General features: G+C 73.4%; 44 protein-coding genes and 1 pseudogene (1 of these 45 only partly in view). 18 read left to right on the top strand and 27 right to left on the bottom strand.

The window, feature by feature from the left end:
* Both AB0G16_RS22640 and AB0G16_RS22635 read right to left on the bottom strand, forming a co-directional pair.
* On the bottom strand, positions 1-54 hold the 5' portion of the coding sequence (locus AB0G16_RS22640; RefSeq protein WP_362808135.1) for a hypothetical protein. The gene continues 756 nt to the left of window position 1, outside the view; 54 of the gene's 810 nt are visible here — the first part of the coding sequence; it begins with the start codon at positions 52-54; the stop codon falls past the left edge of the window.
* Entirely contained in the window at positions 41-556 is a 516-nt protein-coding gene (locus tag AB0G16_RS22635; protein WP_362808132.1) for a SigE family RNA polymerase sigma factor, read from the bottom strand. The genes AB0G16_RS22640 and AB0G16_RS22635 overlap by 14 nt, the downstream gene beginning before the upstream one ends.
* A 187-nt stretch (positions 557-743) precedes the next feature.
* On the opposite strand from AB0G16_RS22635, the gene AB0G16_RS22630 reads away from it, so the two are divergent.
* Positions 744-1,727: a hypothetical protein gene (locus AB0G16_RS22630; RefSeq protein ID WP_362808129.1), complete on the top strand. Its 984-nt coding sequence runs from the start codon at positions 744-746 to the stop codon at positions 1,725-1,727.
* A 118-nt stretch (positions 1,728-1,845) separates the two neighbouring features.
* The gene (locus AB0G16_RS22625; RefSeq protein WP_362808125.1) at positions 1,846-3,132 is read left to right on the top strand and encodes a glycosyltransferase family 4 protein; all 1,287 of its coding nucleotides are present in this window, start codon (positions 1,846-1,848) and stop codon (positions 3,130-3,132) included.
* Positions 3,133-3,251: 119 nt separating this feature from the next.
* Here the strand turns inward: AB0G16_RS22625 and AB0G16_RS22620 are convergent.
* From AB0G16_RS22620 to AB0G16_RS22610, 3 genes and pseudogenes are all read right to left on the bottom strand, one after another.
* A pseudogene (locus AB0G16_RS22620) lies at positions 3,252-3,480 on the bottom strand (transposase family protein); the annotation flags it as partial.
* Positions 3,481-3,864: 384 nt separating this feature from the next.
* The gene (locus tag AB0G16_RS22615; RefSeq protein WP_362808121.1) at positions 3,865-5,289 is read right to left on the bottom strand and encodes a hypothetical protein; all 1,425 of its coding nucleotides are present in this window, start codon (positions 5,287-5,289) and stop codon (positions 3,865-3,867) included.
* An 8-nt stretch (positions 5,290-5,297) separates the two neighbouring features.
* On the bottom strand, positions 5,298-6,566 hold the full coding sequence (locus AB0G16_RS22610) for a hypothetical protein (protein WP_362808118.1): 1,269 nt from the start codon (positions 6,564-6,566) through the stop codon (positions 5,298-5,300).
* Positions 6,567-6,781: 215 nt separating this feature from the next.
* Here AB0G16_RS22610 and AB0G16_RS22605 point away from each other — a divergent pair, with 215 nt between their 5' ends.
* Entirely contained in the window at positions 6,782-7,300 is a 519-nt protein-coding gene (locus AB0G16_RS22605) for a hypothetical protein (RefSeq protein WP_362808115.1), read from the top strand.
* A 296-nt stretch (positions 7,301-7,596) separates the two neighbouring features.
* Here AB0G16_RS22605 and AB0G16_RS22600 read toward each other — a convergent pair whose 3' ends face one another.
* The 4 genes from AB0G16_RS22600 to AB0G16_RS22585 form a co-directional block, all read right to left on the bottom strand.
* Positions 7,597-9,933, bottom strand: coding sequence for an FdhF/YdeP family oxidoreductase (locus tag AB0G16_RS22600; RefSeq protein WP_362808112.1), 2,337 nt, complete (start codon positions 9,931-9,933; stop codon positions 7,597-7,599).
* A gap of 73 nt (positions 9,934-10,006) precedes the next feature.
* The gene (locus AB0G16_RS22595) at positions 10,007-10,651 is read right to left on the bottom strand and encodes a response regulator transcription factor (RefSeq protein ID WP_362808109.1); all 645 of its coding nucleotides are present in this window, start codon (positions 10,649-10,651) and stop codon (positions 10,007-10,009) included.
* Positions 10,642-11,823 (bottom strand): histidine kinase, encoded by a 1,182-nt coding sequence (locus tag AB0G16_RS22590; protein ID WP_362808107.1) that lies wholly within the window; start codon positions 11,821-11,823, stop codon positions 10,642-10,644. The genes AB0G16_RS22595 and AB0G16_RS22590 overlap by 10 nt, the downstream gene beginning before the upstream one ends.
* Positions 11,824-11,989: 166 nt before the next feature.
* The gene (locus tag AB0G16_RS22585; protein ID WP_362808104.1) at positions 11,990-12,733 is read right to left on the bottom strand and encodes a sulfite exporter TauE/SafE family protein; all 744 of its coding nucleotides are present in this window, start codon (positions 12,731-12,733) and stop codon (positions 11,990-11,992) included.
* 216 nt (positions 12,734-12,949) lie between these two features.
* Between AB0G16_RS22585 and AB0G16_RS22580 the strand changes: the two genes are divergently transcribed.
* Genes AB0G16_RS22580 through AB0G16_RS22570 form a run of 3 tightly spaced genes read left to right on the top strand, consistent with a single transcriptional unit; the run spans position 12,950 to position 16,478 of the window.
* A complete protein-coding gene (locus AB0G16_RS22580; RefSeq protein ID WP_362808101.1) occupies positions 12,950-13,786 on the top strand; it encodes a carotenoid biosynthesis protein in 837 nt (278 codons plus the stop codon).
* On the top strand, positions 13,774-15,264 hold the full coding sequence (gene crtI, locus AB0G16_RS22575; protein WP_362808098.1) for a phytoene desaturase family protein: 1,491 nt from the start codon (positions 13,774-13,776) through the stop codon (positions 15,262-15,264). The genes AB0G16_RS22580 and crtI (AB0G16_RS22575) overlap by 13 nt, the downstream gene beginning before the upstream one ends.
* 38 nt (positions 15,265-15,302) lie before the next feature.
* Positions 15,303-16,478 carry a glycosyltransferase gene (locus AB0G16_RS22570; RefSeq protein ID WP_362808096.1) on the top strand — a complete coding sequence of 392 codons (1,176 nt, stop codon included), beginning with the start codon at positions 15,303-15,305 and terminating at the stop codon, positions 16,476-16,478.
* On the opposite strand, the gene AB0G16_RS22565 is transcribed toward AB0G16_RS22570, so the two are convergent.
* On the bottom strand, positions 16,429-17,025 hold the full coding sequence (locus AB0G16_RS22565; protein ID WP_362808093.1) for a glycerol-3-phosphate acyltransferase: 597 nt from the start codon (positions 17,023-17,025) through the stop codon (positions 16,429-16,431). The two genes, AB0G16_RS22570 and AB0G16_RS22565, sit on opposite strands and share 50 nt — an antisense overlap.
* A 40-nt stretch (positions 17,026-17,065) precedes the next feature.
* Between AB0G16_RS22565 and AB0G16_RS22560 the strand changes: the two genes are divergently transcribed.
* Positions 17,066-17,818 carry a spheroidene monooxygenase gene (locus AB0G16_RS22560; RefSeq protein ID WP_362808090.1) on the top strand — a complete coding sequence of 251 codons (753 nt, stop codon included), beginning with the start codon at positions 17,066-17,068 and terminating at the stop codon, positions 17,816-17,818.
* Between the two features lie 101 nt (positions 17,819-17,919).
* On the opposite strand, the gene plsX is transcribed toward AB0G16_RS22560, so the two are convergent.
* From plsX to AB0G16_RS22525, 7 genes are all read right to left on the bottom strand, one after another.
* Entirely contained in the window at positions 17,920-18,891 is a 972-nt protein-coding gene (gene plsX, locus AB0G16_RS22555) for a phosphate acyltransferase PlsX (RefSeq protein WP_362808087.1), read from the bottom strand.
* A 118-nt stretch (positions 18,892-19,009) separates the two neighbouring features.
* On the bottom strand, positions 19,010-19,966 hold the full coding sequence (locus AB0G16_RS22550) for a phytoene/squalene synthase family protein (protein WP_362808084.1): 957 nt from the start codon (positions 19,964-19,966) through the stop codon (positions 19,010-19,012).
* A complete protein-coding gene (gene crtI / locus AB0G16_RS22545; protein WP_362808081.1) occupies positions 19,963-21,423 on the bottom strand; it encodes a phytoene desaturase family protein in 1,461 nt (486 codons plus the stop codon). Before crtI (AB0G16_RS22545) ends, AB0G16_RS22550 begins: the two co-directional genes overlap by 4 nt.
* The gene (locus tag AB0G16_RS22540; RefSeq protein WP_362808078.1) at positions 21,420-22,469 is read right to left on the bottom strand and encodes a polyprenyl synthetase family protein; all 1,050 of its coding nucleotides are present in this window, start codon (positions 22,467-22,469) and stop codon (positions 21,420-21,422) included. The genes crtI (AB0G16_RS22545) and AB0G16_RS22540 overlap by 4 nt, the downstream gene beginning before the upstream one ends.
* Positions 22,470-22,895: 426 nt before the next feature.
* A complete protein-coding gene (locus AB0G16_RS22535) occupies positions 22,896-24,629 on the bottom strand; it encodes a S8 family serine peptidase (protein ID WP_362808075.1) in 1,734 nt (577 codons plus the stop codon).
* 345 nt (positions 24,630-24,974) lie between these two features.
* A complete protein-coding gene (locus AB0G16_RS22530) occupies positions 24,975-25,295 on the bottom strand; it encodes a protealysin inhibitor emfourin (RefSeq protein ID WP_362808072.1) in 321 nt (106 codons plus the stop codon).
* Between the two features lie 196 nt (positions 25,296-25,491).
* Positions 25,492-26,598 (bottom strand): M4 family metallopeptidase, encoded by a 1,107-nt coding sequence (locus AB0G16_RS22525; RefSeq protein ID WP_362808069.1) that lies wholly within the window; start codon positions 26,596-26,598, stop codon positions 25,492-25,494.
* Between the two features lie 309 nt (positions 26,599-26,907).
* Here AB0G16_RS22525 and AB0G16_RS22520 point away from each other — a divergent pair, with 309 nt between their 5' ends.
* Both AB0G16_RS22520 and AB0G16_RS22515 read left to right on the top strand, forming a co-directional pair.
* Positions 26,908-27,747, top strand: coding sequence for a metallophosphoesterase (locus AB0G16_RS22520; RefSeq protein WP_362808066.1), 840 nt, complete (start codon positions 26,908-26,910; stop codon positions 27,745-27,747).
* Positions 27,744-28,406 carry a 4'-phosphopantetheinyl transferase superfamily protein gene (locus AB0G16_RS22515; RefSeq protein WP_362808063.1) on the top strand — a complete coding sequence of 221 codons (663 nt, stop codon included), beginning with the start codon at positions 27,744-27,746 and terminating at the stop codon, positions 28,404-28,406. The genes AB0G16_RS22520 and AB0G16_RS22515 overlap by 4 nt, the downstream gene beginning before the upstream one ends.
* A gap of 81 nt (positions 28,407-28,487) precedes the next feature.
* Here the strand turns inward: AB0G16_RS22515 and AB0G16_RS22510 are convergent, their stop codons facing one another.
* Positions 28,488-29,393 carry a helix-turn-helix domain-containing protein gene (locus AB0G16_RS22510; RefSeq protein ID WP_362808060.1) on the bottom strand — a complete coding sequence of 302 codons (906 nt, stop codon included), beginning with the start codon at positions 29,391-29,393 and terminating at the stop codon, positions 28,488-28,490.
* Between the two features lie 134 nt (positions 29,394-29,527).
* Here AB0G16_RS22510 and AB0G16_RS22505 point away from each other — a divergent pair, with 134 nt between their 5' ends.
* Positions 29,528-31,057 carry a hypothetical protein gene (locus tag AB0G16_RS22505; RefSeq protein WP_362808057.1) on the top strand — a complete coding sequence of 510 codons (1,530 nt, stop codon included), beginning with the start codon at positions 29,528-29,530 and terminating at the stop codon, positions 31,055-31,057.
* 181 nt (positions 31,058-31,238) lie between these two features.
* On the opposite strand, the gene AB0G16_RS22500 is transcribed toward AB0G16_RS22505, so the two are convergent.
* Positions 31,239-34,724, bottom strand: a complete 3,486-nt coding sequence (locus AB0G16_RS22500) for a tetratricopeptide repeat protein (RefSeq protein ID WP_362808054.1) — start codon at positions 34,722-34,724, stop codon at positions 31,239-31,241.
* Between the two features lie 213 nt (positions 34,725-34,937).
* On the bottom strand, positions 34,938-37,832 hold the full coding sequence (locus AB0G16_RS22495) for a carbohydrate-binding protein (RefSeq protein ID WP_362808051.1): 2,895 nt from the start codon (positions 37,830-37,832) through the stop codon (positions 34,938-34,940).
* A 284-nt stretch (positions 37,833-38,116) separates the two neighbouring features.
* Here AB0G16_RS22495 and AB0G16_RS22490 point away from each other — a divergent pair, with 284 nt between their 5' ends.
* Positions 38,117-39,718: a phospholipase D family protein gene (locus AB0G16_RS22490; protein WP_362808047.1), complete on the top strand. Its 1,602-nt coding sequence runs from the start codon at positions 38,117-38,119 to the stop codon at positions 39,716-39,718.
* Positions 39,719-39,803: 85 nt separating this feature from the next.
* Here the strand turns inward: AB0G16_RS22490 and AB0G16_RS22485 are convergent, their stop codons facing one another.
* Together AB0G16_RS22485 and AB0G16_RS22480 are read right to left on the bottom strand one after the other, a co-directional pair.
* A complete protein-coding gene (locus tag AB0G16_RS22485; protein WP_362808044.1) occupies positions 39,804-40,628 on the bottom strand; it encodes a glycerophosphodiester phosphodiesterase family protein in 825 nt (274 codons plus the stop codon).
* Between the two features lie 268 nt (positions 40,629-40,896).
* Positions 40,897-41,994 carry a hypothetical protein gene (locus AB0G16_RS22480; protein ID WP_362808041.1) on the bottom strand — a complete coding sequence of 366 codons (1,098 nt, stop codon included), beginning with the start codon at positions 41,992-41,994 and terminating at the stop codon, positions 40,897-40,899.
* Positions 41,995-42,686: 692 nt separating this feature from the next.
* On the opposite strand from AB0G16_RS22480, the gene AB0G16_RS22475 reads away from it, so the two are divergent.
* Positions 42,687-43,085 carry an ATP-binding protein gene (locus AB0G16_RS22475; protein WP_362808038.1) on the top strand — a complete coding sequence of 133 codons (399 nt, stop codon included), beginning with the start codon at positions 42,687-42,689 and terminating at the stop codon, positions 43,083-43,085.
* Between the two features lie 87 nt (positions 43,086-43,172).
* Here the strand turns inward: AB0G16_RS22475 and AB0G16_RS22470 are convergent, their stop codons facing one another.
* From AB0G16_RS22470 to AB0G16_RS22455, 4 genes are all read right to left on the bottom strand, one after another.
* A complete protein-coding gene (locus tag AB0G16_RS22470) occupies positions 43,173-45,431 on the bottom strand; it encodes an alpha/beta fold hydrolase (RefSeq protein WP_362808035.1) in 2,259 nt (752 codons plus the stop codon).
* Positions 45,431-47,218 carry an N-acetylglutaminylglutamine amidotransferase gene (locus tag AB0G16_RS22465; RefSeq protein WP_362808033.1) on the bottom strand — a complete coding sequence of 596 codons (1,788 nt, stop codon included), beginning with the start codon at positions 47,216-47,218 and terminating at the stop codon, positions 45,431-45,433. The genes AB0G16_RS22470 and AB0G16_RS22465 overlap by 1 nt, the downstream gene beginning before the upstream one ends.
* Positions 47,199-49,736: a carboxylate--amine ligase/circularly permuted type 2 ATP-grasp protein gene (locus tag AB0G16_RS22460; RefSeq protein ID WP_362808030.1), complete on the bottom strand. Its 2,538-nt coding sequence runs from the start codon at positions 49,734-49,736 to the stop codon at positions 47,199-47,201. The genes AB0G16_RS22465 and AB0G16_RS22460 overlap by 20 nt, the downstream gene beginning before the upstream one ends.
* Before the next feature lie 321 nt (positions 49,737-50,057).
* The gene (locus AB0G16_RS22455) at positions 50,058-50,642 is read right to left on the bottom strand and encodes a hypothetical protein (RefSeq protein ID WP_362808027.1); all 585 of its coding nucleotides are present in this window, start codon (positions 50,640-50,642) and stop codon (positions 50,058-50,060) included.
* Between the two features lie 274 nt (positions 50,643-50,916).
* On the opposite strand from AB0G16_RS22455, the gene AB0G16_RS22450 reads away from it, so the two are divergent.
* The 5 genes from AB0G16_RS22450 to AB0G16_RS22430 all read left to right on the top strand — a co-directional run bounded on the left by AB0G16_RS22450 (position 50,917) and on the right by AB0G16_RS22430 (position 55,267).
* Positions 50,917-52,383 (top strand): amino acid permease, encoded by a 1,467-nt coding sequence (locus AB0G16_RS22450; protein WP_362808025.1) that lies wholly within the window; start codon positions 50,917-50,919, stop codon positions 52,381-52,383.
* A gap of 104 nt (positions 52,384-52,487) precedes the next feature.
* Positions 52,488-53,132, top strand: coding sequence for a methyltransferase domain-containing protein (locus AB0G16_RS22445; RefSeq protein WP_362808022.1), 645 nt, complete (start codon positions 52,488-52,490; stop codon positions 53,130-53,132).
* A gap of 221 nt (positions 53,133-53,353) precedes the next feature.
* Complete coding sequence (locus AB0G16_RS22440) at positions 53,354-54,409, top strand: LLM class flavin-dependent oxidoreductase (protein WP_362808019.1); 1,056 nt, start codon at positions 53,354-53,356, stop codon at positions 54,407-54,409.
* Positions 54,410-54,491: 82 nt separating this feature from the next.
* Complete coding sequence (locus AB0G16_RS22435) at positions 54,492-54,992, top strand: endonuclease/exonuclease/phosphatase family protein (RefSeq protein WP_362808016.1); 501 nt, start codon at positions 54,492-54,494, stop codon at positions 54,990-54,992.
* Between the two features lie 74 nt (positions 54,993-55,066).
* On the top strand, positions 55,067-55,267 hold the full coding sequence (locus AB0G16_RS22430) for a hypothetical protein (protein WP_362808013.1): 201 nt from the start codon (positions 55,067-55,069) through the stop codon (positions 55,265-55,267).
* A gap of 60 nt (positions 55,268-55,327) precedes the next feature.
* Here the strand turns inward: AB0G16_RS22430 and AB0G16_RS22425 are convergent, their stop codons facing one another.
* Positions 55,328-56,689, bottom strand: a complete 1,362-nt coding sequence (locus AB0G16_RS22425; protein ID WP_362808010.1) for an MFS transporter — start codon at positions 56,687-56,689, stop codon at positions 55,328-55,330.
* Positions 56,690-57,137: 448 nt separating this feature from the next.
* On the opposite strand from AB0G16_RS22425, the gene AB0G16_RS22420 reads away from it, so the two are divergent.
* Entirely contained in the window at positions 57,138-57,314 is a 177-nt protein-coding gene (locus AB0G16_RS22420) for a hypothetical protein (RefSeq protein WP_362808007.1), read from the top strand.
* Positions 57,315-57,333 lie beyond the last annotated feature (19 nt).

Below are 57,333 nucleotides of genomic sequence, written 5' to 3'. Positions count from 1 at the left end.
GATCTGCCGCAGGCCGTCCTCGGGCGCGCGGAGGTCACTCTCAGACGTGGACATTCCCAATCACTCCTTCCGCCGCTTCCGGGACGATCGCCGCGCGGAGCTTGGCGAGCGCCTTCGACGCCTGACTCTTCACCGTGCCCGTCGAGCAGCCGAGGATCTCCGCCGTCTGCGCCTCGCTGAGGTCCTCCCAGTACCTCAGGACGACCACCGCGCGCTGCCGGGGCGGCAGCGCGCGCAGGGTGTCCATGAGAAGGTGACGCAGGTCGACGTCGGTCTCACGCGCCGCGGACTCCGGCGGGGTGTGCATGGGGATGACCCGCATGATCGCCCGGCGCCGGGCGCGGCTGATGGAGGCGTTGACGATGATGCGGCGGAGATAGGGCTCGGGGTTGTCGTACCGCACGCGGTCCCAGTTCCGGTAGGTACGCTCCAGCGCCGTCTGCAACAGGTCCTCGGCCTCCTTCTCGTCGCCGCACGCGAGGTAGGCGACCCGCAACAGGCTCGTGCCGCGCGCGGCCACGAACGCGGCGAACCCGTTGTCGTCGGCGCCGCTCACGGCTGTCCGTCCAATGTCATGCCCCCTAATACGCCTGCGCCGTATCGCGCGTTGCCTACGCCCGCCCCCGGCGAGCTCATATCCTGACAAATCACACAATTAGCGATAAGTAGCTAAAAGTTTCTTGGCACGCAAAATCAAGACCGTACGGGGCAACCTCTCGGAGGGGTCGGGCGTATAAGGGGTCATGAAATGGCATGACCGAATAGACCGTATAGAGCAGACAAAGGCCGCGACCTCTCCGGTCCGGCTGCTGGTCGCGCTCGGGGTCGCCCTGGCCGCGGTATACGCGCTCGCCCCGCCCGTCCCGGCGAGCGCGCCGGAGCTGCGGCCCGCGGCCGCGTCCCGCGCGGTGGCGGACCCGCCGGGGGGCGCCTACTGGCACACACGGGCGCTGTGGGCGGCCGTCCATCCCCGGCTGATGGGGAGCGGTTCCAACCGCTATCACGTGGAGGTGCGGCACGTCTCCGAGGGTTGGATCACCCCCGGGGGCAAGGAGTGGTCCGGGCACCGGTCGCTGGGGGCACGGCCGAAGAGCGCGGCCGACAGGCGGGCGTGGCGCCGCGACGGCTCCCCGACCACGTGGAGGCGGACCGCGGACGGCAGGATCGGCCGGTTGTCCAGCCTTCCGGACAAGGGCAGCGTCGGCCCGACGAAGGGCGGCCCGGACGTGTTCTTCCTGGCCGACCAGCAACTGTCGTACGAGGAGCTCCAGCGGTTGCCGGCCGACCCCGCCGGGCTGAGGGCCTGGATCGAGAAGGCCGTGCGGACCCCGAGGGCGGACCCGACCGCGAACGTCCCCGAAGAGGCCGTCGACGAGTATGTGAGGGGGACGCTGGTCACGCTGTACCAGCTCCCTGTGCCGAGGAACGTCCGTGTCGCGGCCTACCGCGCGCTGCCGGCGATGCCCGGCGTCCACGTCCGGGGGAAGGCGAAGGACGCGCTGGGTAGGACGGGTGAGCGCCTCTCCTTCGACCACACGCGGGCCCGCGGGCACAAGGACACGGCGCTCAGGAGCGAAGTGATCGTCGACACCGGCGCGATGCTGCTGATGGCTCACGGGGTGAGGACCACCGTCGGCGGCAAGCCGTTCCCGAACAAGACGTGGACCGAGACCATGCTCCACGTCGGCTGGACCGACAGGGCGCCGTCGGTCCCCGCCCTGCCGTGACCGGCCGACCGCACCTACCGATCCACGCTCTCCCGCCAAGGGGCATTCGCGATCCGGGCCCGGCAGGCTCCGGGATCGCGTCTTGGGACGAGCACACCATGCGAACGGGGGACTTTCGTTGAAGGGGAAGATTCGCAGGCTGCCCGCGAACGCGGCGCTGTGGTCACTGAGAACGCTCAACGCGAGAAGGGCACGGCGGGCGGGCGCGCCCGACACGGGAACGGTCAGGATCCTGCTGCACCACGCCCACGGGATGGGCGGCACGATCCGGACCGTGCTGAACCTCGCGGGATACCTGGCGCGGGAGCGGGACGTGGAGATCGTCAGTGTCGTCCGCGCGGCCGAGGAACCGTTCTTCCCGATCCCGCCGGGCGTGCGGGTGTCGTTCCTGGACGACAGGGTCGGACCGCGCGGCCCGGTGGCCGCGCTGCTCTCCCGCTTCGCCAGCAGGCTGGTCCCCGAGCAGGAGAACATCCGCCAGGCCGTCACGCTCTGGACCGACCTGCGCCTGCTGCGCTTCCTGCGTTCCCTGCGCGGTGGCGTGCTCATCGCCACCCGCCCGGCGTACGCCCTGGCCACCGCCCTGCTCGCGCCGCCCGGCGTCATCACCATCGGCCAGGAGCACGTCACCCTGCAGACCCACAAGCCCGAGATGCTGCGGCTCATCAAGAGGCGGTACGGCAGGTTCGACGCGTTCGTCACCCTTACCGAGGCCGACCGGGAGCAGTACGCCGCGTTGCTGAAGAAGAACGCCCCCCGGCGGCTGCTGCGCATCCCCAACGCCGTCCCGCCCCTGGCCGGAGACGTCTCCACGCTGCGGGAGAGGACGGTCGTCGCCATCGGCAGGGTGGTGTACGCCAAGGGCTTCGACCGCCTGGTCAAGGCCTGGAAGCACGTCGCCGAGGCGCACCCGGACTGGGTCCTGCGCATCTACGGTGGCGGCACCCCGGAGCGGGAACAGCGGTTGCGCGAGCGGATCGAGGAGGCGGGCCTGTCCGGGAAGGTCCTCCTGATGGGCAGCAGCAAGGAGATCGGCGAGGAACTCGCCAAGGCGTCGGTCTACGTGGTCAGCTCCCGCTACGAGGGCTTCGGCATGACCATCCTGGAGGCGATGAGCAAGGGGGTGCCCGTGGTCAGCTTCGACTGCCCGCACGGCCCTCGCGAGATCATCACCCATGAGCACGACGGTCTGCTGATCCGCTCCGGCAAGGCGGCCGCGCTCGCCGAGGGGATATGCCGCCTGATCGAGGACGAGGAACTGCGCCTGAGGCTCGGCGGCAACGCGCTGCGTACCGCCTCCCGCTACGACCTCGACGCCGTCGGCGCCGAGTGGGACGCGCTGCTGGCGGACCTGGGCGGGAGTCCCCGTCTCCGGTCCTGCTCCCTGGGCACCACGACATGGTGACCGGGCAGGACGGGCTCGCCCGGGCGAGATCGCGTTCTCCCAGGCAGCGTAGGGCGCGGGAGCGCGTTTCGGGTGCGGGTGTCGAGGCCGGGAGGTCGGCCGTCGGCGGATTGTCCCGCCGGGGTGAGAACGCCGACGCCGGCACCGTCGTAGCCAGAGTCGGCCAGGGTGGGCAGGACTCCGGCCGGGGCTTCGTACAGCGCCCCCAGGTCGTGTGCGCGGGCGGCGGTCAGGTCGTGCACCGATCCGGGCTCGACGGCCGACAACCACAGCGGCAGGGCACAGGGCGCGGACAGCGCCTGGACGTTACCGCCGTGGTGACCGAGTCTTTCCGGAGTACCGCAGGTCGATGAGATCGCCTTCGACGCTGGTGGTCTTCGCGGCGCAGCGGTCGGCGGCCGGTGCGGTCGGGAAATCAACGCAACCCCATCGCCGCCTGTTCGAAACGGGTCAACGACCGAGAGCCCGAGCGGGTGCCCGGTCGGCGACCGACCGGCAACAGCGGGGAGAGGTGGCAAACCGGCTTCCGCGGGACGTCGGACGTGACTCGATAGGTGATCACGTGGGGCTTTCTGGACCGAAGAAGACTTGTGGCGAGACCTCTTCTACCGAAAGCTCCACGTCTATTCAGGGCATCGTGATTCATCCCGATTCATGGCTGCCGACGTCACCTTGAAGGCATCGAATCACAACCACCCTTATTGATCTTGCCGAGACCGCCTCAATGTCACGTCATATGTCGCATTCGGTTCTCCACTTGGCTTGAGCGCCGCTGCCGCACAGGTGCGGGTTACCCTCGCCGGTTGGAGACCTCTTGCGCAGCACGCCGGTGTCCACGCGCTCAAGAACGAACGAATCACCCTGGCGGGGCTCTGGATGGCCGGCTACCACCCGGCCGGCCTCGTCCTTGTAGACCACGGTGGACACCGTACCGATCAGCCCCTGGGGATCCATCCTGAAGATGAGTTCAGCGTGGCCCGCGCACATGCCGTTCCCGGCCGGGCAGGGCCCCGCATTCCACACTTGGGTACCGCGTAGGTCCGGACCGATGGTCATGCTCAGGCCGTGAACCCGCCATTTGCCGACGAAGGGCAGGTGACTACGGTCACGCCCGCGTGGCAGTTCGACTGTGCCGTCGTCGCGGATGACGAGGATCTCGTGCGGAGTACGCACCGTGATGAACCCATCGGCTATGCCGAGCACCGCTGCCGCAGCTTCCTCGTAGGGCAGGCTCATCGACCATGCCCGGCGCATGTCCGGCCGCGTCAGCCCTTCGAGGAGGGTACTCGTGGGCTGGTCACCGGTGTACTGGTCGGTGACCATGAAAACGCGCTTCCCGTCATGACTGAAGCTGGGACCGGCCGCGGGCTGGTCGGGGACGAGCCAACTCGCGATCTGCCGCTTCGCACCGACATCCATGATCACGCCGAGTTTCGTGGTGCTGTTCACCCAGGACCAGGCGACCATCTGCGCCCCATCGCCGGATAGACCGCCGAGCACGGCGGAAAAGTCCACATCGATTGCTTCGGGCGCGGCGGGGGCGGCCCACCGCACCCAGTACGCATCGGCCAACGCCACAACGGTACGGTCATCGGACGCGAATCCCAGGAAGTTGTACCCCTCAGCCTGCGGCAGACTGCTCGCGTCGAAGATCGTGCGCCTGCGAGCGCTCAGGTCATACAGGGAGGTTGCGGACGGATCGACGAGCAGTAGCCGGTCACCGGCACGATTGAAGAACAGCCCCTTGCCCGAAGTGGGCAGCCTGGTGATCCGCCGGCCTGAGCCGACGTCCCACAAGGTGGCCCGCTTCATTCCACCGGAAGCGGCCAATTTGGTGCCGTCGCGTGACAGCTCCAGCACCTCCACCTCACCTTCCGGCCGGAGCCGAATCACCTCACGCCTTGTCGCCAGATCCCACACCACGACCAGGTCCGAACCGTAGGCGATGGCGGCCCTGCCACCCTGGACCGCTGTTCTCGTGGGAGGCGAAACGTACTGGCGGCCGATCGCAACCGGAGTCTGCAAGATCGCATGCAGTTGCCGGGAGAGCGGAACGGCGACGGGTGCGGGCGGGGCCGATGATGCGGTGGGCTCCGCGCTGCACGCACCACACAGTGCCAACATCAAAGCAACAGCAGGTGCCGCGGTACGCAACATGGCTCCTCCTAGCCGCGGGGGATCAACGTGGGGTCCCCGGTGTCGGAATAGACGTAGTAACGGGCGTACGCGCTGGTGTCGCGCAACGCCACGGAGGATTTGGCGCCGTCCGCGTAGGCGGTCACGGCCAATGTGAAGCCGCCCCGGTCCACAGGCAGGGACTTGAGTGGCCCACCCGTGGTGTACTCGACGATGATTTCGAAGACGCATGAGCTGCGAAGGGTGCGTGCCTCCATGCTGATGACTTGCTGTTCGCCATCCGCAAGGAAGATTGATTTGGCTAGTTCACCGTGGAAATAGTCCGGGCTCTTGGCACCGATGGGCGCATAGACTTGCGCGCGCGGGTTGGGGCTGTCCAGATCAAAAGAAAACCGGGCATTTTCACGTGGTCCCGCCCCTGGCTGACGATGCAGAAGCGTTCCGGTCAACGGCCGTGAGCACTGCGACTTCAACCACATGCCAGTAACGGTGACGCCGCGCTTGGTGGTGCCGACCAATATGATGCTCACCGGAAGCAGGAGCGGATCAACCGCCCCGCGCGCTCGCATGGCCGGGGCATCGCCTTCCAGCCCGGCTACTTCCCGTGCCTGCGCGGGGGTGAACATCTTCTTGTCGCGGAAGACCCAGTCGCTGCCCTGCAAAGATGACTCGCGTCCCACTCCCAGAACGCGTGCGGTGAGAGCAGGTCCGCTGGTGGCCACGGGCGTGGACCGGTGCAGTTCGAACGCCACAGAACCGGCCAGCAGAACGGTCGCGGCGATGCCCGCCGTGACGCGGAGTGGCTTACGTATCCATTCCCTGGTCCGCAGACGATGGGTGATCAAGGCCGACAGGCCGGAGGCGATGATCACCAGTGCCCACACGAAAGAGTTCGTCTTGTATTCGGTGGCGATATTCACCACGACGGCGATGGCGATGGGCAATAAAGCGAAGACGACCTCCAAGGTGATATTCGCAGCGCGTCTCGACGTGTCCTCGCTCCGCTGAATTCTCCAGCACGCGTCGGCCCACGCATCCACCTTCCGGTCGACCTCGTTCGGGACGACACCGCCCGCGAGCAGGCAAGCGCGCACCCCGCTGAGCACCAGCTCGCGAGATGGCCTGGCCAATCGTTTGTCGCCAAATACCTGCCACGGAGCGGTCAATTCCGGCACCAGCTCACGCAGCGTGCCGTGTTTTGGCTGATCGGCCCATGCGTGCAGGTCCGCGAGCCTTTCATATAATTCGTCCCAGCCGTGTACCCCCTTCGGGCCGGGCGGCGGCATCCGCTGTCTCATCGTCCTCCTATCGCATCCGCACCTACATCCTTATATCTTAAAAAAGAGGGCAACGTTCCCGAAATCACGCATCAGGCATGCTTTCGGCTAAGAAGATCAACCACAGCCGATCACTGTGAACGCGAAATCCATGAATCCTTTTCATATTCGGGCGGTCTATACGACGCGGTGATTTTGGAGGACAGCGATGGTCTTGAGCAGTGGCCCGCCCTGGCGTGGCTGCAGCGGATCTCGAGCAGGGCGAATTCACGTTCGCCGAGGCAACACAGGGCACGCAGAAGCCGGTTGCGGGTGTGGTTGCCGGCGCTGAGGACGCGGTTTCTCCCGGGTTGTTCGATCGGGGTGCGGATACCGATTCCGGCGTCGTTGTCGGCGAGGGTGGGGCCGCGTGCGGTGGCGGCGTGCAGCGCACCCAGGACGTGGATGCGGGTGACGGCCAGGTCATGGACCGTGAGGACCTCGGTGCCTTCGTGAACGTAGCGGTAGGCGGTGGCGCGCGGGAGAAGCGATGGTCGCGGCCGAGTTCGCAGACGTCACGCTCGCCGCGAGACCGGCGCAGCACCATGACCACTTGGCGAAACGGGGTCAGGGCTCGGTTCCCGGCAGGGGGTGGCGCGCAGGCGGCGTTCGTCGTGCAGGAGTCGGGCGAGGTGGTGAACGAGCGCGAGACAGACGTCGAGCGTGGCACGACGAGCGATCACGTGAAGCCTTCCGGCCGATCGGGTTTCTTGTGACGAGAGCTGTTCCACCAGAGGCTCAACGCCTGTTTCCGGCCTTCGGCGGCTCCTCCCGAAAGGCCGGTAACGCCGCTGACAGCGTCCGATGGCCGTCTCCTCCGGCCATGTCGAGCGCAAGACGGGGCTCGTCATCGGCGGCCCGGTGCGGTTGCCGGTGGCGTGGAGCCACCGGGTGAAGGGCGCCCTTCATGTGACCTCACGGGGCGTCCTCCTCCCGTTCCGGAGCGATCGTGACGGTCGCCGGGAACGAGGAGGAGGCCGCCGGGGATCGACGCCGATCTCGTGGCGGTACGTCAGGCGCCGTCCGCGTCCCGCCGGACGAGCCTGACCACGACGCTCTTGGAGGTGGGGGTGTTGGAGGTCTCCGCGACCGAGTCCAGCGGCACCAGCACGTTGGTCTCGGGGAAGTACGCGGCACAGCAGCCGCGCGCGGTCGGGTAGGCGATCACGCGGAACGCCTCGGCCCTGCGCTCGCCGTCGGGCCACTCGCTGACCAGGTCCACCATGTCGCCGTCGGAGAGGTTCCGCTCGGCCAGGTCCCCGGCGTGCACGAAGACCACCCGGCGCCCGCCGCGCACGCCCCGGTAGCGGTCGTCCATGCCGTAGATCGTGGTGTTGTACTGGTCGTGGCTGCGGACCGTCTGCAGCAGCAGCCGCCCCGGCGGCACCCGCAGCACCTCCAGCGCGTTGACGGTGAAGTTGGCCTTCCCCGTCGCGGTCGGGAAGCGCCGCTCGTCACGGGGCGCGTTGGGCAGCGCGAACCCGCCCGGGGCGCGGACGCGGGCGTTGAAGTCGTCGAATCCGGGCACCACCCGGGAGATGCGGTCGCGGATCGCGTCGTAGTCGGCCGCGAACTCCTTCCACGGCACGTGCGGGTCGTCGCCGAACAGCTCCGCCGCCAGCCCGCAGACGATCTCCACCTCGGAGAGCAGGTCGCCGGAGGCGGGGGGCAGCTTGCCGCGGGAGGCGTGGACCAGGCCCATGGAGTCCTCGACGGTGACGAACCACCCGGCGCGGTCCCCGGAGCCGCCGGACCCGCCGGAAGCCCCGCCGGGGCCGGTGTCGCGTTCGGTGCGGCCCAGCGTGGGGAGGATGAGCGCCTCCCGGCCGCAGACCGCGTGGGAGCGGTTGAGCTTGGTGGAGACCTGCACGGTCAGCCGGGCCCGGCGCATCGCCTCCTCGGTCACCGCGGTGTCCGGGGTCGCGGACACGAAGTTGCCGCCCATCGCCACGAAGACCTTGGCGTGCCCCGACCGGAGCGCCCTGATCGCCTCCACGGTGTCGAAGCCGGGCTCGCGGGGCGGCTCGAAGCCGAACTCCTTGCCCAGCGCGTCAAGGAACCAGGCCGGCGGGCGCTCGTAGATGCCCATGGTGCGGTCACCCTGGACGTTGGAGTGGCCGCGCACCGGGCAGACCCCGGCGCCGGGGCGGCCCACGTTGCCGCGCAGCAGCAGGAAGTTCACGACCTCCCGGATGGTCGCGACGGAGTTCTTGTGCTGGGTCAGGCCCATCGCCCAGCACACGATGACCGACTTCGCGCCCAGCACGTCCCGTACGGTCTCCTCGACGGCCGGGCGGTCCAGCCCGGTCGCCTCCTCGACCTCGGCCCAGTCCAGGGAGCGCAGGTCCTTGGCCCAGGCGTCGAAGCCCAGGGTGTGGGCCTCGACGAAGTCGCGGTCGACCACGGTGCCGGGAGCGGCCTCCTCGGCCTGGAGCAGGAGCAGCGACATGGCCTTGAACAGCGCGAGGTCGCCGTTGAGGCGGATCTGCAGGAACCGGTCGGCCAGCGTCGTGCCCCTGCCCACCAGGCCGGAGATCCGCTGCGGGTTCTTGAAGCGCAGCAGCCCCGCCTCGGGCAGCGGGTTGACCGCGACGATCCGGGCGCCGCCGCGCTTGGCCCGCTCCAGCGCCGAGAGCATGCGCGGGTGGTTGGTGCCGGGGTTCTGCCCGACCACGAAGATCAGGTCGGCCCGGTGCAGGTCCTCCAGCGAGACCGTGCCCTTGCCGATGCCCAGGGTCTGGTTCAACGCCGAACCGCTGGACTCGTGGCACATGTTGGAGCAGTCGGGCAGGTTGTTGGTGCCGAACCTGCGGACCAGGAGCTGGTAGGCGAACGCGGCCTCGTTGGAGGTGCGGCCGGAGGTGTAGAACAGCGCCTCGTCGGGGTCGTCGAGCGCGCGCAGCTCCCGCGCCACGATGGAGAAGGCGTCCTGCCAGCTCACCGGCACGTAATGGTCGGAGCCGGGAGCCCGGTGCATCGGGGAGGTGAGGCGGCCCTGCTGGCCCAGCCAGTGGTCGGTGTGGCGGGCCAGGTCGTCCACGGTGTGCCGGGCGAAGAAGTCGGCGGTGACGCGGCGTACGGTGGCCTCCTCGGCCACCGCCTTGGCGCCGTTCTCACAGAACTCCGCGAGGCTGCGGTGGTCGCCCTCGGGCCAGGCGCAGCCCGGGCAGTCGAAGCCCTCCTTCTGGTTGACCCCGGCCAGGGTCAGCAGCGTGCGGCCGGCGCCCATCTGGGCCTGGGCGGTCGCCAGCGACCGGGTCACCCCCGGGATGCCGGCGGCCCACTCCTTGGGCGGGGAGACCTTCAGGCCGTCCTCGCCGGCCTCGTCACGCGGTGCCTTCCTGGCCATCCCCGGTTCTCCCTTCACGACGGCGTACACGGCGACGCTGTTATACGGCGACGCTACGCCCCGAGGAAGGGGTTCAGGAACCGAGGTAGCGCAGGACGGCCAGGACGCGGCGGCTGTAGCCGGTCGCGTGGGAGAGCTCCAGCTTGTCGAACAGCGCGTTGACGTGCTTCTCCACCGCGCTCTGCGACACGTGCATGGCCTGGGCGATCGAGCCGTTGGTCAGGCCCTGCGCCATCAGCTCCAGCGTCTCACGCTCGCGTACGGTCAGCCTGGTCAGGGGGTCGGCGTGGCTGGTGCGCGCGAGCAGCTGCCGGACCACCTCCGGGTCGAACGCCGCACCCCCGTCCCCCACCCGCTCCAGCGCGTCCAGGAAGTCGCCCACCTGCGCAACCCGGTCCTTGAGGAGGTAGCCCACGCCCTCGACGTTCCCGCTCATCAGCTCGGTGGCGTACCTCTTCTCCACGTACTGCGACAGGACCAGCACCCTGACCCCCGGCCGGTGCCGCCTGATCTCCAGGGCGGCGCGCAGTCCCTCGTCGGTGTGGGTGGGCGGCATCCGCACGTCGACCACCACGACGTCGGGCTCGTGCGCGGCCACCGCCTCGACCAGCGCGACGGCGTCGCCGACGGCGGCGAGCACCTCGTGGCCCTCCTCGGCCAGCAGCCGCACCAGGCCCTCGCGCAGCAGGGTGGAGTCCTCGGCCAGGATCACCCGCACGGCAACTCCGCCACGATCGTGGTGGGCCCGCCGGACGGGCTGGTCACGGTGAGGCGGCCGTCCAGCGCGGCCACCCGCCGCGCCAGCCCCGAGAGCCCGCCGCCCCCGGTGTCCGCCCCGCCCACACCGTCGTCCTGTACGCGCACGACGACCATTGTGTCGTGTCCCGCCTCGTGCTCCGCGTCGTGCGCGCGGACCTCGACGGTGACGGCGGTGGCGCGGGCGTGCTTGGCCGCGTTGGTGACGGCCTCGCTGACCACGAAGTACGACGCCGTCTCCACCGCCATGGGCGGGCGTACCGGCAGGTCGCAGACGACCTTGACGGGAACGGCGGCGCGCTCGGCCACCCCGGCGAGGGCGTCGGCGAGGCCGAGGGAGTCCAGCCCCGACGGGTAGACCCGCCAGGCCACCTCGCGCAGCTCGGCCAGCGCCTGCTGGGCCTGCTCGTGCGCCTGCTCCAGCAGCTCGGGCCGCCCCCTGCGGGCGCGCCCGACCAGCATGGACAGCGCCACCAGCCGTTGCTGCAACCCGTCGTGCAGGTCGCGTTCGATCCTGCGCCGCTCGGCGTCGACGGCCGTGAGCACGCCCGCGCGGCTCTCGGCCAGCTCGGTGATGCGCCGCCGCAGCGCCTCGGTGGGGTCGGATCCGAGCATGCGCGCGGCCAGCCGCCGTTCCAGCGCGTGCACTCCCACCACGCCGGACAGGTCCAGGAACAGCAGCACGAGACCGGCCAGGCCGGCGTAGGCGAGCAGGGGCACGCTGGGCGTCATGCCGTCGAACGGCAGGCCCCTCCCCCAGGACCAGGCCAGCGCCGCGGCGAACCACGCGCCGCAGGCGAGCAGGGCGACCACCAGGCCGCCGAGCACCCCCAGCGGCATCCTGGCCGCGAGGTAGCGCAGCTCCCGCCCGCCGGGGCGGTCCGCGCCGGGCCCGGGGACGACGGGGGCCAGCCCGAGTGCGGCGGGGTCGAGCCGCAGGCGGCGGACCTCGAACACGGCCAGCCGCCGCGCCGCCTCCCGCACGGCCGGACGGCCGGTGAACGGCAGCGCGGGCGGCAGCAGGACGAGGCCGAGCAGAGCGGTGGCCGCGCCGAGGATCACCGTCCACAGCAGCCGCGCCCCCCGCGCGGCGGTACGCGTGCCGCCTTGCCCGCCGTTCGGCCGATCCGTCATGCCCGGAAGACTACGCAAGGCCGCGAAGCGGGCGGAATGAGGCGGGTGGCCGCTCCCGGGGTGCGGAGAACCACACCCCTCTCCGCGCAGAACGGCCGGGACCGGATCGGGATCGGGGACGGAACCGGATCGGGATCAGGATCGGGATCGGGATCGGGATCGACGCCTACGCGTAGGCGTCGAGACCGAGCTTGACCGCGACGGCCAGGCCGCAGGCGGCGGTGCCGAGCTGGAGCGCGCGGCCGGGCAGGCGACGGGCGATCGGCGGCCCGAGCAGGCCGCCCAGGAAGAACCCGGCCGCGAGCGGGACCACCGCCGCCCAGTGCACCGGCCCGAAGAGGGCGAAACCGATCATCGCCACGGCGTTCGCCAGCGAGGACACGACGGACTTGAGGGCGTTGACCCTGACCGGCGCCTGGTCGAGCACGGCCGAGAGCACCGCGAACATGAGGATCCCGCCCGCCGCCCCGAAGTAGCCGATGTAGAGGGCGACGGCGAACATCGCGGCGCGCGCTCCCCACCCGTCCTCGCCGCCGAGTCCCCGCCCCATCCTCGGCGGGAGGACCAGCAGCAGCGAGGCGGCCGCGATGAGCCACGGCGCGATCGCCTCGAACAGGGTGGAGGGGGTCGCCAGCAGCAGCGCCGCCCCGGCCGCCCCGCCGAGCAGGGTCATCCCGCCCAGCCGCGCGACCCTCGCGCCCTGCCCGGTCAGCTCGGGCCGTGAGCCGATGGCCGACCCCACCCCGTGGAACGTCAGCGCCACCGTGTTCGTCACGTTGGCGGCCAGCGGCGGCAGGCCGAACGCCAGCAGTGCCGGGTAGGAGACGATCGAGGCCAGGCTCACCACGGTGCCGACCACCCCGGCGAGCGTCCCGGCCCCCAGCAGCCACAGCGCATCGGTGACGTCCACGGTCGCACAGCCAACCACACCCCCCGGCCGCCGTACGGCACCGCCCCGGACCAGGAGGCCTCGGCGGGAACGGGACGGGCCCGGGCCCGGCCGGCAGGGCGGGATCGGCGCCTCCCCGGTGAGATCGGGGCCTCCCCCGTGAGATCGGGGCCTTCCGCGACGAGATCGGGACCTCAAAGTGAATCTGACCGCGCCCAGCCGCTCGAATGACCGTTCATGGGGCAGAGCCAACAGATGAACGGCGGACGGCAGGGGCTCGGCGCGCTGCGGGAACGGCCACCACCGGACGGATCGGGGACGGCGCGGGCGAGGCGGGCGGCGGGCGCGCTGGGCGTGGCGCTGCTGGGCGCGATGGTCGCCGCGCAGGTCGCCTCGGGGCTGCAGCCCCGGCCGATCGCGCTGACCGCGGTGGTGGTGCTGCTGCTGGCCGGGAGCGCGCTGGCCTTCGCCTCGACGACCCACGGCGCCGTCAGGACCGCCGTGGCGTTCGCCGGCGTGGTCGTGACCGGGTACGCCGCCGAGTGGGTGGGGATCAGGACGGGCGTGCCGTTCGGCGGCTACCACTACACCGATGTGCTGCGCCCGCAGCTCGGCGGGGTGCCGGTGATCGTGGCGCTGGCGTGGGGCGGCATGGGGCTGGCCGCGCACGCGGTGGCCGCCGCGGTGGCGCCGGCGAGCCGGGTGGCGCGCGTCGCGCTGGGAGCGGCGGCGCTGACCGCCTGGGACCTGTTCCTGGACCCGCAGATGCTCCGGCTGGGCCTGTGGGTCTGGCACGACCCCGGCCCCTACCGGGGCGTCCCGCTCAGCAACTTCGCGGGGTGGCTCGTCGTCTCGCTGCTGGTCATGCTCGTGATGGAGCGCGTCCTGGCCGAGCCCGCCGCGTGGAACGCCGGGCTGGTGTCGATCTACACGGTGATGGCGGTCATGGAGACGGTGGGGTTCGCGGCGGTCTTCGACCCGCCGGACCCGCTGGTCGCCGCCGCCGGAGGGGTCTCGATGGGATTGTTCGCAACGCTCGCCCTGCTGTTCAGGAGGCACCGATGCCGGACGTGATCGTGATAGGCGGCGGGGTCGGGGGCATGGTCTCGGCGCTGCTGCTGGCCGGGCAGGGGCACCGGGTGCGCCTGTACGAGCAGCTCCCCCGGCTGGGCGGCAAGCTCGCCGAGCACACCAGGGACGGCTTCACCTTCTCCCTCGGCCCCTCCCTGCTGACCCTGCCCGAGATCTTCACCGGTCTCGGGGTGGAGCTCGACCTGGTGGAGCTCGACGAGCTGTGCCGCTACCGCTTCGCCGACGGCTCGACGCTGGCGGCCCACCGCGACCCGGCCCGGATGGCCGCCGAGGTGGACCGGCTCGCCCCGGGCGAGGGCCGCTCCTGGCTGGCCTTCCACGACTGGGCGCGCACCTGCTTCGAGGCGTCGCGGCGCACGTTCTTCACCGGGCCGCTGACCTCGCCGCCCGCCGAGGCCCGCCTGGCGGACCTGCTGGCGGTGGCCCCGGGCCGCACCCTCGACGGCCTGGCCCGCCGTTTCTTCACCGACCCGCGCCTGCGCCAGTACGTCGGCCGTTACGCGACCTACGCGGGCTCCGACCCGTACCGGGCGCCGGCCGCGCTGGGCTGCGTGCCGGCGATCGAGCACGGCGAGGGCGGCTGGTACGTCCCCGGCGGGCTGCCGCGCATCGCCGACGCCCTGACGCTGATGCTGGAGAAGGCGGGTGTGGAGGTCGTCCTGGGCACCGCGGTGGAGCGGGTGCTCGCCGACGGCGACCGGGTCACCGGGGTGCGACTGGCCTCCGGGGAGTCCGAGCGGGCCGACGTCGTGGTCGCCAACACCGACGCGGCGGCGCTGTACGGGCGGCTGCTGCCGGACCGGCGGCTGCTGCGGCGCGTCGCCGGGCTGGGCACCTCCTCCTCGGCGTTCCTGCTGCTGGCCGGGGTGGAGGGCAGGACCGAGGGGCTGGGGCACCACTCGGTGGTCTTCTCCGCCGACTACCGGCGCGAGTTCGGCGACATCTTCCGCCGCCGCAGGCCGCCGGAGGACCCGACCGTCTACATCGGCTGCTCGGTGGTGGACGACCCGTCGCAGGCGCCGCCGGGCACGGAGAACTGGGTCATGCTGGTCAACGTCCCGGCCCGCGATCCCGCGCGGTGGCCGATGTCGCCGGAGTCCTACCGGGACCTGGTGCTGGAGAGGCTGGCCGGCCGGGGGTACGACCTGTCGGGGCGGCTGCGGTTCGTCGACCTGTTCACCCCGGCCGACCTGCGCGACCGCTACGGGGCGTGGGGCGGCTCGATCTACGGCGGCGCCTACTCGGCCCCGCTGGCCCCGTTCCGCCGGCCCGGCAACCGGGGTCCCCGGCGCGGCCTGTACCTGGTGGGCGGCTCGGCGCACCCGGGGGGCGGGCTGCCGCTGGTCGCGATGGGCGCGAAGATCGTGGCCTCGCTGGTGCGGGAGGACTTCCCGGGCCGCTCCCCGGGCTCCCCTGCCCTTCCCGGTTCTCCCGGCTCGCCGGTCCGGGGGCGGTCGTGAGGGCCGGCGCACGGACGACTCGGCGTGGAGGTACGACGATGGCAATCCTGAACACCCTGCAGGCGGCGGCCGCGGTGGCGGTGGCGGTGCGGCTGGCCCGGGGGCGGCGGCGGCTGCCCCCGCTGACCGCCCCGCGCACTCCCGCGCCGACCACACCGGCGCGCGTCTCGGTGGTGATCCCCGCCCGTGACGAGGAGGAGCGGCTGGGGCCGTGCCTGAGGGCCGCGCTCGCCGATCCGGCCGTCACCGAGGTCGTCGTCGTCGACGACGAGTCACGTGACGGCACCGCCAAGCTGGCCGCCGGCCTGGGCGCGAGGGTCGTGACGGGGACGCCGCCGCCCGAGGGCTGGGTGGGCAAGCAGTGGGCGGTGCAGCAGGGCATCGAGGCGGCGGAGAACGAGGTCGTGGTGACCCTGGACGCCGACGCCCGCCCCGCGCCCGGCCTGTTCGGCGCGCTCGCGGGGGCACTGGAGGAGTACGACCTGGTGAGCGTGGGCCCCAGGTTCGTGTGCGAGGGCGTGGCCGAGCAGGCGCTGCACGCCTCGTTCCTGACGACGCTGGTCTACCGTTTCGGCCCGATCGGGCCGTCGGCCCCGCCGGCGCCGCACCGCGCGGTGGCCAACGGCCAGTGCCTGGCCTTCCGCCGTACGGCGATGCTCGACGCGGACGGGTTCGCCCGGGTCCGGGGGAACATGGCCGACGACGTGGCACTGGCCAGGATCCTGGCGGGCGGGGGCTGGGCCGTGGGGTTCCTGGACGGCGGCGGCCTGCTGGAGGTCGACATGCACGACTCGACCGGCGGGGTGTGGCGGGAGTGGGGACGCTCGCTGTCGCTGCGCGACGTCACCGGGCCGGGCTGGCAGGCCGCCGACCTGGGGGTGGTCTGGCTGGCCGCGGCGCTGCCCGTGCTGCGGCTGGCGGCCGGCCGTCCCACCCGGCTCGACCTGGGCCTGCTGACGGTACGCCTCCTGCTGGCCGGCGCGCTGCGTGGCAGCTACGCCCGGCCGGGGCCCGGGGTGCTGCTGTCGCCGCTGCTGGACCCGGTGGCGGCCCTGCGGCTGACGCAGGCCACGCTGCGCCCGGTGCGCCACTGGCGGGGCCGCGTCTACCCGGCCAGCACGACGGACGTCCGGCCCGGCCGCACCGACGTCCGGCCGGACCGGGTCACGACGGGCGGGCGGCCTTCGCGGCCTGGCCGAAACGCAGCCCGATGAGGCACATCAGCAGCCCGGTCCCGGCCACCTGCTCCACGGGCGCGAAGAGCAGTTGCAGCAGCGGCAGGCCGAACACGCCGGCGCGCGCCCCGATCGCGAACGACCTCGTGGCGAGCGCCACCGCGATCAGGGCGGCGACGCCGAGCAGGAAGGCCGGTGGGCAGACGACGGCGAAACCGCCCGCGAAGGTGAGCACCGACCGGCCCCCGGCGAAGGCGGCGAAGACCGGCCAGGCGTGCCCGGCCATGGCGGCGGCCACCGCGAGGTACACCTCCGGCACGGCGCCGGCGTCCACGCCGCCGGTCCACGTCGGGGGCGTGGCGGTGGCGAGCAGGGCGAGCGCCCCGGCGAGCGTGCCCTTGAGCATGTCACCGGCGAAGACCGGCACGGCGGCCCGCCAGCCGAGCCGCTCCCTGACGTTCCAGAAGCCGGGGTTGCGGTCGCCGACCTCGCGGGGGTCGAACCCGTACGCGCGGGCGACGAGCACCGCGACCGGCACGGACCCGAGAAGGTAACCGCCGATGACCGAGACGAGCAGGGGAACCATCGCTTCCTTCCATTTGGCGAGATATCCGGATTTAGGGGGTATGCGCTACATGGCGTACGACCGGCCGGTGCTGAGGCGCACGCCGGGGCTGGTGTTCTGGCGGCTGCTGGGCTCCGGCCGGGGATCGTCGACCAGCCTGGCGGCGGACCTGCGGCGCTGGGCGCTGTTCGCGGTGTGGCGCGAGGAGGACGATCTCGACCGTTTCCTGGCCACCTCACCGATGTCGGCGCGCTGGCGGAGCGAGGCCACCGAGTCCTGGCACGTGCGGCTGACCCCGCTGGCCTCGCGCGGCAGGTGGGACGGGGTGGAGCCGTTCGGCACCCTTCCGGAGGGCGGCCGGGGCGCCGGGGCGGGCGGGACGGGCGGGCCCACGGGACCGTCCGGGGTCCCGGGTCCCGCGGCGACCCCGGACCCGGCCGGAGCGCGGAGCCCCGCGGGCACCGCGGGCACCGCGGGCCCGGGCGGGCCGGTCGCGGTGCTGACGCGCGCGTCGGTCCGGCCCTCGCGCCTGGTGCCGTTCTACCGCTCGGTCCCCGAGGTGGACCGGCTCCTGGCCGAACAGGACGGCCGCCTGGCCTCGGTCGGCATCGGCGAGTGGCCGCTGGCCCGGCAGGGCACGTTCTCGCTCTGGCGCGACGAGGCCGCGATGCGCGCCTTCGCCCACCGGGGACGCGCGCACCGCCAGGTGATCGGCAGGACGCGCGCCGAACGCTGGTACTCCGAGGACCTGTTCGCCCGGTTCGCCCCGTACGCCAGCGAGGGCACCTGGGACGGCGCCGACCCGCTGGCCTGACCGGCCCCGCATCGCGCCCGACCGGCCCCGCGCCGCACCCGACCGTGCCCACGCGGCGCCCGACCGGGCCGGCGCGGCGTCGGGCCGGCCCGGCGCCGCGCTCAACGGACGGGTTCCGCGCCGAGCCGGTCCTCCGCCCGGCCCGGGGCTTCGTCCCGGGAGAGGTCGTGCGCCACCGCGCAGGCCCGGGCGATCGTCGCCGCCCGCGAGGAGCCGTGCGCGACCACCACGGTGCCGGCCAGGCCGAGCAGCGCCGCCCCGCCGTGGGTCTCGGGATCGTAGAGGCGGGCCACCGCCCGTACCTCGTCGGCGGTGACGCCGCCGGAGCGCGCCGCCAGCGTCAGGGCCGCCCGTACCGAGCCCTCGACGTTCTTGAGCACCACGTTGCCGGTGAAGCCGTCGGTGACGATCACGTCGACGGTGCCCGCGAGCACGTCGTGGCCCTCGACGTTGCCGTGGAAGCGGATCGGCAGCGCCGGGAGCAGCTCGCCTGCCCGGCGGGTCAGCCGGTTGCCCTTGCCCGGTTCCGAGCCGATCGACAGCAGGCCGACCGACGGGTCGGCCACGCCGAGCACCAGGCGGGCGTAGGAGGCGCCGAGCACGGCGAACTGGGCGATCATCTCCGGCGAGGGGTCGGAGGTCGCCCCCGCGTCGACCAGCACGGTCGCCCCGCCGGTGACCGAGGGCAGCGCGACGGCCAGGGCGGGCCGCAGGACGCCCGGGGCGCGCCCGATGCCGCGGATCGCGCACGAGACGACCGCGCCGGTGGAGCCCGCCGACACGAACGCCGACGCCCTGCCCCGCCGGACCAGCTCGCAGCCGACGGTCAGGCTGCTCGTGGTGGAGGAGGCCGCCCCGGCGCCGCGCTCGCTCATCGGGACGACGTCCTCGGCGTGCACCACGTCGATCTCGCCGACGGCGCCGTGACGGGCGAGCTCGGCGCGGACGCCCTCGCTCCGGCCCACCAGCACCACCGGGACGCCCAGCTCGCGCCGGGCCGTCACCGCCCCGGCGACGGTCTCGACCGGTCCGTGGTCTCCGCCCATCGCGTCGACGACCACAGGCTCCGACATCACATTCTCCTGACGACGCTGTCGGCGGGCCCGGCGGCGGAACGCTCCGGGCCCGGCGGCCGCGCGAGGTGGGACCGCGCGGCGGGGGACGGGGTCACGGGCGTGCCGGCCGACCGGCTCACGGGACCTGGACGGTCACGCGGCGCTCGGCGCGGTCGGCCGCGGAGGCGGCCAGCAGGTGCCGTACGAAGATCGCCGCTCTGCGCCGCTTGGGAACCGCGGCCCTGGCGCCGAGCACGTCGTAGCGGGCGGCCTCGATCCGGTCGAGGATGCCGCCGTACAGCGCGACGGCGGCGCGCAGGCACGGCCGCGAGGAGGGGGTCAGCATCTCGATCCCCTCCTCGGCCCGCGCGTAGTGGTCCCTGGCCCGCCGGGTCTCGAACGCCAGCAGCTCGCGCAGGGCCGGGGTGGGGGTGGCGCGCCCCAGGTCGTCCACCCGCACGCCGAACCTGTCCAGGTCCTCCAGCGGCAGGTAGACCCGGCCGCGCTCCAGGTCCTCGACGACGTCGCGCAGGAAGTTCGTGAGCTGGAAGGCCAGCCCGAGCTGGCGGGCGGGTTCCCGGGCCTTGCCGGCCAGGCCGGGCAGCGGTTCGAGGACGGGCAGCATCATCGTGCCGATCACCGCGGCCGACCCCTCCATGTACTCCAGCAGGTCGTCGTAGGTGGAGTAGCGGGTGACGGTCAGGTCGGCCCGCATCGAGCGCAGGAACGCAGTGACGTCGCCGTGCTCGATACCGAACGAGCGGACGGTCTGGGTGAACGCCGGGATCACCGGGTCACCGGCGGCGTCCACCGCCGCGTCCCCGATGTCCCCGATGTCCCCGGTGCCCCCGGTGCCCCCCGTGCCCCCGGCCAGCGCGCCGGTCACCTTGACGGTCAGGTCGTCCAGCGCCCGCGCCCTGTCCCCGGTCATCGTGAAGGAGTCCACGATCTCGTCGGCGTAGCGGGCGAAGCCGTACAGGGCGTGCACGTGCGGGCGCTTCCAGGCGGGCAGCAGCAGGGTCGCCAGGTAGTAGGAGCGGCCGTGCCGGGCGTTGAGCCTGCGGCAGAACTCGTAACTCGCGGTCAGGGTCATCGGGGGGTCTCCAGTACGCGTTGCGCGGCCAGCCGGCCGGAGATGAGCACCGGGGGCACCCCCACCCCCGGCGCGGTGTACATTCCGGCGAAGTGCAGGCCGGGGACGCGCCTGGCCGCGCCCGCCGGCCGGAACCAGGCCGTCTGGCTGAAGCGGTGGTCCAGGGCGAACGGGGTACCGGCCGAGTGACCGAGCCGCGCCCAGGCCGGCGGGTCGATGGTGAGCCTCGGCGCCGAGGACAGGTCGCCGTAACCGAGGTCGGCGAGCCTGCCCAGCAGCCGGTCCTGCAGCCGCGGGCTCAGGTCGTCCCAGTCGGCCCCGCCGCGCAGGTTGGCGGTCGGCTCCAGCACGCTGAGGGTGGCGTGGCCGTTCGGCGCGGCGCCGGTGTCGGACTCGGGGTAGGTGACCAGCAGGTTGGGGTCGGGCTGCGGCCGTCCGGCGCGCAGCGCGTCGAACGTGGCGTCCCACTGCCCGCCGAAGTGCAGGGTGTGGTGCGCCTGGCCGGCCAGCTTCCGGTCCAGGCCGAAGTGCAGGACCAGGCAGGACGGCGAGTAGCGGGGACGGCGCAGCCGCCAGTCGCCCGCGCCCTTCGGCAGCAGCCCGGTGTGGGCGCGCGACAGGTCGCAGGCGACCACCACGTTCCCGGCCGCCAGGCGCTCCCCGGTGTCGAGCCGGACACCGGTGACGCCCGAGGCGTCGGCCTCGACCTTCACGGCGCGCACCCCGTAGCGGATCTGGGCGCCCGCCTTCTCGGCCAGCGCCGCCATCGCGCGCGGGATGGCGTGCATGCCGCCCTCGCGGGGGAAGAAGACGCCGCCGACGGTGTCCATGTGGGCGATGACCGCGTAGATGCCGAGCGCGCTACGCGGCGGCAGACCCACGTACAGGGCCTGGAAGGTGTGCGCCTTGACCAGTCGCTCGTCGGTGACGTGGCTCTTGACCAGGGCGTCCATGCTGCGGAAGCCTCCCAGCGCGACCAGCCGGGCCAGCACCGCCGGCCGGGCCAGGTCGCGCAGCCGCGTCATGTCGCGGTCGATGAACGCCGGCCACTCGACCTCGAACAGCTCGCCCAGCCGGGCGCGCAGACGCCGGTAGCGGTCGGCCTCGGCGGCGCCGCTCAGCGCGCGCACCTGCTCGGCCATGGCGTCCTCGCCCTCCACGACGTCCAGGTGCGAGCCGTCGTGGTAGCGCAGACGGTAGTAGGGGTCCAGCCGCCGCAGCGGCAGCAGGGACTCCATGTCCTCCCCGGCGGCGGCGAAGACGTCGGCCAGCACGTCCGGCATGGTCAGCACCGACGGGCCGGTGTCGAAGCGGTACTCGCCCACGGTGGCGGTGCCGCAGCACCCGCCCGGCACCTGGGCGGCCTCCACGATCGTGACGTCGCGCCCGGCGGCGGCCAGGCGGACCGCCGCGGCCAGGCCGCCGAGACCGGCGCCGATCACCACGACGGGGCTCACGCGCTCCTCCTGGTGGCCAGGTCGGCCAGGTCGGCGAGCCCGCGTGCGGCCTCGGCGGGGACGTCGCCCGCGTCGAGGGCCGCCACGGCGCGGGCGACCAGGTCGGCGATGCGTTCCTCGGCGGCCTCCAGCGCGCCGGTGGCGACGATCAGGGCGCGCGCGGCCTCCACGCCCTCGTCGTCGGCGACGTCGTCCAGCAGGGCCGCGCCGTACTCCCCGGCCCGCTCGCGCGCCACCGCGGTCAGCCAGGTGTGCTTGCCCTGCAGCAGGTCGGCGCCGACGGGTTTGCCGGTGGCGGCCGGGTCGCCGAACACGCCGAGCACGTCGTCGCGGAGCTGGAAGGCCTCCCCGAGCGGCAGCGCGTACGCGCTGAGCACGGTGCGCAGCCGGGGGTGCCCGCCGGCGACGGCGTGGCCCAGGTGCAGGGGGCGCTCGACGGTGTACTTGCCGGACTTGTAGGTGGAGATGCGCCCGGCCTCCTCCACGTCCCCGCCGCGCCTGGCGGCGTGGACCAGGTCGAGGTACTGTCCGCCGACGACCTCGCTCCTGAGCCGGTTGAACACCTCCAGGGCCGCCGGGAGGCCGTCCCCGCACCCCAGCAGCGCCGCGTCGGCCCAGGTGTAGGCGAGCACGCCGAACAGGGTGGCGGTGGACTCGCCGAACCTCCTCGGGTCGCCCAGCCAGTCGCGGTCGCGGTGGTGGCCGGCGAGCACCAGGTGGGCCGTGGTCCGCCCGCGCCGCGTGTCGGCCTCGTCCATGACGTCGTCCAGGATGAGCGCGCAGGCGTGCATGAGCTCCACCGCGCAGCCCGCGGCGAGCACCGCGTCGTCGTCGGGGGAACCGCCCGCGGCCCGGTGGCCCCAGTACACGAACGAGGGCCGCAATCGCTTCCCGCCCGCCCGGACGAAGCCGAGCAGTACCTCGCGTATCACGTCCAGGTCGTCGCCGAGGAAGGCGAGCTTGGACGCCTCCCGTTCGAGAAGCCGGTCGAGGTGGTGGTCCATCCGCTCACGGAGCCGGTCGCTCTCGCGGGTGACGGCGGCCATGGGCATCACTCCTTTGTGTCGATAGAGGAATTCGCAAGCGGGACCGCGTTCGGATGCGTCTTCCGGCGGCAGGCTCACGACCCGTGACCGACGGCGTCGGGCGACCCATCCCCGGGGCGGGCTGCGGGTAAATCAACTCATCGCGCAAGAAGGCGTAAAGATGCTGCGAAACCATGCGGATCGCCCGCGCGGCGGCCGGACACGGGAGCGGTACGCGGGGGCCGGGCGGGAGGCCGGGGCGGGAGCGGGGACCGGGCGCGAGGGCCCGGCAGGAGAGCCGGGGGCGGTCGCGGGGACCGGTGGGCCGGGGGCGGTCTCGGGGACCGGTGGGCCGGGGGCGGGAACGCGAACGGCCACCCGGCCACACCGGTGATGACCGGGTGGCCGGATGGCCGTCGTGGTGCGGCGCGGAGCGCCGGGGTCAGGTCAGCGGACCGCCCTCAGGGCGTCGACGATCCCGTGACCGTAGAAGCCGTTGCGCAGCTTGCTTCCCTCACAGACGTGCGTGGTGATGTTCGTGCTGCCGTCCGCCAGGTACCTGGTGTACTCGTAGGCGGGCGGGTTGGGGCAGGCCGTCCTGGTCGCGGTGGCCTTCAGGACCGTCTCCACCACGACGGGCGCGAGCTTCTTGCCGCCGTGCGCCCGGTCGGGCAGGCCGAACCTGCTGACGATCAGCGCGGCCACGCCCGCGGCGCGCGGTGAGGCCATCGAGGTGCCCTGCAGGTACTGGTAGTAGGCGCAGACGTCACCGCGGCAGCTCCGGACCACGTGGGCGACGTTGGGCGTGCCGTCGGCGTTGAGCTCGCCGCGCTCCTCGGCCAGGGCCCTGGGGTAGGCCGACAGGGTGCCCTTGGTCACGTCACGGGTGTTCGCCGGGGTGTCGTAGACGTCGCCGCCCGGGGCGGCGATGTCGATGTAGCCGTTGCCGTAGTTGGAGTAGTACGCCTTGCGCTTGCTGATGCCCGTCGAGGAGACCGAGACCACGTGCTTGCCCTCGGCCGGCATGGAGACGCAGCTCGCCGGGATCGTGCGCGGGTAGGGCAGCTCGCCGGGGACGCTGGCGAAGTCGGGGCTGGAGCTGTCGACGATCTCCTTGGTGTAGTCGCTGCCGCCGTTGCCCGCGGCACCCACCAGCGTCACGCCCTTGGCGTGCGCGTAGTTCAGCGCCCGCTGGGTGGCCTTGATGACGGTGGCCTGCTCGGCACGGTCGGCCGGGGAGTCGGCCGGGTTGTCGACGCAGTTGAACAGCCACGGGTCGATGTAGTAGCTCATGTTGACCACGTCGATGCCGACGTCGCCGGCGTAGGTCAGCGCGTCGACGCTGGGCTGCAGGAAGAAGTAGCCGGAGTCCTGGCCCGCCCGCAGGTTCACGATCGAGACCTTCGGGGCCACGCCCGCGATGCCCAGCCCGTTGATGGGCGAGGCGATCGACGACGCCACGTGCGTGCCGTGGTCGTTCTCGTCGACGTCGGCCGGGTCGTTGCAGGAACGGTCGGGCTCGGCCTCGCAGGGGCCGTCGACCTCGGCGCCGTTCGCGTCGACGGGGACGTCGACGGTGAAGTTGCGGCTCAGCCTGCTGTTGAAGTTCGGCGCGATGTCGGGGTGGGACCCGTCCACGCCGGTGTCGATGACGCCGACCAGGACGCCGCGGTCACCCTGCTGGTAGCGGTAGGAGCCCTCCACGGTCGCGCGGATCTGCTTCATGTCCCACTGCAGATCGGCCAGGGGCTCGGCGGCGGGCGCGGGCTTGCCGGAGGTGGTGGTGGAGGCGGCGGCGGGCGCGCCGTGACCGGCCTTCTCCACGGCCTTGACCTCGTTGGCGGCCCGGGTCGCGGCCGCCTTCCTGGCGGTGGGCACGCTGCCGATGGACCGGTTGTGGGCGGAGCCCTCGATCGAGGCCGCACCGCTCACCGCCTGGACGAAGCCGGTGTTCGTCGTGGTGACGGTGGCCAGGCCGATCGCGGTGTTCTCCTTGACGATGCTCCCGCCCGCCGCCTTGATGGCCTGCTGGGCCTCGGCCGGGTTCGCGCCCTCCTTGTACAGGACCACGTACTCGGTCTCCGCACCCGGTTCGGCGATCGCCTGCCGGGCCTGCGCGGGGGGCACCAGCGCGGCCGCCGCGAGGGTGGCGACTGCCGCGGTGATGATGAAGCGTCTCACATATACCTCCGCATATCCGAAGTGCTCTTGGTAAATGTGATTTCACTCGGGCGGATAATCCAGCCGTACCGACAATCGCTGCCAAGGCGTAATAAAACAGCGGGGTCGCGCCCCTCCCGGTCCGGCCGTCCGGCCACGCCCCGGCGAACCGGCCGCCGGCGGGCCGGTTCGCGGAGACGTCTCCGCCGAGACCGGTGACGGTACGGAGTTCCGTGTGGTCAAACCCTCGACCGAGGACGGCAGGACGCCGGGCGAGGGGGCGTCCGAGGAAGCCGGGGACGCCGGGGACGCCGGGGACGCCGGGGACGCCGAGGGCGCCGAGGGCGCGGCGCGGGGAGCCCGAGGTCAGCCGGGCGGGCCGATCCGCTCCTGCCGGCCCGGGAGTGAGGTCACGTACGAGATGAGCGCGCGCAGCGGCGCGGAGAGCGTGCCCTCGCTCGCGCGCACCGTGCGCACGCCGCCGTCGTCCTCGACGGTCAGCTCGTAGTCGAAACGGTCCGGCCGGGCGGCGGGCGGGGGCGTGGGCGGCGGCGCGCCGGCCAGTCCGGCCCGGTCCACCCTGGCGCGCAACTCCGCGGTCTCGGGCGGGGCCAGGGACGCGGAGTCGGCCGTGGTGACCGTGACGAGGCCGGCGATGCCGCCGCCGCGGACGATCGAGACCTTCATGGCACGATCCTACGACCCCGGACCGGTGCGTCCCGGATCGGCGGATCCGGGAGGGGTACCTCCCGGAAGGCTCCGGGCCGGAGCGGTGCGCCCCGGAACGGCACCTCCCTCGGGGGTGGTTCCTGGAACGGTCCAAGACGGAGCGGTGCGTCCGGGAGCGGTCCGGGACGCGCCGCGGGCCGCCGCGGGCGCCCGGTCAGAGGACGCCGACCTGCCGCCATGCGTCGCGCACCTTCCCCTGCTCGTCCCCGTCGTCGCCGAACAGCTCCCCGGCGACCTCCACCGTCGCCTCCGCGGCGTCCCGGAAGTCCGAGCGCGAGCGCAGCCGTTCGGTGAGCGTGACGTACCAGATCCGGCCGGCGCGCTCCCAGGCGTGACCGCCGATGGCGGTGGCGGCCAGGTAGAAGGCGTGGTTGGGGATGCCCGAGTTGATGTGGACGCCGCCGTGGTCGTTGGCGGGGTCTCCGTCGTCGGGCAGGTCCGCGTAGTCGCGCATGTGCGCCGGCTGGCGGTCACGCCCCCCGGCGGGGGTGGACCAGGCGGTCCCGGGCGCCTTCAGCGACCGCAGGGCCGTCCCGCGCAGGGCGCTGCCCAGGATGCCGTCGCCGATCAGCCAGTCGGCCTGCGCGGCGGTCTGGCCCCGGCCGTACTGCTTGACGAGGGAGCCGAGGACGTCGGAGAACGACTCGTTGAGCGCCCCGGACTGCTTGCTGTAGATCAGGTGCGCGGTGAACTGGGTGACACCGTGGGTCAGCTCGTGGGCGACGATGTCGACGGCCCCGGTGAGCGACCCCCTGGCGAAGATCTGCCCGCTGCCGTCACCGTAGATCATCTGGAAGCCGGTCCAGGCGGCGTTGTCGTAGTCGGTCCCGTAGTGGACCGAGGAGACGATCTCCAGTCCGCGTCCGTCGATGCCGTCGCGGCCCAGGACCGTCCGGTAGAAGTCGTAGGTGGCGCCCGCGCCGTCGTAGGCGTCGTCGACCGCCGCGTCTCCCGAGGGCGGGTCGCCCTCCCCGCGGCGCCTGCGTCCGGGAAGGTCGAAGTCACCTCCGTTCTCCACGTCGTAGACGGTGCGCACCATGCCGGGGGCCGGTGCCACGTCGGAGACGGTGAGGCCGAGCTGGCGCAGCACGCCGGCGATCGAGGCGCGCTGCGCCCGGGCCCTCTCCGACGTGGCGAGCGTCCTGAGCGCGGCCCGGCGCTCGGAGGGGTCGCCCTGCCCGGCCACCGCCTCCAGCAGGTCGGGGGGCGCGATGTGGCAGGCGGGCGGGGGGTGGGGGACGGTCGTCCGTGGCGTCGTCATGGGTCAAGGATCGCCGCTCTCCCCGGCGGGCGCACGGGTATCGTCGCACCCGTGCGCCGGCCGGCACGGCACGTTCCTCACCGGGGCGGGGTGTGCGGCCGGGCGCGGTCATGAGAGGGTCTTCCTTACCCGTGGACGACGATCTCGTGACCGGGTCCGGGGGTTCGGGGAAGCGCGCTGGACGGAGGCGACGGTGCTCGTGGACGAGGGAACGCGCGGGGCGGGTGGAGCGGCCGGCAGGACGGCCGGGGCGGCCGGCAGGGCCCCCGGCGGGGCGGCCGGCGGGGCCGCGGGCGGGACGGGGCGGGCATGACGTCACTGCTGGCCATCAGCGACCTGCACATCGGCTACAAGGAGAACCGGCGCATCGTCGAGGAGTTGCGGCCCCTCTCCACCTCCGACTGGCTGCTGGTCGCCGGTGACGTGTCCGAGAAGGTCTCCGACGTCGAGTGGACCCTCGGCCTGCTCGCCGAGCGGTTCGAGAAGGTGGTGTGGGCGCCGGGCAACCACGAGCTGTGGACCCATCCCAGCGACCCCGTCCAGCTCCGCGGCGAGGAGCGCTACCGGCACCTGGTCGAGCTGTGCCGCGGCCTGGGGGTGACGACGCCCGAGGACCCGTACCTCACCTGGACCGGCCCGGAGGGCCCGGTCACCGTCGCCCCGCTGTTCGTGCTGTACGACTACACCTTCCGCATGCCCGGGGTGGCCACGAAGGAGGAGGCGCTGGCCATCGCCTACGACAAGGGCGTGGTCTGCACCGACGAGATGCTGCTGCACCCCGACCCCTACCCGACCCGTGACGCGTGGTGCGAGGCCAGGATCGCCGAGACCGAGCGGCGCCTGGAGGCCAGGCCGCCCGGCGTCCCGACGGTGCTGGTCAACCACTATCCGCTGGTCCGCGACCCCACGCAGGTGATGTACCACCCGGAGTTCGCGATCTGGTGCGGCACCGAGCGCACCGCCGACTGGCACGTGCGCTTCGACGCCCACACGGTCGTCTACGGCCACCTGCACATCCCCCGCACCACCTGGTACGACGGTGTCCGCTTCGAGGAGGTCTCCTTGGGCTACCCACGCGAATGGCGTCCCCGCTCCACCCCGCCCGGCAGGCTCCGGCACATCCTGCCCAGCCCGCGGCCCGTCGCATGATCGAGAAGATCCTGCCGTCGTGGGTGACGAGCGCCGAGGCGTTCGAGGACCCGCCGGACGTCACGCTGTTCCCCGAGGAGGAGGCGGTCATCGCCCGCGCGGTGGAGAAGCGGCGGCGTGAGTTCGCCACCGCGCGCCACTGCGCCCGCCAGGCTCTGGCCCGCATCGGGGTGCCGCCGGCGCCGATCCTGCCCGGCGAGCGCGGCGCGCCCGGCTGGCCGGACGGGGTCGCGGGCGCGATCACCCACTGTGCCGGCTACCGCGCGGCGGCCGTCTCCCTGGAGGCGCTGACCGTCGGCATCGACGCCGAGCCCCACGAGCCGCTCCCCGAGGGCGTCCTGCGCTCGATCTCGCTGGACGAGGAGCGCGCCGAGCTGGCCGGGCTCGGCGGCGGCGTGCAGTGGGAGCGGCTGCTGTTCAGCGCCAAGGAGAGCGTCTACAAGGCGTGGTTCCCGATGGCCCGGCGCTGGCTGGGGTTCGAGGAGGCCCGGCTGTCGTTCTCCCCCTCGGGGACGTTCACCGCCCGGCTGCTGGTGCCCGGCCCCGTGGTGGACGGCCGGGAGGTGACCGGCTTCGAGGGACGCTGGCTGGTGGCCGACGGGCTGATCGTCACCGCGATCGCCGTGCCGGGACCGGCGGTGCCGCGGGGCTCCGGGTGACGTGGCCCGGCACGCGGGTGACGTCGTCCGGCGCGGCGTGCGGCCCGGTGGCGCGCGCCGCGGTTCGGGAGGGCGGGGGCCTCACCCCGGGTCGGTGAGGACGATCCGCCGGGACGGGACGAGTCCCGCGATCGGTTCCCTGCCGGTGACGACGATCCCGGTGAACCCGAGCGTCAGCAGCGGCGGCACCCGGCCGGCCGCCGATCCGTCCCGGCGGCCGTCCGCGCCGTCGATCAGCAGCAGGCACCGCCCTCCCGAGGCGGGGGACGCCGCCAGGCCGAGGCGCGCCAGCCGCAGGGCGGCGCGCAGCTCGCGGGCGTCACGGCGGTCGCGGCCCAGGTCGACGAAGAGCGCGTCCATGCCCATCCGCCGGCGCAGGACGTGGGCGCACTGGACGGCCAGGGTGGTCTTGCCGGTCCCGGCCGGGCCGGTGACGGTCACCACCGCCGGCCTCCCCCCGCCCGAGGCGATCATCACCGCGTCCTCGGCCTCGCGCAGCGGCAGAAGGCGGCTCAGCGCCACGCTGTCGCTCACCGGGGGCAGCGCCCATTCCGGGGACAGGCCCCATTCGCGGGACGTGCCGCGCCCCCTTGAGGGACCGTACTCGGGGAACGGGCCGAGCGCGGGGAACGGGTCGGGTTCGGAGGACGAACCGCGTTCCGGGAACCGCCCCCGTCCGGGGAGCGGGAGCACCACCGTCGCGCCCGGAGGCGCCGCGGGCGCGAGGGGGAGCGCCATGAGCGGACGGGGGGGCGGGGCCGCCTCGAAGGTCAGCCGATCCTCGCCGGTCAGCTCCAGGGCGGCGGCCAGGCGACGCACCGAGGCCCGGTGCGGGTAGCGGGTACGCCCCCGTTCGAGGTCGCGCAGCGTGCGCACGCTCAGGCGGGCGCGTTCGGCCAGTTCCTCCTGGGTCAGGCGCGCCCTGCCCCGGTGGGCGCGCAGCAGCCGGGCGAACCCCAGGCCGTCGGACGACGGTACAGACCTCACGTGACCCCCCCACGGCGGCAGATGCCGTCACGGTAGGAAAGGCCGGTCATCGCCCGCTCTCGTCTTGGTATCGCCGCGATATCGCCGGTCGTTCCGCCTGGTCACCTCCGGTGGGCGCCGGAAGCGTGGGGTCCATGCCTGCGACCGGACCGACGCGGCGCGCCCCGGCGGGCCCGCTCGACCACCTCGACCACCCCGGCCACCCCGCCCGCCTCGACGCCCCCCACTCCCCCGACGACCTCGACGACCTCGACGACCTCGACGACCTCCGCGGCCGCGACGCCCCCCATGACCGCGGTGACCTCGGTGACACCGGCGGTGCGGGCCCGGTCCGGTGGCCCGGCGCGGGGCCGCGCTCCCTGCCGCGCCACCACCGCTGGATCGAACTGGCCAGGACCGACGAGTACGCCCGCATGGGGCTGCTCGGCCCGCGGACGCGGGAGCGGATCCGCCGGGCCGTGCTGGCCCTTCCCCTCGAGGCGGCGGGAGGACCTTCGGGCGGCGCGGCGACCGGCGCCACGGCGGCCGTTCCGCCGGACCCACCGGATCCGCCGGATCCGCCGTCCGCCCTGGCCGCCTGCGTCCGGTCGCGTCTCCCCGACGACGCGCGCGTCCGGTACGACGACCCCGTCCGCGACGACGTGCGGGCGTGCGCGCGGCTCATGCGGGGCAGGGAGCGGCTGCTGGAGACGGTGGCGGCGCTGAGCCGGCTGTCGCGTACCTCGATGGAGGTGGCGGCGCGGCACACCGGGTCGGTGATGCCGGGGTGTCCGCGGCGGGGGGACCGGCCCGCGCAGACCATGACCTTCGGCTTCTACCTGGCCGCGCTCGCCGAGGCGACGGCCGGGGCCGCGGAGTCGATCCAGGCGCTGTTCGACGCGGTCAACCTCTGCCCGCTGGGGACCGGCGCCATGACCGGGCTGGAGGTGCCGTTGGACCGGCACCGGCTCGCCGTCGCGCTGGGGTTCGACGGGCCGCAACCGCACGCGCTGACCTCGGCCGCCTCCGGCACCTGGGTGCTGCGCTCGGCCGCGGAGCTGTCGGTGCTCGGCGCCACGCTGAACCGCTTCCTGAACGACCTGATCCGGTGGAGCGGTCCCGACCTGCGCTTCATCGGTCTTCCGGACGACCTCGCCGGGCTCTCCCCCGGCGGGGCCCGCGCCCCGGGACCGCCGGTCCTGGAAGGGATCCGCTGCCTGGCCCACCGCCTGACCGGGCTCTCGTACGAGATCACGACCGCGTGGCGCGACCTCGGCCACGCTGACCCCCGGGGGATCGGCCGGGAGGACGACGGGCCGGCGGAGGAGCTGTTCGCGACCTGCGGCGCGATGCTCGCGTCGTTCGAGCGGGCGGTGGCCGGCGTGCGGTTCCACCCGGAGCGGGCGGGCCGGGCCCTGCGGGACGAACCGCCGGCCGTCGCGGCGTCGGGCCTCGCCCTGCGCGTCGGGGAGGCCGAGGTGCGCGAGCTGCTGGACCCGGAGGCGGGCGTGCGGCGTAAGCGGACCTCGGGCTCGACCGGCCCGGAGCAGGTCCTTCTCCTGCTGGACCAGGTCGGCGACCGGCTGGCCGCCGTCGACCGGGGCACCGCGCAGCGGTCCGGATGGCTGCGGGAGGCCTGGGAGCACACCGCGGGCACGACCCGCCGGGCCCCGGATGCCGGGTGATGACCGATGCGATGCCGACTCGATCCCCCCTCGTCCTACGTTCGTCGCCGGAAGCAGCCGACACGAACGAACGAGGTGGAAGATGTCCCGATGGATCAGCTGGACCGCGAAGGTCACCGCCGTCGCCGCGCTCCTCACGCTCCCTCCGGTCGTGGGTCAGGGCGCGTTCGGGGTGGTGTCGTCAGTCGCCCGCACCACCGGCGACAGCACATGGACCTGACGCGTCCGCGGACGCCCCCGACAGGACCGCCAGCCGCGCCCTGATCCGCCGGTCGTCCTCCGGCGCGACGCCGGCGCGGCAGTCCAGGGCACGGCTCAGCGCGTCGAAGGCGGCGGCCTCGTCCCCCTTGAGGGCGAACACCTCCCCCAGGGCGGACAGGGCCCGGAACCGCCACAGCCGGGTGTCCAGGTCGGTGGATATCCGCAGGGCCTCCAGAAGGTGGGTCACCGCCTCGTCGAACCGGCCCCGCCGGGCGTGGAGCTGGCCGAAGGCCAGGTGGATCCGTGCCTCCACGAAGCGCTCGCACACCCCCCGGGCGATGGCGAGCGCCTCGCCGAGACTCTCCACCGCGGCCTCCGGCAGGTCCCGGCGAAGCTGGATCTCCCCCAGCCCGCACAGGATGTACGCCTGGCCGATGCCGTCCTGCCGGTCCCTGACCAGGGCGAGCGCGCGCCGGGCGATCTCCTCGGCCTCCTCGGGCCGGTCCTGGCGCAGCAGGGCCTCTCCCAGCCTGTTGAGGATCTGCGCCTGCCCCCGCTCGCTGCCGAGCCGCCGGAAGACCTCCAGGGCCTGCCTGAGCAGCGGTTCGGCGAGGTCGGTCCTGCCCCGGTCGGTGTGGACCTGGGCGATCCCGCCGAGCACGTGCGCCTCGGCGAACCGGTCCCCCGTCTCCACGAAGATCTTCTTGGCCGTGTGGAACCCGTCGAGGGCCTGGTCGAATCGGCCGGCGAGCCGGTCCAGCAGCGAGAGGCTGCGCAGCGTCAGCGCCAGGCCGTAGGAGTCCCCGAGCCGCTCGAACAGCGCGCGGGCCGCCAGCAGGTGCTCACCGGCCCTGTCCGGCTCCTGCTGGAAGAGGTACATGCTCCCCAGGGAGCACAGTACGGCGGCCTCCCCGCGCAGGTCGCCGTGCTCGCGGGCGACGGCCAGGGCCGTCTCGTGGGTGGCGCGCCAGTCGTCGAAGTGGCTGCGCGCCTCGAACAGGGTGGTGGCGGTGACGGCGAGGTCCCAGCACAGTTCGGACGCGCCGAGGCGGGCGGCCTGGGAGATCGCGGCGACGAGCGCCCCGCGCTCGGCCTCCAGCCAGTCGAGCGGCCGTTCCAGGAGCTCGTCCGCGTCGTCCGGCCGCCACCGGGGCACCGTGCCGTGCACCTGGGTGAAGGCTCCGCCGTACTCCCGCTGGTGTGCCTCCTCGGTCAGCGCGAGCCAGCAGCCCAGCGCGCGGGTGACCGAGGCGAGACGGTCCTCGGCGCTCTCCTCGGCGTGGGCCCGCTCCCTGGCGTACAGCCGGATGAGGTCGTGGAAGCGGTAGCGGATCTGGTCGGCGCCGTCGTGTCCCAGCACCTCGACGAGCTGGGCGTCCACCAGCCGGTCGATCAGGTCCTCGGCCTCGAGGGCGTCGATGCCGAGCAGCGCCGCGCCCGCCCAGGAGGCGAAGTCCGGGGCCTCCAGCAGGCCCAGCCGACGGAACATCAGCGCCGCCTGCGGACTCAGGTCCCGGTAGCTCAGGGCGAACCCGGCCCGTACGGTGAGCTGGCCGTAGCTCAGCTCGTCCAGGCGGCGCCGCTCGTCGGCGAGCCGCCGGGCCAGGCGGGCCGGGGTCCAGTACGAGCGGGCGGTGAGGCGGGCGCCCACGATCCGCAGGGCCAGCGGCAGCCCGTCGCACAGCTCTCCGAGCAGCGCCGTGGCCTCGGGGTCCTCCCCCATGGCCACGGGGTCGGCGACCCCGCGCAGCAGGGCCGCGGAGTCGTCCGGCCCCAGCACCTCCAGGTGGATCACGCTGGCGCCTTCCCTGGGGGCCAGGTCCCCCAGGGGGTCCCTGCTGGTCACGACGACGCAGCAGGTGCCCGAGCCGGGGAGCAGCGGCCTGACCTGCTCGATGGCGCGGGCGTTGTCCAGCAGGAGCAGCAGCCGGCGCCTGCCGATGACGGTGCGCAGCAGGCCGGCGCGCTCGTCCAGGTCCTCGGGGATGCGCTCGCCGCCGACGCCGAAGGCGCGCAGGAAGCGATCCATGACCTCGCCGGGCGTGAGGGGGCGCGCGTTGAGGTCGTAGCCGCGCAGGTTCACGAAGAGCTGCCCGTCGGGGAAGCGGGAGGCGACCCGGTGCGCCCAGTGCACGGCGAGTCCCGACTTGCCGACCCCGGCGACCCCGGTGACGAGCGCGATGGTCAGCAGGCCCTGCGCGATCCGCTCGTCCAGCAGGGCGTCGAGCTGGGCGATCTCGGCGGTCCTGCCGACGAAGTGCGGCACGTCCGCGGGCAGTTGCGCCGGCACCACCCCGTGCTCGTCCCGCGCCGTCGCCGCGGCCTCCCCCGGTGGGTGCCCGGGACCGTTGGGGACCGGTCCGGCGGAAACGGGTCCGGCGGGGGCGGACGCGACCGCTCCGGGGCCCTCGGGCGGGTGCGCGGCCGGCAGGTGCGCGGCGGGCGGGCGACCCGCGGGCACGCGATCCGCCGGCAGATGACCTGCCGGTACGGGAGCGGCGGCCTGCCCCTGCGGTGGCGCGGCGATCCGGCCGGCGGGCACGGTCGCCGGGGCGCGGGCGCTCCCCGGGGCGAGGGCGGTTCCCTGGGCGGGACCGGTCACGCGGGTGGAGGGTACCTGCGACACCTGCGACACCGGCGACACCGGCGACACCGACAGCGACGGGGCCGGCGACATCGGTGACATCGGCGGCACGGGTGGCGCGACCAGTTCCCGGTCTTCGCGGAGGATGGCGTCGTGCAGGGCCTGGAGTTCGATGCCCGGCTCGATACCGAGCTCCTCGACCATCTGCGCCCGTCCGATCCGGTACGTGTCGAGCGCCTCGGCCCGGCGCCCGCAGCGGTACCGGGCCAGCATCAACTGGGCGCGCAACCGCTCGCGCAGCGGGTTGGCGTCGACGAGGACGGCGAGGTCGTCGATCAGTTCCCGGTGCCGGCCCAGGGCCAGCTCCAGCTGGACGCGCTCCTCGGTCAGCGTCAGGTGCCGGTCGTCCAGCCGCCGCGCCTCGGCCTCGAAGAACTCGCCGTCGATGCCCGCAAGGGCCGGGCCGCGCCACAGGCCGCACGCCTCGGCGAACCACCGGGCCGCGCCGGCCGGGTCCCCGGCGGTCTCGGCGGCCCGTGCCCTCGCGGCGAGCCGCTCGGCGAGCAGGACGTCCACGTCGTCGGGGTCGGCCTGCAGGACGTACCCGGGCGGGGAGGTGACGAGCAGGTCCGCGGGCGCGCCCGCCTCCAGGAATGCGCGGCGCAGACCGGAGACGCAGATGACCACCTGGCGGCGGGCGGTGGGCGGTGGGCGATCGCCCCATATCGCCTCGACGAGCAGATCGACGGGGACGACCCGTCCCGCGCGCAGGACGAGGGCGGCGAGGGTGATCCGCTGGCGCGCCCCGCCGATCGAGACCCGTCGCTCACCTACCAGGGCTTCGAGTGGGCCGAGAACTCGAAACGACAGAGCAGTTTCCATGCGCCACCATCAGAAAGTGTTCGACTGCCCTCACGCAGGGGTAATTATTTTCATGAAAAAGACCATTTGAGCAGTATTTAACCTGGTGTGTCCAGTGCCATTTCGCGGGAAAGGCTCGGCCACCGGGGTGGTTCCGGTGCGGCGTTCCCGGTGCGGCGTTCCCGGTGCGGCGTTCCCGGTGCGGCACGGGGGGCGCCGCACCGGGAGGTGGGTTCAGCGGGTGAGGGTGAAGGTGTCGACGTCGAACAGGAAGCCCGGGCCGCCGGTGAACACCAGGAACACCGGACCGCTGCCGCTCCCGGTCAGGGGGGCCGAGACGTTCTGGAAGGTGTCCCAGCTCCCGGTCACCGGCACGCTCACCGACCCCAGCAACGCCCCCGTCGCCGACCCGGCCCGCACCTGGATCGTGCCGCCCGAACCCGCCGAGGAGACCCGCGCCGCGAACGACCTGACCCCGGCCGCGCTCACCGGCGCATACCCCGCCCAGTCACCGTTCTCGATGTAACCCGCCGTCGTGCCCCCGCTGGCCCCGGCGTGACCGGCCGGCTGCACCCCCGACGCCGAGGAGAACCCCTCCCCCTCCACCGTCACCGAACCGGAGGTGGCGAAGGTGAAGGCGTCCAGGTCGAAGAGGTTACCCTGGCCCGTCGGGCCGGTGAAGACGAAGAACAGCGTGGTGCCGCCCGCCGGGGCGCCGGACAGGGGGGCCGAGACCTCGACGAAGGTGTCCCAGCTTCCGGTGACCGGGACGGCCGCCGAACCGAGCAGCGTCCCGGTCGCCGACCCGGCCCGCACCTGCACGGTGCCGCCGGCGCCCGCCGAGGAGACGCGCAGGGCGACCGAGGTCGCGTCGCTCAGCGCGTACGGCCGGAAGGAGATCCAGTCGCCGTTGTCGACGTAGCCGACGGTCCTGGCCCCCTCCGCCGGGCCGTGCTCGGCGACCTGGATCCCGGACTGGGCGCCGAAGTGCTCGGCCTGGCGGTGGCGGGGCTGCAGGGTGCGCGTGCTCTCGCCGCTCAGCCCGCCGGCGTCGGTGTAGCGGGCGGCGAAGACGCCGTAGATGTTGGCGGCCTCGTCGTGCTCACCGTCGCGGGGCACGACGAGGGTGCCGGTGCAGCCGTTCTTCGCGGTGATCTCGTGCGAGTGGCTGTCGTGACCCAGCATGTAGACGACCCTGACCCTGGCGCAGTCGATCGGGGAGTCCTCGGGGTCGGTGACGGTGACCGTGAAGGGAACGGTGTCGCCGAAGGAGAACAGCTGTCCCTCGGCCGGCAGGGTGAGGTTCACCGTGGGGGCGGTGTTGCCGACGGTGACGATGACGTCGGCCGTGCCGGTCAGCCCGCCGGGGTCCCTGACGGTCAGCGTGGCGGTGTAGGTGCCGTTGGCCGTGTAGGTGTGGGAGGGGCTGGCCGCGGTGGAGGTGGCGCCGTCCCCGAAGGCCCAGGTGTACGTCAGCGCGCCGCCCTCGGGGTCGGAGCTGCCGGCCGAGGAGAAGGTCACGGCCAGCGGGGCGGGTCCGGAGGTCCTGTTCGCGGAGGCCTTGGCGACGGGGTTGCGGTTGGCGCCGCCGATGTGCTCGATCCGGAACAGCGCCTGGTTGCCCGAGCCCGTGCCGTAGTCGAGCACGTACAGGGCCCCGTCGGGCCCGAAGGTCAGGTCCATCACCTGGGTCCCGGTCCACGGGAAGGCGGCGATCTCGCCGGGCGCCCCCGAGGAGGTGACCTCGATGGCCTTGATCCAGCGGCGGCCGTACTCGGCGGCGAAGAAGCGGCCGTCCAGCGACGCCGGGAACTTGACCGGGGAGTTCAGCGCGGCGTCGTGGCGGTAGACCGGGCCGCCCATGGGCGATTCGGAACCGCCGCCGAACTCCGGCGGCGAGCCGGCCTCCCCGCCGTAGCGGATCCAGCTCGGCTTGGCCGGGGGCAGGGTGGCCAGGCCGGTGTTGCGGAAGGAGTTGTTGGCCGGGCCGCCGGCGCAGTCGTACCTCGCCCCGGACGGGCCCGAGGGGAAGGTGTACTCGTTGTAGGTCTCGGCGACGGTGTTGGTGCCGGTGCAGTACGGCCAGCCGTAGTTGCCCGGGCCGGTGACGCGGTTGAACTCCACCTGTCCGCCGGGGCCGCGCGCGGGGTCGGGACCACCGGCGTCGGGGCCGTAGTCGCCCAGGTAGACGATGCCGGTGGCCTTGTCGACCGACATGCGGAACGGGTTGCGGAAGCCCATCGCGTAGATCTCCGGGCGGGTCCTGGCCGTGCCCGGCGCGAACAGGTTGCCCGGCGGGATCGTGTAGGTGCCGTCCGCCTGGGGCTTGATGCGCAGGATCTTGCCGCGCAGGTCGTCGGTGTTGCCCGAGGAGCGCTGGGCGTCGAACTGCGGGTTGCGGTCGGCGCGCTCGTCGACGGGGGTGTAGGCGCCGGACTCGAACGGGTTGGTGTCGTCGCCGGTGGTCAGGTACAGGTTGCCGGAGGCGTCGAAGTCGATGTCGCCGCCCACGTGGCAGCACTGGCCACGGTCGTTGGGCACCTCCAGCACGACCTTCTCGCTCGCCATGTCCAGGGTGTTGTCCGCCTTGAGGGTGAAACGGGACAGGTTCAGGTGTCCCTTCCACTGCTCGAAGGTCGCCGCGGTGCCGGTCGCGGGGGCGTCGCCCGTAGGGGTGGACAGCCTGGGCGAGTAGTACACGTAGACGTGACGGTTGGCGGCGAAGCCCGGGGCGGCGGCGATGCCCTGCAGGCCCTCCTCGTCGTGGGTGTAGACGTTCAGCCTGCCCGCGACCGTGGTGTCACCGGCGGCGGTCGTACGGCGGATCGTGCCGTCGCGCGCGGTGTGCAGGACCGACCGGTCGGGCAGCACGGTCAGGGACATGGGTTCGCCGAGCTCGGCCGGGCCGGTGGCCAGGGAGACCTGCTGGTAGTCGGAGGGCGGGATGGCGGCCGTGCCGCGAGCCCCCGCGACGGAGGCGGGGACGAGAGCGGGGGCGGTCGTCCCGGCCGCCCGGTGGGCGGCCGGGTGGACGGCCGCGTGGGCCGTGGCGGCGGCGGGCACGGTGCCGGCGAGGGCGAGCGGGACGGCGGCGAGCAGGGCGGCCCATGGGCGAGGGCGGGAGGACATGGAGTCCTTTCCTGACGTGGGGGGGTGGTCAGAGGAAGGCCGGGCGGAGAAGGGACCGGTATGCCGAGACGGGGAGGACGAAGGAGTCCAAAAACCCACTAGTCGATCTTTTTCGTAATTTGATCGTTCTTTTACCGGTTTTTAGCACGGGAGTAACATGGTGTAAATGCCTTGTCAGGGCTTCTCCGTCCGGTGCCGCGGGCCGCGCGGTCCCCGGTCCCGGCCCGCCGGGAGTGCCTGGCGGTTCGCGTGAGATCACGTAAAAACCGGGTAGATCCAGGCCGATGACCGAAGACAAGTGGTTTCTCGCCCCCGAGGAGCGTGGCAACCCGGCGTCGCGGATCGACACCCGGCGCGAGGACGGGCTCGCCTGGTCGCGGGGGAACACCGTGCGTCCCATCCCGCACGGCGCCCCCTACTTCGCCGAGCTGCTCACCCGCGTCCGCGAGCTGGGCGCCGGGGACCTGCTGCTGTTCACCGACTGGCGCGGCGATCCCGGGGAGCGGCTCGACGGCCCCGGCACCGAGGTCGCCCGCGTGTTCGCGGACGCCGCCCGGCGCGGCGTCGTGGTCAAGGGCCTGCTCTGGCGCTCGCACTGGGACCGCCTGTTCTTCAGTGCCGAGGAGAACCGCCACCTCGGCGACGCCATCGAGGCCGCCGGCGGGGAGTGCCTGCGTGACATGCGCGTCCCGGTCGGAGGCTCCCACCACCAGAAGCTCGTGGTGCTGCGCCACCGCGACGACCCCCGGCGCGACATCGCGTTCGTCGGCGGCATCGACCTGTGCTGGAGCCGCCGCGACGACGCCTCGCACGCCGGTGACGTCCAGGCCGCGCCCATGGCCAAGGTCTACGGCGACCGCCCGCCCTGGCACGACGTGCAGGCCGCGATCCAGGGGCCGGCCGTCGGCGACGTCGAGGCCGTCTTCCGCGAGCGCTGGGACGACCCCCAGCCGCTGACCCGCAACCCCGTGCACCGCGTCGCCGACCTGATGCGCCACGAGGACACCCTGGCCGACCCGATGCCGCCGCAGACCCCGGACCCGCCCCCCTGCGGCCCGCACGCCGTGCAGCTCCTGCGCACCTACGCCCACCGCAGGACCCGCTACGCGTTCGCGCCGCAGGGCGAACGCAGCATCGCCCGCGGTTACCTCAAGGCGCTGCGCCGCGCTCGGAGCCTGATCTACATCGAGGACCAGTACCTGTGGTCACCGCAGGTCGCCGAGTCCTTCGCCGAGGCGCTGAGGGACAACCCCTCCTTGAGGATGATCAGCGTGCTGCCGCTCCACCCCGACCAGGACGGCCCGATCGGCGGCGTCCCGCAGATCCTGGGCCGCAACCAGGCCCTGGACGTCCTCAAGCGCGCGGGCGGCGACCGGGTCGCGATCTACGGGCTGGAGAACCGCGAGGGCACGCCGGTCTACGTGCACGCGAAGGTGTGCGTCGTCGACGACGTGTGGACGACCATCGGCTCGGACAACTTCAACCGGCGCTCGTGGACCTACGACTCCGAACTGACCTGCGCGGTGCTGGACGAGACCCCCGACGGCCGCGAGCCCGCCGACCCCGCCGGTCTGGGGGACGGTGCCCGCCGCCTGGCCCGGGACCTGCGGCTGACGCTGGCCCGCGAGCACCTGGACCGGGCCGGCGGCTCCGACGCGGACCTGCTCGACCCGGTCTCCTTCTTCGACGCCTTCGCCTCCTGCGCCGCCGCCCTGGAGGACTGGCACGAGGGCGGCCGCCGCGGCCCCCGCCCGCCGGGACGGCTCCGCACGTACCGTCCCGCGCCGATGTCCCCCTGGACCGCGGCCTGGGCCACCCCCTTCTACCGCATCGTCTGCGACCCCGACGGCCGGCCCCGCACCATGCGGCGGGCCGGGCACTACTGACGGGCCGACCGCTCAGCGCGCCCCGGCGGACGCGAACGGGATCGACGCCACCTCGCGCGCCCGCCGGCGCGCGGGGCGGGAGCGGTCAGCGCATCAGGTCGGGCCTGTTGGTGATGACGCCGTCCACCCGGTAGGAGACCATGCGCCGCATCACCGCCGGATCGTCCACGGTCCAGGTGAGGACCTTCATGCCGTGGCGGTGGACACGCCCGACGTACTCCGGGGTGACGTCGCCGTACGGCGGGTTGATCTGGTCGGCGAACCTCGCCAGGCCCGGCAGCTCGGCGACCGCCGGTGTGCCGAGCAGGCCGATCGCGACCCGGGGCATGGCCCGGTGGAACACGCGCATCGAGTTCCAGTCGAACGACTGGACGGCGAGCCGGCCGGGAACGAGCCACGAGGGGTGGCGACGCAGCTCGTCGGCGACGCGGGCCTCGATGCCCGGGTAGAGCCGCGGCGCCTTGATCTCCAGCAACAGGCCGATCCGGCCTCCCCCCATCGCGCGCAGCACCTCCCCGAGCGTGGGCACCGGTTCGCCCTCGTGGTCCGCGCCGAACCAGGAACCCGCCTCCAGCATGCGGATCTCCGCGAGCGTGAGGTCGCCGACCCGCCAGGGCGCCCGGCCGGGGAAGACCCTCTCCGCGTCGGTGGTGCGGGTGAGCGTCGTGTCGTGCATCAGGACCAGCCGGTGGTCCCTGGTCTCCTGGACGTCCAGCTCGATCATGCCGGCGCCCTGCTCGTACGCCAGCTCGAAGGCCGCCATGGTGTTCTCCGGCGCGTACGCGGACGCCCCGCGGTGGGCGACGCCGACGGGCGCCGGTGACCCCGCGGCGGCCGGGGAGGCGAACGCCGCCGGCGTCGCCGACAGCGCGAGCACGGTCGTGATCGCGAGAACGAGTCGTCGGAACATGGATCCCCTCGAAGGTGGAGAACGCCCTGGGACCCGAATCTGACAGCGCCTCATGACATCGGGTCGACACGACGGTTATCTGCCGATGCCCGGCAGGTGAGCGATCGCCCCCGCACCACGCTCCCCGGCCGGGCGACCGGCGCGACGAGGCATCCGGGACACCGTCCGGGACACCGTCCGGGACACCGTCCGGGACACCGCCCCGGGCGCGTCGCGGCGGGCCCCGCGGACGCACCGGCCGGGGAGGGCACGGCGGAGCGCGCCCGGTCTAGGGCAGGCCGTTCCTGCGCTTGTAGTCGTTCCAGACCCGCACGCAGTAGGCGTACCGCCAGTCCCCCGGGGGAAGGTGGCGACAGGCGTAGGCGGCGCTGATGCCCGCGGCCGGCCGGCCGCCCCCGGGGGCCCGCGGGAACGGCGACCTGGACGCGCGGGCCCGCCCCCCGCTCCCGGACGAGCCGTCTCCCTGCGACCCGCTCCGTGCCCGTCCGGCCCTGGCGGCCCGGGACCGCTCGCCCGCCCCCCGGCCGGCGCCCACCTTCTCCGGCGCGACCACCCCCTCCCGCGAGCCCGCGCCCCCGGCCCCTCCCGAGGCGCCCTTCGGACCGTTCGTCCCGCTGTCCCGCGAACCGGCGTCGCCCCGTGAACCCCTCGTCGCGGAACCGGCCCCCGGGGAACCGTGGTCCCCGCCGGACCGCCCGCTCGCCCCTATCCGCCTGATCCACCCGTTCTCGCGGGGGTCCGCGGCCCGGGAGCCGTCACCGGCACCGGCCCGCCCGGAGGAGGGCTTCCGCCCCTGGTCCCCCTCCCGCCCCGCTCGTCCCCGCGGCGAGGTCCCGTCCCGGCTCGTCCGCCCCTCCCCCGCACGGGACCCGCCGCCCGGGGGGGCCTCTCGCCCGGCCGGGGGAGACGCCTCCGGCGCGCCGGGCGACGCCGGGGTCGGCGCCGAGGTCGGCGGCAGGGCGGTCGGCGTGTCGTGACCGGCGAGGAGGCGTCCCTCGCCGGGCGCGGACGACGTACCGGAGAGCGACGTGCCGGCCCACGGCGACCAGCCGGACGACCAGACGCCGACCCCCGCGGCGGCGAGGAATCCGGCGATCAGCGCCGGCCGCAGCAGCCGGTCGCGGGAGAGCCGCGCCCAGGGTCTCCGCCACGGACCCGGCGGCGGAGGCATGGAGAACGGCCTGCTGTCGAGGTACGTCCGGGCGCGGGCCGAGGCGTCCTCACCGGCCGCCACCTCGGCACGCCCGCCGGCCGCCTCCTCCCCCGCGCCCTCATCCCCGCCCCGAAGGACCTCCGCGGGCGGGGGCGGGCAGGGAGAGGGGGGCGGGGACGAGGAGCCGCCGGGCGGCGGGTCGCCGTACGGCATGCGACCCCGCGGCCTCGTCCTCGGGCCGTGGCCGTGAGTCCGGTCGTGCCCATCGAGCATCTCGCCTCCCGTATCGCGTCCGACCTCCCCAGCCTGGCAAAAATCACACAGTGTATGCGGGCCATGACAGTACGGTCTTACCGATCTGTTATCAGCACCGGCCCGCAAAGAGGAGGAAATGAGGGGAAGACCGGCCCCCCTGACGCGGCCAGGGGCCACGAGGTCCGGGATGCCTGGAACGCCCCCGCACCTCTCCACTCCCCGGCCCTCCGCCTCTCCGCCCGGACGGTCGGACGGTCGGACGGTCGGACGGTCGGACGGTCGGACGATTGGACGGTCGCGACGCCCGTCGGCGAGCGCCGCGCCTTCGTCCCGGTCGTCGCGCACGCCCTCCCCCGTCGCGTCACTCTTAATTCTGAGATCTTGTGACCCTCGCCCTTTACAATGTAGATTCATTCTTTGTCTCAGCACCGTTCTCCCTGTCGCGAGCGCCGTTCCGCCCCTCGTGGGTCCCGTGTGCGCCGCGGCCGGAACGCTCCCACCAGGACCGGGAGCGTTCCCGGCGATGATCGATGATTAGCCAGGTCAGCAGGGGTAGTTACTTGGACGTAACACTTCAGCGACCGTTCGGATCCTGGTCGACGTACCGGTAGCCCCCCGGCGACGACACGGACGCACATGGGGGAATCGACGTGAGAACCAGCAGGCGAGCACAGTGGCCGATCACGAACGACCTGACCGGCCTGCGCAGGCGACTCGCCCGCTACGCCGACCAGGGAGGGCTGACCGGCAGGCGACGTGACGATCTGCTGCTGGCCGCTCACGAGGCCACGATCAACGTCCTGGAGCACGGCGGCGCGTCGGGCACGGTGAGCGTCTGGCAGGACGAGGAGGCCCTGACCGTCGACGTCGCCGACGACGTCGGCCGCCTCTGCCCCGGCGACGCCCGCCGGGAGCGCCCCTCACCCCGCGCGACCCGCGGGTTCGGGCTGTGGCTGATGAGCCAGATATGCGATGAGTTCACCATCCGCCAGGCCGACGGGCGGTCCCACGTGCGGCTGCGCATGCGCCTGACCGGCGGCGCCCGCTGACACCTCCCGACACCGCGACACGGCACCGCGACACGACACCGCGACGCCCCCGGGCGTCGTGACCCGTGAACGCTCCCCGGCCCGTCCTCACCCCCGGTCGGGGACGGCCAGGTGCCAGCCGAACCATTCGACGACGTTCTTGACGAACGTCGCCCGGTTGGCCGTCTGCCGGATCTCGTGCCCCTCGTCCTCGAACAGCAGCAGCTCGCACGGCACGCCGCGCTCGCGCGCCGCCCGCAGGGCCTGTTCGGCCTCGTGCAGCGGGACGTTGGTGTCCTGGGCGCCGTGCACGATCAGCAGCGGGGCCTCCAGCCGGTCGAAGGAGTGCAGGGGGGACAGGGCGCGCAGCAGCTCCCGGTCGGTGACGGGGTGGCCGTACTCGCTGACGGCCGCGGCGGCGATCCACGGCTCGGTCCGCTCGTAGAAGGTCTCGAGGTCGGCCATGCCGCAGACGTCGACGCCGGCGCGGAAGAGGTCCGGGTGGGTGACCAGGGCCGCCAGCGTCAGGTAGCCGCCGTAGGAGCGGCCCATGCAGGCGATCCGGTCCGGGTCGGCGACGCCCGCGCGCGCCAGCTCCAGGGCGCAGTCGGCCACGTCGTGGATCGCGTCGAAGCGGAGCGCGTGGTTGTCGGCGTTGCGGAAGGCCCGGCCGAATCCCGAGGAGCCGCGGACGTTCGCCGCGAGCACCCCGATCCCGGCGGCCAGCAGGTTCTGGAACAGCGGGTTGAAGGTGGGCCGTTCCTGGCTCTCCGGGCCGCCGTGCAGGTAGACGACGCAGGGCGCCGGGCCCGGCGCGTCGGGGACCCGGTAGAGCCAGCCGGTCAGCTCCATGCCGTCGCGCGCCTGGAAACGCATCAGCTCGGCCCCGGCCGCCTCGGTGATCCGCCCGGCCCCCGCGACGCTCCGGTAGCCGCCGGTCGCCAGGTCGCACAGCAGCACGTGCGAGGGCCGGTCGGGCCCCTCGGCCGCGAGCACCGCCAGGGCGCCGTCCAGGGAGATCCTGATCGAGGTGACCACCTCGGCGGGCGGTGGCGGCAGCGGACGCGTCAGGCCGGTGACGAGCTCCATGACCTCCAGCTCGGAGCGGCCGTCGGTGTTCCAGACCAGGACGACACGCCGGCCGTCGGCGCTCAGCGCGAACTGGTCCAGCTCGGCGTCGTGGCGCTCGGCCAGCACCACCGGGGCGCCGTCCTCCCCCACCGCGACCAGCGCGGCCCGGTCCCGGCCGACGTCGGAGAGCAGGTAGGCGGTCATACCGTCGGGCGAGAGGATGCCGTAGTCGGTGGTGCCGGTCAGCCCGGCCAGCAGCGGCCGTTCCCCCGGCCCCGGCAGGTCGCCCGCGGCCTCGTCGGGCATCCCGGCGGGCAGGCCCGGCGGCACGTCGGCGAGGTGGCCGGGCGGCGGGTCCGAGCGGAGCCCGGCGGGCGGGAGCGGGGAGGGCGCGACCCCGGCGCCGGGGGTGAGATCGCCGGGAAGGCCGGGGTCGGGGCCCGCGGACGATCCGGGAAACAGGTGGTCGGGACCGGACAGGGCGGCGGCCAGCCCCGCGATCCCGTGGCCGGGCAGGGCGCCGGCCGCCTCGTCGGCCCCGGCCGGCCCGGCGGGGCGGGCGAAGGGGAACGCCTCGTCGTGCCCGGCGGCGGGCGCGCCCGGGAAGGCGCCGGAAAGGACCGGAGCGCCCGGGAAGGCCCCGGCGAGAGCGGGGGCGCCGGGGAAGGCGGCGGGAAGGGCGGCCGGCAGGTCGGCCACGTACATCCTGCGCACGCCGCGCGGGCCACGCCGCAGCAGCATCCGGCGGTGGTCGCGGCTGACCGACGCCGGATGCATCAGCGCCCCGTCGGCGATGACCTCCCGGCCGCCGGAGGCGGCGTCGATCAGCACCGCCTCGGTACGGCCGGTGGCGGTGACCTCGGCGACGAGGAGGACCTCCCCCTGCCCGGTCCAGCGGACGAACGACGCCGACCCGCCCTCGGGCGCGGACAGCGGCCTCAGATCGCCGCCCTCGGGGCGGACCGTCCAGACCTGGGTGTGCTCCCCGCCGCCGGGCACGACCAGGACTGCCAGCCGCCGGGCGTCGGGGGACCAGCTCACGTCGGCGACGGGCTCCGAGCCGGTGTCGACCGGCCAGGCCCCCCGCCCCGGCGGCCCCTCGGGCCCGTCCTCCCCCGGCGTCCACTCCTCTAGGTCGGCCCCGAGGGGCTGGATCCAGACCCGCGGCGAGCCGTCCCTGTCGTCGATGAAGGCCACGGCGCTCACGTCCGGCGCCAGGGCGGGTGCCCGGCAGCTCCGGGCCGTCAGGCCCGTTCCCATCGAGGGACGAGAACGGGCACCGAGGATTTCGACCATCAGACTCCTTGTGCTTGCAACCACAGCTCCAGGAGTCCGAGTTGCCACAACGCGTTCGCACCCAGGGTAGTGCGATGTTCGTCCGGTGCCGCCAGAAGCTTCTCGACGTAGGTCGGCTCGAACAGCCCCCTCGAGCGGGCGGCCTCGGCGGTGAGCGCGTCGCCGACCATGTCGAGGAACGGCCCGTGCAGGTGCCGGACGGCCGGGACCGGGAAGTACCCCTTGGGCCGGTCGATGATCTCGGCGGGCAGCAGCGCGCGGGCGGCGTCCTTGAGGACGCCCTTGCCGCCGGAGGCGAGCTTGAGCTCCGGCGGGCAGGCCGCCGCCAGCTCGACCAGCTCGTGGTCCAGGAACGGGGTCCTGGCCTCCAGCCCGAAGGCCATGGTCATGTTGTCCACCCGCTTGACCGGGTCGTCGACGAGCATGACCTCGGTGTCCAGCCGCAGGGCCGCGTCCAGGGCGGTGTCGGCGCCGGGCGCGGCCAGGTGGCGCCGGACGAACTCGCCGCTGACGTCCTTTCGTAGCATGTACTCGGGTGTGAGGATCCCGGCCAGCGTGTCGTGCGGGCGGTCGAAGAACTCCCCGGCGTAGACCTCGGCGGCGCGCTCGCGGGGAACTCCGGCCAGCGGCGGGTACCAGCTGTAGCCGGCGAACACCTCGTCGGCGCCCTGGCCGGACTGGACGACCTTGACGTGCCGGGAGACCTCCTCCGACAGCAGGTGGAAGGCGACGCAGTCGTGGCTGACCATGGGCTCGCTCATGGCGCCGACGGACCGTTCCAGGGCGGGCAGCAGGCGCGTGTCGTCGATCGGGATGCGGTGGTGGTCGGTGCCGAACTCGGCGGCGATCAGGTCGGAGTAGCCGAACTCGTCGCCCCGCTCGCCGCCCGCCGAGGAGAAGCCGATACTGAACGTCGACAGGCCCGCCTGTCCCTCCTCGGCCAGCAGCGCGACGATCAGGCTGGAGTCCAGGCCGCCGGAGAGGAGCACCCCCACCGGCACGTCCGCGACCATGCGGCGGCGTACGGCCGTGCGCAGCCGCTCCAGGACGGCCTCGCGCCACTCCCGCGGGCCCGCTCCGGCCATGTCCGGCAGGGCCGAGCGGGTGTAGGACGGGTGCCAGTAGCGGTGGTCGGTCACGGTGCCGTCGGGTTCGACGGTGCGCACGGTGGCCGGGGGGAGCTTGCGCACCCCGGCCAGGATGGTGCGCTCACCCGGCACCACCGAGTGGAAGGTCATGTAGTGGTGCAGGGCCGTCCGGTCGATGCCGGTGTCGACTCCCCCGCCCGCCAGCAGGGCGGGCAGGGTCGAGGCGAACCGGAGCCGGTCCCTGTCGCCGGAGAGGTAGAGGGGCTTGATGCCCAGCCGGTCGCGGCCGAGCGTGAGCCGCCCGGTGTCGCGCTCGGCCACGGCGAAGGCGAACATGCCCGCGAAACGCTCCACGCAGCCGCTCCCCCAGCGGTGGAACGCCTTCACCAGCACCTCGGTGTCGGAGGTGGAGAAGAAGCGGTACCCGTACCCGTGCAGTTCCTCGCGGAGCTCGCGGTAGTTGTACAGGCAGCCGTTGAACACCGCCGTCAGGCCGAGATCGGCGTCGACGATCGGCTGGGCGCCCCGCTCGGACAGGTCGATGATCTTCAGGCGCCGGTGGCCGAAGGTGATCGGCCCCTGCGACCACAGGCCCTCCCCGTCCGGCCCCCGGTCGCACATCGTCCCGCTCATCCGGGTCACGGCGGCGACGTCCGCCGGACGGCCGTCGAACCGGAACTCACCGCTGAGGCCGCACATCGGCATCCCCCCTCAGAAGCCAGGTGTCCTTGGATCCGCCTCCCTGGGACGAGTTGACGATCATGCTCCCGGCCGGCGCGACGCGGGTCAGCGCCGTGGGCGGCACCGTCGCGGTCTCGCCGAAGCAGACGAAGGCCCGCAGGTCCACCACGCGCGGGCTCAGCCGCTCCCCGTCGAAGCTCGGGTGCGTCGACAGGCGGACCGTCTCCTGGGCGACCCACCTCTCCGGCTCGGCGACGATCGTCTTCCTGACCCGGTCCAGCTCCTCGGCCGAGGCGTCGGCGCCGACCACCACGCCCTGGCCGCCGAAGCCGTCCACCGGCTTGACCACCAGCTCGGGCAGCCGGTCGAGCACCTGCTCGCGGTCGTCGGCGTCCCGGCACAGGTAGGTGGTGACGTTGTCGATGAGCGGCTGCTCGCCCAGGTAGTACTCGATGAGGCGCGGCACGTACCGGTAGAGGCACTTGTCGTCGGCCAGCCCGTTGCCCGGGGCGTTGGCCAGGACGAGCGCGGACCGCTCGACGGCGTCCATGATCTCCAGCCCGAGCGTCCCCTCCAGCAGGTCGTCCTCGTCGATGCGCCGGTACAGCACCGTGATGCGGCGCCCGGCGACCTCGAGGTGGCCGTTCCTGAAGGACAGCTCGGAGGGGAGCACCAGCGGCACGCCCATCTCCTCGGCGAGCATGCGGTGCTCGTAGTGGGCGGAGTCCCCCGGACCGCCGGTGACCACGGCCAGCCTCTCGGGGTCGCCGCCGGCCGCGGCCAGCAGCGCCTCCCGGAGCACGCCCAGGCCCTCGGCGGGGTCGAAGGCGGCGTCGCCGGGCAGGAGCTCCGGCAGCACCTCGGCCATCAGCCGCCTGTTGGTCACGGAGTAGCCCAGGCCCGAGGGCACGCGGAGGTTGTCCTCCAGCACCGCCCACCGGCCGACGCTGTCGCGGACCAGGTCCAGCCCGGCCACGGCGCAGCGCACGGTGCCGTTGGGCACCCTGCGGCCGGACTTGTGGTACCCGGGGGACTCGTCGACCACCCAGGCGGGGATCGCGCCGTCGCGGATGATCCGGCGCTCGCCGTAGGCGTCGTGCAGGAACGCCTCCAGCGCCCGGATCCGCTGCGGCAGCGCCCGCTGGACCTCGGTCCACTCGTCGGCCGGCACCAGCCTGGGGACCAGGTCGAAGGGGAAGATCCGGCTCTCGCCGCCGCCCTCCACCTGGAAGGTCATGCCGTGGCCGCGCTGGTGCTCGTCGCGGCGCCGCTCGGTCTCGCGCAGGCCGCCGGCGCCCATGCGGTCCAGGACGCTCAGGATCGGCTGGTAGGACTCGCGGACGGTGCCCTCGATGATCGCCTCGTCGCCGGGGGCCTCGTAGCCGTCCAGGAGGCTGGTGTGCATCCTGGGCATCGGCCCGCCGAAGGCGGTCTCCCACTCCTGTGAGCGCGTCTCGGCGACGACCAGGTCGACCACGTCGGCCAGCTTGCCGCTCCGGGCGAACGCCTGGCGCTGGCGGGCCGCGGAGCTGCCCCTGGCCAGCGACTCCCGGGCCAGGGAGGTGACGAGCTCCCAGTCGCCGCACTCCTCGAGCTGCGGACGCAGGCCGTTGATCATCCGCCGGACCACCTCGGAGGCGGGGGCGGGGGTGCCCTCGATCGGGTCGACGAGCTCGCCCTCCAGCCCGGAGCGGGCCGCCCGCCAGGACGCGGCGCGGACCATCTCCAGCCGGACCGTGCGCTCCGGGCCGTTCTGGACGGCGTCCAGCTCCCGGGCCACCAGTGCCCGGAACAGCCCGGCGATCAGCACGATGTCGCCCACCCGGGGGCAGGCGTCGCAGACCCGCAGCTCGATGGTGGGCAGGTGGTCCGAGGGCCGGATGTCGAAGTAGATCATGCCCGGGTCGGTGATGACACCGGAGGCGATGAGGTCCCGCACCACCCGGTCGTACTCGGCGGCCGACTGGAAACGGGGCACCGGGCCCGCCGTGGGCCAGCGCTGCCACAGCAGCGGGCGGTAGCTGGCGTAGCCGGTGTCCGAGCCCAGCCAGTACGGCGAGCTGGAGCTCAGCGCGAGCAGCGGGGGCAGCCAGGGGGCCAGGCGGTGGGCGACGGCGACGGCCAGGTCGCGGTCCTCGACGTCGGCGTGGACCTGGGTGCCGCAGATGAGCTGCTCGCGGGTGAGGAGCTGGTAGTCGGCGAGCATCTGCTCGTAGCGGGGGTCGGGGGAGATCTTCAGGGCCTCGAGGTCGACCAGCGGGACGCTGCCGGCCGCCACGATCCCCAGGCCGAGGTCGTCGGCCGCGTGGATCACGGTGCGGCGCAGCGCGGTCAGGTCGTGGCCGAGGTCCTCCAGGCGCACGAACGGCCTGCTGTTGGCCTCCACCACCGAGCGCTGGAGCTCGTGGGTGAACCGGTCGGCCGGTAACTGCTCCAGCAGCACACCGGCTCGTGGAACGAGGTGCCGGGTCTCCACATCGACGACGTGAAACTCCTCTTCGACGCCGACCGCGATCGGCCCCGCCAGACCCGCCATTTCATCACTCCAGAAGTACGCCGACTTATCGGGATTTTTGTCTTTTGCCCGAAAAAAGGGGTTCCGCACTTCACGGGCCACTTCCGGGAGAAGTGAAGCGATCTGTTCACGCGGCGCGATCGGACGCGTCCACCTCTCCGGCTCGGGCGGTCATGGCACCTGCCCTCACCAGGAAACTCTACGCGTCGTCCTATGTCCGATCTTGGGCGGGTTCCGGGCCTGAGCGTGATCGGGCCAGGTCAGGGCGTGGATCGGGCCGGGATCCGGGCCGGGACGATGCGTTCTCCACCGGCCCCCCGGGGGGGCGAGCGGCCGGCGCCCCTACGCCGGCGGCGCCACCCGGTCCCCCGGGCCCGCCGCCCCGTCCCGGCCGGTCGCGCCTCCCGTGCCGGTCTCCTCGACGCCGGCCGCGTTCCCCGTGCCGGCCTCGTCCTGCGAAACGGCCTCGTCAGGCGTGCCGGCCTCGTCCTGCGTACCGGTCTCGTCCTGCGTACCGGTCTCGTCCTGCGTGCCGGTCGCGTCGGCCCAGACGGCCCCGCCGCCCCGGTCGGGCTCGCCCCCGGGACCGGTCACCTGTCGCGGACCGGCGGCCCCGGGATCGTCGGGCGGGTCCAGCAACTGCCGCATCGGCGGGCTGTCGAGGAACGTGGAGACCGCGTCGGCCACCCCCTCCCCCAGGGGGCGGAACGCGTCCACCACCGCCTGGGCGGGCGGGCCCAGGCGGGCCTCCACCTCGTGGAGAAGATTCTCCAGCACCTGCGGCAGCGGCGGCACCGGCAGGCCGAGCACGGGCTTGGCCTGCGCCTTCTCCGGCGGCGTCCAGCGCATCGAGTCGTCGCTCATGGCGAGCCACTCGTCGACGGCGCCGTCGATGGAGTCGAGCACGTGATCGGAATCGTCTGGCATGGCGGCTTCCCCTCATGACCGGGACCCGATAAGACGACGGTACCCCGCCTCGCCGCCGTCGGGCAGGGGTGGACGCGACCCGGGATCGTCACCGGATGTCAAGGAAACGACACGCTCCGCCAACGTGAAGATCACGTGCCGGACGGGTATGGGCCGGTGGTCGGGCGAGTCGCCGTGCCGGCCGTCACGCCGGTCGTCACGCCGGTGGTATCGCCGGTCGTCGCGGCGGCCGTCACACCGGTCGTCGCGGATCGTCGCGGAGAGAGGATGCGTCATGGCAGCGACCCGTACGGAATCGGGGGTGTTCCGCCGGAAACCGATCGAGGAGATCGACGAGACCGAGGGCGGCCGGGAGGGCGGGCTCACCCGCGTGCTGGGGCTCTGGCAGCTCACCGCCATCGGGGTCGGCGGCATCATCGGCGCGGGCATCTTCACGCTGGCCGGCACCGTGGCCAACGGGGTGGCCGGACCGGCCGTCGTGGTGTCGTTCCTGATCGCCGGGGTGGCGAGCGCCGCGGCCGCGCTCTCCTACGCGGAGTTCGCCGGGCTCATCCCCAGGGCCGGATCGGCCTACACCTACGGCTACGCGGTGCTGGGCGAGCTGGCGGGCTGGTTCATCGGCTGGGACCTGCTGCTGGAGTACACCGCGATCGTCGCGGTCGTGGCCATCGGCATCTCCGGCTACTTCTCCTTCCTGCTGACCGACCTGGGCGTCGAGCTGCCCGCCTGGATGCTGGGGGCGCCGGGCACCGGCGCCGGGCACAGGGTGGACCTGTTCGCCGCCGTCCTGTGCCTGCTGATCGCCGGTCTGCTGAACCTCGGCATGCGCAGCGCGGCCCGTTTCGAGATGGTCGTCGTCGCCCTCAAGGTCGTCGTCGTGCTGGTGGTCATCGCCGTCGGCGCCTTCTACGTCAGGTCCGCCAACTACACGCCGTTCTTCCCGTTCGGCCTCGGCGGCGCCTTCACCGGGGCGGCCACGGTCTTCTTCGCGGTCTTCGGCTACGACGCGATGAGCACGGCGGCGGAGGAGTCCAAGGACGCCCGGCGCCACATGCCCAGGGCCATCGTCTACTCGCTCGCCATCTCGATGGTGCTCTACGTGCTGGCCTGCCTGGTGCTGACCGGCATGCAGAAGTACACCGAGATCGACCCGGAGAGCGGGTTCTCCACCGCGTTCCAGTCGGTGGGCCTGAGGGTGCTGGCGGACGTGATCGCCGTGGGGGCCATCATCGGCATCCTGACCGTCATGTTCACGTTCATGCTCGGCGTGACCCGCGTGTGGTTCTCGATGAGCCGGGACGGCCTGCTGCCGAGGTGGTTCGCCAAGACCCACCCGACACGGCACGTCCCCACGCGCGTGACGTGGATCGCCGGTGTCGTCTCCGCGGTCATCGCGGGCTTCCTGCCCATCGCCGAGGCGGCCGAGCTGACCAACATCGGCATCCTGCTCGCCTTCGTGGTCGTGTGCGCGGCGGTGATCATGCTCCGGCGGCGGCGGCCCGACCTGCCCAGGGCCTTCCGCTGCCCGGGGATGCCCGTGGTGCCCGCGGTGGGCATCCTCTTCTCGATCTGGCTGATCACCTTCCTTCAGTGGCAGACCTGGATACGGTTCCTGGCCTGGTTCCTGGTCGGCCTGGTCGTGTACTTCGCCTACTCCTACCGGCACTCCGCGCTGGCGGGACCGTCCTCTCCCCCGGCCGCGCCCCGGCACGACGACGACGGCCCGCGGGACGACAACTGACCCGCGCCGCCCGGACGCCCAGCTCCGGACACCGGCGAAACTGAGTGGCCCATCAAAGCCCGTCAAACTGGCATAACCCTTTTAGCTGGGGGAATGAGCTGGCGATGCTGTCTGAAACTCGTCCCGCCGGTGGGGACACGCTCACCTTCCTCGGCGCGATCATGCGTAACCCCCAGCAGCTGGGAGCGATCGCGCCCAGCTCGAAGGCCATCGCCCGCCTTACGGCGTCAATCGTCCCGGACAGCCCCGGAGCCGTGGTCGTGGAGCTCGGCGCCGGAGGCGGAGTGATCAGTGACGCCATCCGCGACCGGATGCCCCCGGGCGGACGGCAGCTCGCCCTGGAGCTCAACGAGGGCATGGTGCGTCACCTGCGGCGCACCCGCCCCTGGCTGGAAGTGATCACCGGTGACGCCGCCGACCTGGGCAAGCTGCTCAGGGAGGCCGGTCTGTCGCAGGCCGACGCGATCGTGTCCTCCCTCCCCTGGACCCTGTTCGACGACGCGCAGCAGAAGCTCATCCTGGAGGAGATCTCCTCCTCGCTCGCCCCGGGGGGCATGTTCAGCACGGTCACCACGCTGACCGTGATGCCGTTCCAGCGGGCCCGGCACTTCCGTGGCCTGATGCGCCGCACCTTCGCCACCGTGGGAACCCTGGGACCCGTCTGGCGCAACGTGCCGCCGGCCCTGGTCTACACCGGCCTGCGGGCGCCGGACCCGCTGAGCGGGGACCCGTCCGGCGAGGCGAGGTAGCGACCCCGGGGAACCGCTCGCCAGGCCCCGGCGGGGCCCCGGGGCGGGCCCCGCCGTCCGTACTCCCCGGGAGGCCCGCCCGCGGGCTCCCGGGGGACCGGTCCGCACGTTCCCGAAGACCCCGTCCGCGGGCTCCCCGGGCGACCGGGGACACCGCACGCCGGTGGGACGGAAAGGGGACGGGCCGAAATAAACCTCCGGTCGACCGGGTTGCCGCCTTCATGGCTCACGACGACATCCGCGGAACGGCCCGCGGCTCCTGCGAGGTTCCCCTGTCGATCCTGGAGCTGGCCGTCGTCGGCGCCGGGATCACACCCACCGAGACGCTGAGGGCGAGCACCGAGCTGGCCAGGCGCGCTGAGGAGTGGGGGTACCACCGGATCTGGGTGGCCGAGCACCACGGGATGCCCTCGGTGGCCAGCTCCTCCCCGGCCGTGCTGATCGCCCATCTGGCCGCCGCGACCACGTCCATCCGGCTGGGCTCCGGCGGAGTCATGCTGCCCAACCACGCCCCGCTGATCGTCGCCGAGCAGTTCGGCACCCTGCACGCGTTGCACCCCGGCCGCATCGACCTCGGCCTGGGGCGCGCTCCCGGCACCGACCCCGCCACCGCGCGGGCGCTTCGCCGGCACGGCCTGGACGCCGACGACTTCCCCGAGCAGCTCGCCGAGCTGACCGCCTTCCTGGACGGCTCGTTCCCCGCGGGCCACCCCCTGGAGCGGGTCGTCGCGACCCCCCGCTCCCCCGAGTCGGGCCGCCCGCCGATCTGGCTGCTGGGCTCCAGCGGCTTCAGCGCGCGGCTCGCCGGCGTGCTCGGCCTGCCGTTCGCGTTCGCGCACCACTTCAGCGCGGGCAACACCGTCCCGGCCCTGGAGCTCTACCGGTCGTCGTTCCAGCCCTCGGCCGTCCTCGACCGGCCGTACGCGATGATCGGCGTCTCGGCCGTCGCGGCGGACACGTCCGAGCGGGCGCTGCGCCTGGCCCGTTCCGGCGGGCTGTCCATGCTGCGGCTGCGTCGCGGCGCCCCGCAGCCGATCCCCACGCCGGAGGAGGCCGAGAGCCACCCCTACAGCCCGATCGAGAGGGACTTCCTCGACGACTACCTGTCCAAGGTGGTGCTGGGGAACGCCGACGAGGTGCGCCACGGGCTGGAGGACCTGCGCAAGCGGACCGAGGCCGACGAACTGATGATCACCACGATGGTCCACGACCCCGCCGACCGGATCCGCTCCTACGAGCTGGTCGCCCAGGCCTACGACCTCACCGGGGAACGCTGACCTCCGCCGCCGTCCGCGTCTGCGCGGATAAACACCACGATCTCCACCGAAACTGCACGGGACGTCGTTACCCTCTCGATACATGATCAAGTCGAGGTGGGTGAGCGCGCTGGTCTGGCCGGCGGTGCTGCCGCGCGCGGTGTGGGCGGTGCTCAGGGTCGGCGGCTGGACCCCGGTGCGGCAGTGGGTGCCGCTGGTGGCGTTCACCCCGTACGTGGCGGCGGCCTCGGCGCTCCCCCTGCTGGTCGCGCTGGGGCTGCGCCGCTGGGCCGCCGCGGCCCTCGCCCTGGTCACGGGCGGGCAACTGCGGGTGCTCGCCGGCGACTTCAACGCCACCCTCGACCACCGGCAGGTACGCGACCTGCTCGACAGCGGCTACCGCGACGTGGCCGACGTCACCGGGCACGGCCTGACGGCCACCTGGCCGCAGCGGGGCCGGTCACCGGTCCCCGGCGTGACGATCGACCACGTGCAGGCGGACGCGCGCATGGCGGTGCGGGCCTTCGGCGTCCACGGCCTGGCGAACACCGACCACCGCCCGGTCTTCGCCGAACTGGGCCTGCCCCGCCCCACCGGCCGCTGACCCGGCGGCGGTTCATCACCTGGACGAGGGACGACGGGAGCCCCTTCGATCCGTGGCTGCGCACCCACCACCGGATGGGCGCCCGGATCCTCTGCCCGGCCGAACGCTCCATGACGGTGACCGGCACCGTCGACGAATGGCGGAAGTGGGCGTCCATGGAGTTCCCCGACTCCGGCTCGTACATCGTCCCCGGCGCCCTCGCCCCGGTCACCGTCGACCGGCAGGCCGACGTCGGGGAGTACGTGGAGCCCAACGTGTGGATGCGGCACCTCTGACGCGTTCCCCGGCCCGGGCGCCGGGGAACCGGCCCGCGTCCCGGCGGTTCGCGGCGCGGGTCAGGACCTCCCGCCCTGACCGGGTCGGCCGGCCCCGCGCGAGCGGGTCCCGGTGACGAGGAGCACGACGGCCAGGACCAGGTACGGCACCGCCGAGGCGGTGAAGACCGTGTCATGGCCGGCGACCGTCGAGGCCGCGGCGTAGGCGCCGTAGACGAGGACGGCGGCCAGCTCGGTGCCCAGCCCGGCCAGCGAGGTCACGGTGGCGCGGGCCGGGCCGGTGATGCTCTCCTGAAGCCGTACGTCGGCGAGCACGGTCGCCACCTGGAAGGCGCAGAAGGCCGCCGCGACGGCGGCGAATCCCACCGCGCTCCCGCTCGTCGCCCCCGCCCCCATCGCCAGTGCCCCGATCGCGAGGACCGCGGCGAGCCCCCGGTCCCCGAGGCCGCTCGCGAAGGACACGAGCACGCCACCGGCCGCGACGCCCACCGAGACCAGGAGCACCAGGAGCGGTACGACATGCGCGGCGACACCGGTGCCGAGCGCGAGCAGCGGGGTGTACTCCTCCAGGGAACCCCAGAGCGCGGTCACCGCCGGCACCAGCAGCAGGGCCCTGCGCGTCCCGCGGTCGGCACGCGCCGCCCGCAGTCCCTCGCGCAGGATCGCGACGTAGCAGCCCTCCGTCTCCTCGGCGTCCTCGGCGTCCTTCTCGTCCTCGGCGACGTTCCCGGGGGCGCCCCCGCCGGCGTCCTCGGCGTCCTCGGCGTCCTCGGCGGGGTCGAGGGCGTCGTCGTCCCGGCCGGGCTCGCCCCGCCGCGCGGGCCGCCCCCGGTGTTCGGGGAAGGTCAGCGCGACCGCGGCCGCGAGCAGACAGGCCAGGACGCTGCCGATCCCGACCAGGGGGTAGCCGCCCAGCGCGAACGCCGGGGCCGCCACGGCCATGGACGCCATGACGGCGCCCGTGCCGATCGCGCGGGCGCGTCCCATGATCGCGCCGTAGCGCCCGGCGGCGCCCAGGCGGTCCAGCTCGGTGTGGACGAGCGCCTCGAGCGCCCCCGACTGCAGGGCTCCGGAGGCGCCCCACAGGACGAAGGCCACGGCGAACACCCAGTAGGAGGGGGCGGCGACCATCAGGGCGAAACCGGCCGCGGCCGGCAGCGGCGCGAGGGCGAGCAGCAGGCGCCGCGAGACGGCGTCGGCCCACACCCCCGACGGAACCTCCAGCACGACGGAGGTGATCGACCAGATCGCCATGAGCGAGGAGATCTCGGCGGTCGACAGGCCCGTGTCCACGAACAGCAGGGCGTAGAACGGGTACAGCAGGACGAACTCATCGAGGAACGCGTAGGCGTAGAGGGTCGCGGCCAAGCGCTTCGCGCGCGCGGCGGGCACGCCGGGCACGCGGAGTGAGAAAACGGTCATGAGGTCCTTCTCGCGGAAACCGTATGGACTCGGGATGCTCGGCATCTCCGGGGGTCCACGGCAGCGCGCGCCGGACCGACCTCGTGAAGGTTATTGTCGCCAGGTCATGCCGCCGACCCTACAGCCGCTCCACCGGCCCTCGCCTCCCCTTTTCCGCGGCGACCGGCCGCGCCGGGGGGCGGATCCCTCGCTCCGGTAAAGACCGGGGTCACCAGGTCGCCTGACCTGGTGGTTACAGGATGGGGACCGTCAAATCAGTTGCCGCCCCCCTGGCGCGGCACGGAGACTGGAGGTTCGCCCGCCGTACGGGCGGCGGTGATCCGACGGGGCGGCCACCGGCAGCGGTGGCACGGGTGAGAACCGGTTGAGAGGCGACGGGGCTCCACCCTGCCATGCCCCGAACGGTCGTCGCCCCCGGTGAACACCGTGAGGAGCGTGTCACCTGCCTATGCCCCCTGATACCGGAGCCACCGAAACGACCGACACCGACACCGACGTCGGCACCACCGACACCGACACCGACACCGACACCGATGCCGGTTCCGGCGCCGGCGCCGGCGCCGGAAACAAGACCGGCACCCGCGAACGGCACAGATGGGACGAGGACAAGTCTGTAATGGAGTAACGCGAAGTATTTTTTGGGT

The organism is Streptosporangium sp. NPDC023615, from assembly GCF_040640155.1.
In the GTDB taxonomy this organism is placed as follows: domain Bacteria; phylum Actinomycetota; class Actinomycetes; order Streptosporangiales; family Streptosporangiaceae; genus Streptosporangium.
Note: the sequence above shows the minus strand (reverse complement) of the source record. Positions and strands in the feature narration are given on the sequence as shown.

Bases quoted from the DNA above. Each gene is read 5' to 3' on its own strand.
- AB0G16_RS22630 (WP_362808129.1), top strand. From the start codon at position 744: ATGAAATGGCATGACCGAATAGACCGTATAGAGCAGACAAAGGCCGCG.
- AB0G16_RS22615 (WP_362808121.1), bottom strand. From the start codon at position 5,289: ATGTTGCGTACCGCGGCACCTGCTGTTGCTTTGATGTTGGCACTGTGT.
- AB0G16_RS22610 (WP_362808118.1), bottom strand. From the start codon at position 6,566: ATGAGACAGCGGATGCCGCCGCCCGGCCCGAAGGGGGTACACGGCTGG.
- AB0G16_RS22600 (WP_362808112.1), bottom strand. From the start codon at position 9,933: ATGGCCAGGAAGGCACCGCGTGACGAGGCCGGCGAGGACGGCCTGAAG.
- AB0G16_RS22590 (WP_362808107.1), bottom strand. From the start codon at position 11,823: ATGACGGATCGGCCGAACGGCGGGCAAGGCGGCACGCGTACCGCCGCG.
- AB0G16_RS22580 (WP_362808101.1), top strand. From the start codon at position 12,950: ATGGGGCAGAGCCAACAGATGAACGGCGGACGGCAGGGGCTCGGCGCG.
- crtI (WP_362808098.1), top strand. From the start codon at position 13,774: ATGCCGGACGTGATCGTGATAGGCGGCGGGGTCGGGGGCATGGTCTCG.
- AB0G16_RS22570 (WP_362808096.1), top strand. From the start codon at position 15,303: ATGGCAATCCTGAACACCCTGCAGGCGGCGGCCGCGGTGGCGGTGGCG.
- AB0G16_RS22565 (WP_362808093.1), bottom strand. From the start codon at position 17,025: ATGGTTCCCCTGCTCGTCTCGGTCATCGGCGGTTACCTTCTCGGGTCC.
- AB0G16_RS22560 (WP_362808090.1), top strand. From the start codon at position 17,066: ATGCGCTACATGGCGTACGACCGGCCGGTGCTGAGGCGCACGCCGGGG.
- plsX (WP_362808087.1), bottom strand. From the start codon at position 18,891: ATGTCGGAGCCTGTGGTCGTCGACGCGATGGGCGGAGACCACGGACCG.
- AB0G16_RS22550 (WP_362808084.1), bottom strand. From the start codon at position 19,966: ATGACCCTGACCGCGAGTTACGAGTTCTGCCGCAGGCTCAACGCCCGG.
- AB0G16_RS22540 (WP_362808078.1), bottom strand. From the start codon at position 22,469: ATGGCCGCCGTCACCCGCGAGAGCGACCGGCTCCGTGAGCGGATGGAC.
- AB0G16_RS22530 (WP_362808072.1), bottom strand. From the start codon at position 25,295: ATGAAGGTCTCGATCGTCCGCGGCGGCGGCATCGCCGGCCTCGTCACG.
- AB0G16_RS22525 (WP_362808069.1), bottom strand. From the start codon at position 26,598: ATGACGACGCCACGGACGACCGTCCCCCACCCCCCGCCCGCCTGCCAC.
- AB0G16_RS22520 (WP_362808066.1), top strand. From the start codon at position 26,908: ATGACGTCACTGCTGGCCATCAGCGACCTGCACATCGGCTACAAGGAG.
- AB0G16_RS22515 (WP_362808063.1), top strand. From the start codon at position 27,744: ATGATCGAGAAGATCCTGCCGTCGTGGGTGACGAGCGCCGAGGCGTTC.
- AB0G16_RS22505 (WP_362808057.1), top strand. From the start codon at position 29,528: ATGCCTGCGACCGGACCGACGCGGCGCGCCCCGGCGGGCCCGCTCGAC.
- AB0G16_RS22500 (WP_362808054.1), bottom strand. From the start codon at position 34,724: ATGGAAACTGCTCTGTCGTTTCGAGTTCTCGGCCCACTCGAAGCCCTG.
- AB0G16_RS22495 (WP_362808051.1), bottom strand. From the start codon at position 37,832: ATGTCCTCCCGCCCTCGCCCATGGGCCGCCCTGCTCGCCGCCGTCCCG.
- AB0G16_RS22490 (WP_362808047.1), top strand. From the start codon at position 38,117: ATGACCGAAGACAAGTGGTTTCTCGCCCCCGAGGAGCGTGGCAACCCG.
- AB0G16_RS22485 (WP_362808044.1), bottom strand. From the start codon at position 40,628: ATGTTCCGACGACTCGTTCTCGCGATCACGACCGTGCTCGCGCTGTCG.
- AB0G16_RS22480 (WP_362808041.1), bottom strand. From the start codon at position 41,994: ATGCCGTACGGCGACCCGCCGCCCGGCGGCTCCTCGTCCCCGCCCCCC.
- AB0G16_RS22470 (WP_362808035.1), bottom strand. From the start codon at position 45,431: ATGGTCGAAATCCTCGGTGCCCGTTCTCGTCCCTCGATGGGAACGGGC.
- AB0G16_RS22465 (WP_362808033.1), bottom strand. From the start codon at position 47,218: ATGTGCGGCCTCAGCGGTGAGTTCCGGTTCGACGGCCGTCCGGCGGAC.
- AB0G16_RS22460 (WP_362808030.1), bottom strand. From the start codon at position 49,736: ATGGCGGGTCTGGCGGGGCCGATCGCGGTCGGCGTCGAAGAGGAGTTT.
- AB0G16_RS22455 (WP_362808027.1), bottom strand. From the start codon at position 50,642: ATGCCAGACGATTCCGATCACGTGCTCGACTCCATCGACGGCGCCGTC.
- AB0G16_RS22450 (WP_362808025.1), top strand. From the start codon at position 50,917: ATGGCAGCGACCCGTACGGAATCGGGGGTGTTCCGCCGGAAACCGATC.
- AB0G16_RS22445 (WP_362808022.1), top strand. From the start codon at position 52,488: ATGCTGTCTGAAACTCGTCCCGCCGGTGGGGACACGCTCACCTTCCTC.
- AB0G16_RS22440 (WP_362808019.1), top strand. From the start codon at position 53,354: ATGGCTCACGACGACATCCGCGGAACGGCCCGCGGCTCCTGCGAGGTT.
- AB0G16_RS22435 (WP_362808016.1), top strand. From the start codon at position 54,492: ATGATCAAGTCGAGGTGGGTGAGCGCGCTGGTCTGGCCGGCGGTGCTG.
- AB0G16_RS22430 (WP_362808013.1), top strand. From the start codon at position 55,067: ATGGGCGCCCGGATCCTCTGCCCGGCCGAACGCTCCATGACGGTGACC.
- AB0G16_RS22425 (WP_362808010.1), bottom strand. From the start codon at position 56,689: ATGACCGTTTTCTCACTCCGCGTGCCCGGCGTGCCCGCCGCGCGCGCG.
- AB0G16_RS22420 (WP_362808007.1), top strand. From the start codon at position 57,138: ATGCCCCCTGATACCGGAGCCACCGAAACGACCGACACCGACACCGAC.